General features: G+C 68.2%; 41 protein-coding genes. 15 read left to right on the forward strand and 26 right to left on the reverse strand.

Going from position 1 to position 47,208, the window contains the following annotated elements:
* On the forward strand, nucleotides 1–2,085 hold a 2,085-nt coding region (locus AC3WQR_RS24690), incomplete at its 5' end, for an autotransporter family protein (protein WP_492744292.1).
* Between the two features lie 20 nt (nucleotides 2,086–2,105).
* Here the strand turns inward: AC3WQR_RS24690 and AC3WQR_RS24695 are convergent.
* From AC3WQR_RS24695 to AC3WQR_RS24715, 5 genes are all read right to left on the reverse strand, one after another.
* Nucleotides 2,106–2,528, reverse strand: coding sequence for a ribbon-helix-helix domain-containing protein (locus tag AC3WQR_RS24695; protein ID WP_307696991.1), 423 nt, complete (start codon nucleotides 2,526–2,528; stop codon nucleotides 2,106–2,108).
* Nucleotides 2,529–2,602: 74 nt separating this feature from the next.
* Entirely contained in the window at nucleotides 2,603–3,181 is a 579-nt protein-coding gene (locus tag AC3WQR_RS24700) for a DJ-1/PfpI family protein (protein ID WP_159272943.1), read from the reverse strand.
* A 127-nt stretch (nucleotides 3,182–3,308) separates the two neighbouring features.
* The gene (locus AC3WQR_RS24705; RefSeq protein WP_095948089.1) at nucleotides 3,309–4,163 is read right to left on the reverse strand and encodes a carbohydrate ABC transporter permease; all 855 of its coding nucleotides are present in this window, start codon (nucleotides 4,161–4,163) and stop codon (nucleotides 3,309–3,311) included.
* Complete coding sequence (locus AC3WQR_RS24710; protein ID WP_062481532.1) at nucleotides 4,160–5,050, reverse strand: carbohydrate ABC transporter permease; 891 nt, start codon at nucleotides 5,048–5,050, stop codon at nucleotides 4,160–4,162. The genes AC3WQR_RS24705 and AC3WQR_RS24710 overlap by 4 nt, the downstream gene beginning before the upstream one ends.
* 82 nt (nucleotides 5,051–5,132) lie before the next feature.
* On the reverse strand, nucleotides 5,133–6,356 hold the full coding sequence (locus tag AC3WQR_RS24715; protein ID WP_447747021.1) for an ABC transporter substrate-binding protein: 1,224 nt from the start codon (nucleotides 6,354–6,356) through the stop codon (nucleotides 5,133–5,135).
* A gap of 330 nt (nucleotides 6,357–6,686) precedes the next feature.
* Between AC3WQR_RS24715 and AC3WQR_RS24720 the strand changes: the two genes are divergently transcribed.
* The 3 genes from AC3WQR_RS24720 to AC3WQR_RS24730 are packed head-to-tail and all read left to right on the forward strand — an operon-like array spanning nucleotide 6,687 to nucleotide 10,169.
* Nucleotides 6,687–7,475, forward strand: coding sequence for an SDR family oxidoreductase (locus tag AC3WQR_RS24720; RefSeq protein ID WP_370681988.1), 789 nt, complete (start codon nucleotides 6,687–6,689; stop codon nucleotides 7,473–7,475).
* Nucleotides 7,476–7,511: 36 nt separating this feature from the next.
* Nucleotides 7,512–8,708 (forward strand): ABC transporter ATP-binding protein, encoded by a 1,197-nt coding sequence (locus tag AC3WQR_RS24725; RefSeq protein WP_492730969.1) that lies wholly within the window; start codon nucleotides 7,512–7,514, stop codon nucleotides 8,706–8,708.
* An 18-nt stretch (nucleotides 8,709–8,726) separates the two neighbouring features.
* Complete coding sequence (locus tag AC3WQR_RS24730) at nucleotides 8,727–10,169, forward strand: aldehyde dehydrogenase family protein (RefSeq protein WP_492744297.1); 1,443 nt, start codon at nucleotides 8,727–8,729, stop codon at nucleotides 10,167–10,169.
* 33 nt (nucleotides 10,170–10,202) lie between these two features.
* On the opposite strand, the gene AC3WQR_RS24735 is transcribed toward AC3WQR_RS24730, so the two are convergent.
* The 8 genes from AC3WQR_RS24735 to AC3WQR_RS24770 are packed head-to-tail and all read right to left on the reverse strand — an operon-like array spanning nucleotide 10,203 to nucleotide 19,423.
* Complete coding sequence (locus AC3WQR_RS24735) at nucleotides 10,203–11,162, reverse strand: LysR family transcriptional regulator (protein ID WP_062481526.1); 960 nt, start codon at nucleotides 11,160–11,162, stop codon at nucleotides 10,203–10,205.
* Nucleotides 11,163–11,204: 42 nt separating this feature from the next.
* Nucleotides 11,205–12,689: an N-acyl-D-amino-acid deacylase family protein gene (locus tag AC3WQR_RS24740; protein WP_492744299.1), complete on the reverse strand. Its 1,485-nt coding sequence runs from the start codon at nucleotides 12,687–12,689 to the stop codon at nucleotides 11,205–11,207.
* Between the two features lie 20 nt (nucleotides 12,690–12,709).
* Complete coding sequence (locus AC3WQR_RS24745; RefSeq protein WP_492744302.1) at nucleotides 12,710–14,017, reverse strand: amino acid deaminase; 1,308 nt, start codon at nucleotides 14,015–14,017, stop codon at nucleotides 12,710–12,712.
* Nucleotides 14,014–15,012 carry an ABC transporter ATP-binding protein gene (locus AC3WQR_RS24750; RefSeq protein WP_492744347.1) on the reverse strand — a complete coding sequence of 333 codons (999 nt, stop codon included), beginning with the start codon at nucleotides 15,010–15,012 and terminating at the stop codon, nucleotides 14,014–14,016. The genes AC3WQR_RS24745 and AC3WQR_RS24750 overlap by 4 nt, the downstream gene beginning before the upstream one ends.
* Complete coding sequence (locus AC3WQR_RS24755) at nucleotides 15,012–16,049, reverse strand: ABC transporter ATP-binding protein (protein ID WP_492744304.1); 1,038 nt, start codon at nucleotides 16,047–16,049, stop codon at nucleotides 15,012–15,014. Before AC3WQR_RS24755 ends, AC3WQR_RS24750 begins: the two co-directional genes overlap by 1 nt.
* Nucleotides 16,049–16,888 carry an ABC transporter permease gene (locus tag AC3WQR_RS24760; RefSeq protein WP_492744306.1) on the reverse strand — a complete coding sequence of 280 codons (840 nt, stop codon included), beginning with the start codon at nucleotides 16,886–16,888 and terminating at the stop codon, nucleotides 16,049–16,051. The genes AC3WQR_RS24755 and AC3WQR_RS24760 overlap by 1 nt, the downstream gene beginning before the upstream one ends.
* Nucleotides 16,889–16,891: 3 nt before the next feature.
* Nucleotides 16,892–17,833, reverse strand: coding sequence for an ABC transporter permease (locus AC3WQR_RS24765; protein ID WP_307589323.1), 942 nt, complete (start codon nucleotides 17,831–17,833; stop codon nucleotides 16,892–16,894).
* A gap of 9 nt (nucleotides 17,834–17,842) precedes the next feature.
* Nucleotides 17,843–19,423: an ABC transporter substrate-binding protein gene (locus AC3WQR_RS24770; protein ID WP_492744309.1), complete on the reverse strand. Its 1,581-nt coding sequence runs from the start codon at nucleotides 19,421–19,423 to the stop codon at nucleotides 17,843–17,845.
* A 228-nt stretch (nucleotides 19,424–19,651) separates the two neighbouring features.
* Here AC3WQR_RS24770 and AC3WQR_RS24775 point away from each other — a divergent pair, with 228 nt between their 5' ends.
* Genes AC3WQR_RS24775 through AC3WQR_RS24790 form a run of 4 tightly spaced genes read left to right on the forward strand, consistent with a single transcriptional unit; the run spans nucleotide 19,652 to nucleotide 27,142 of the window.
* Entirely contained in the window at nucleotides 19,652–24,388 is a 4,737-nt protein-coding gene (locus AC3WQR_RS24775; protein ID WP_492744311.1) for an Ig-like domain-containing protein, read from the forward strand.
* A gap of 56 nt (nucleotides 24,389–24,444) precedes the next feature.
* Nucleotides 24,445–25,197, forward strand: coding sequence for a 2-amino-5-chloromuconate deaminase CnbZ (gene cnbZ, locus AC3WQR_RS24780; protein ID WP_062479841.1), 753 nt, complete (start codon nucleotides 24,445–24,447; stop codon nucleotides 25,195–25,197).
* Between the two features lie 38 nt (nucleotides 25,198–25,235).
* On the forward strand, nucleotides 25,236–26,267 hold the full coding sequence (locus AC3WQR_RS24785) for a TRAP transporter substrate-binding protein (protein WP_492744313.1): 1,032 nt from the start codon (nucleotides 25,236–25,238) through the stop codon (nucleotides 26,265–26,267).
* A 29-nt stretch (nucleotides 26,268–26,296) separates the two neighbouring features.
* A complete protein-coding gene (locus tag AC3WQR_RS24790) occupies nucleotides 26,297–27,142 on the forward strand; it encodes a fumarylacetoacetate hydrolase family protein (RefSeq protein WP_492744315.1) in 846 nt (281 codons plus the stop codon).
* A gap of 56 nt (nucleotides 27,143–27,198) precedes the next feature.
* On the opposite strand, the gene AC3WQR_RS24795 is transcribed toward AC3WQR_RS24790, so the two are convergent.
* Nucleotides 27,199–27,669 carry a hypothetical protein gene (locus AC3WQR_RS24795; protein ID WP_062479847.1) on the reverse strand — a complete coding sequence of 157 codons (471 nt, stop codon included), beginning with the start codon at nucleotides 27,667–27,669 and terminating at the stop codon, nucleotides 27,199–27,201.
* A 5-nt stretch (nucleotides 27,670–27,674) separates the two neighbouring features.
* Nucleotides 27,675–27,944: a hypothetical protein gene (locus AC3WQR_RS24800; protein ID WP_070061928.1), complete on the reverse strand. Its 270-nt coding sequence runs from the start codon at nucleotides 27,942–27,944 to the stop codon at nucleotides 27,675–27,677.
* A 304-nt stretch (nucleotides 27,945–28,248) separates the two neighbouring features.
* Here AC3WQR_RS24800 and AC3WQR_RS24805 point away from each other — a divergent pair, with 304 nt between their 5' ends.
* On the forward strand, nucleotides 28,249–30,462 hold the full coding sequence (locus AC3WQR_RS24805; protein WP_492744318.1) for a TonB-dependent receptor domain-containing protein: 2,214 nt from the start codon (nucleotides 28,249–28,251) through the stop codon (nucleotides 30,460–30,462).
* A 33-nt stretch (nucleotides 30,463–30,495) separates the two neighbouring features.
* Here the strand turns inward: AC3WQR_RS24805 and lhpI are convergent, their stop codons facing one another.
* From lhpI to rtcR, 5 genes are read right to left on the reverse strand one after another with little or no spacing between them, the layout of a single operon-like run.
* Complete coding sequence (gene lhpI / locus AC3WQR_RS24810; protein WP_492744320.1) at nucleotides 30,496–31,446, reverse strand: bifunctional Delta(1)-pyrroline-2-carboxylate/Delta(1)-piperideine-2-carboxylate reductase; 951 nt, start codon at nucleotides 31,444–31,446, stop codon at nucleotides 30,496–30,498.
* Nucleotides 31,443–32,312: an alpha/beta hydrolase gene (locus AC3WQR_RS24815; protein WP_492744322.1), complete on the reverse strand. Its 870-nt coding sequence runs from the start codon at nucleotides 32,310–32,312 to the stop codon at nucleotides 31,443–31,445. The genes lhpI and AC3WQR_RS24815 overlap by 4 nt, the downstream gene beginning before the upstream one ends.
* Entirely contained in the window at nucleotides 32,309–32,866 is a 558-nt protein-coding gene (locus AC3WQR_RS24820; RefSeq protein WP_095746720.1) for a 3'-5' exonuclease family protein, read from the reverse strand. The genes AC3WQR_RS24815 and AC3WQR_RS24820 overlap by 4 nt, the downstream gene beginning before the upstream one ends.
* Nucleotides 32,863–33,402 (reverse strand): 2'-5' RNA ligase family protein, encoded by a 540-nt coding sequence (locus AC3WQR_RS24825; protein WP_492744325.1) that lies wholly within the window; start codon nucleotides 33,400–33,402, stop codon nucleotides 32,863–32,865. Before AC3WQR_RS24825 ends, AC3WQR_RS24820 begins: the two co-directional genes overlap by 4 nt.
* A 23-nt stretch (nucleotides 33,403–33,425) precedes the next feature.
* A complete protein-coding gene (gene rtcR, locus AC3WQR_RS24830) occupies nucleotides 33,426–35,045 on the reverse strand; it encodes an RNA repair transcriptional activator RtcR (protein ID WP_492744328.1) in 1,620 nt (539 codons plus the stop codon).
* 692 nt (nucleotides 35,046–35,737) lie between these two features.
* Here rtcR and AC3WQR_RS24835 point away from each other — a divergent pair.
* From AC3WQR_RS24835 to rtcA, 5 genes are all read left to right on the forward strand, one after another.
* Entirely contained in the window at nucleotides 35,738–36,889 is a 1,152-nt protein-coding gene (locus AC3WQR_RS24835; RefSeq protein WP_492744330.1) for a slipin family protein, read from the forward strand.
* A gap of 301 nt (nucleotides 36,890–37,190) precedes the next feature.
* Nucleotides 37,191–38,411 (forward strand): RtcB family protein, encoded by a 1,221-nt coding sequence (locus AC3WQR_RS24840; protein ID WP_307589349.1) that lies wholly within the window; start codon nucleotides 37,191–37,193, stop codon nucleotides 38,409–38,411.
* Between the two features lie 2 nt (nucleotides 38,412–38,413).
* A complete protein-coding gene (locus AC3WQR_RS24845; protein ID WP_492744333.1) occupies nucleotides 38,414–38,701 on the forward strand; it encodes a hypothetical protein in 288 nt (95 codons plus the stop codon).
* A 60-nt stretch (nucleotides 38,702–38,761) separates the two neighbouring features.
* On the forward strand, nucleotides 38,762–39,115 hold the full coding sequence (locus tag AC3WQR_RS24850; RefSeq protein WP_492744335.1) for a zinc-ribbon domain-containing protein: 354 nt from the start codon (nucleotides 38,762–38,764) through the stop codon (nucleotides 39,113–39,115).
* 24 nt (nucleotides 39,116–39,139) lie between these two features.
* Nucleotides 39,140–40,240: an RNA 3'-terminal phosphate cyclase gene (rtcA, locus tag AC3WQR_RS24855; protein ID WP_492744337.1), complete on the forward strand. Its 1,101-nt coding sequence runs from the start codon at nucleotides 39,140–39,142 to the stop codon at nucleotides 40,238–40,240.
* Here the strand turns inward: rtcA and AC3WQR_RS24860 are convergent, their stop codons facing one another.
* A complete protein-coding gene (locus tag AC3WQR_RS24860; RefSeq protein WP_062479876.1) occupies nucleotides 40,241–40,600 on the reverse strand; it encodes a hypothetical protein in 360 nt (119 codons plus the stop codon).
* Between the two features lie 117 nt (nucleotides 40,601–40,717).
* A complete protein-coding gene (locus tag AC3WQR_RS24865) occupies nucleotides 40,718–42,376 on the reverse strand; it encodes an adenylate/guanylate cyclase domain-containing protein (RefSeq protein WP_492744339.1) in 1,659 nt (552 codons plus the stop codon).
* 43 nt (nucleotides 42,377–42,419) lie between these two features.
* Here AC3WQR_RS24865 and AC3WQR_RS24870 point away from each other — a divergent pair, with 43 nt between their 5' ends.
* Entirely contained in the window at nucleotides 42,420–43,145 is a 726-nt protein-coding gene (locus AC3WQR_RS24870) for a Crp/Fnr family transcriptional regulator (protein WP_492744349.1), read from the forward strand.
* 1 nt (nucleotide 43,146) lies between these two features.
* Here the strand turns inward: AC3WQR_RS24870 and AC3WQR_RS24875 are convergent, their stop codons facing one another.
* From AC3WQR_RS24875 to AC3WQR_RS24890, 4 genes are all read right to left on the reverse strand, one after another.
* On the reverse strand, nucleotides 43,147–43,620 hold the full coding sequence (locus AC3WQR_RS24875; protein WP_492744341.1) for a DoxX family protein: 474 nt from the start codon (nucleotides 43,618–43,620) through the stop codon (nucleotides 43,147–43,149).
* 139 nt (nucleotides 43,621–43,759) lie between these two features.
* Entirely contained in the window at nucleotides 43,760–44,764 is a 1,005-nt protein-coding gene (locus tag AC3WQR_RS24880) for a tripartite tricarboxylate transporter substrate-binding protein (protein WP_492744343.1), read from the reverse strand.
* 49 nt (nucleotides 44,765–44,813) lie between these two features.
* On the reverse strand, nucleotides 44,814–46,223 hold the full coding sequence (locus tag AC3WQR_RS24885) for an amidase family protein (protein ID WP_492744345.1): 1,410 nt from the start codon (nucleotides 46,221–46,223) through the stop codon (nucleotides 44,814–44,816).
* A 117-nt stretch (nucleotides 46,224–46,340) separates the two neighbouring features.
* Complete coding sequence (locus AC3WQR_RS24890; RefSeq protein WP_070061946.1) at nucleotides 46,341–47,123, reverse strand: FadR/GntR family transcriptional regulator; 783 nt, start codon at nucleotides 47,121–47,123, stop codon at nucleotides 46,341–46,343.
* Between the last annotated feature and the right edge of the window lie 85 nt (nucleotides 47,124–47,208).

The raw sequence follows: 47,208 nt of genomic DNA on the forward strand, positions 1-47,208 counted from the left end.
GCATCGACCGGCGCGGGCGCAACCGTCACCAACACCGGCACCATCGCCGGTGGGGCGGGCGGCGCTGGCGGGGCCAACAGCAACGGCGGCCCGGGCGGTGCCAACGGCGTGGGCGGCGTCGGGGTGACGGGCGCGAACCTCGCGTTGACCAACGGCGGAACCATCTCGGGCGGCCTGGGCGGCGACGGCGTCACGCGCGCTGCGGCGGTCGCATTCACGGGCGGCACCAACAGCCTCACGCTGAACACCGGCTCGTCGATGACGGGCGCGATTTCCATCGGCGCGGGCGCCACCGCCAGCGTCATCGCGGGCGCCGGCGGCCTCACCGTCAGCAACGCCTTGCTGCTGGGCGGCACGGGCACCATCGACACCAACGGGAACGCCCTGACGTGGACCGGCGCGATCTCCGGCGCCAGCGATCTCGTGAAGATCGGCGCGGGCGTGCTGACGCTGAGCGGTGCCGACACCCACTCGGGCGCCACCAACATCGCGGCGGGCACCCTGCGCGCCGGCGCCGCCAACGTGCTCAGCAGCGCGAGTCCCTTCACGGTGGCCACCGGCGCGACGCTCGACCTGGCCGGCAACAGCCAGACCCTCGCGTCGATGGCCCACAGCGGCACCGTCTCGCTGGTGGGCGCGGTGCCGGGCACCACGCTCACCGTCAACGGCCCGTGGGTGGGCAACGGCGGCACGCTGCGGCTGGGGACCGCGCTGGGCGGCAGCGCGAGCGCGAGCGACCGGCTCGTCCTGAGCGGCGCCACCGCCGTCGCCAGCGGCACGACGAATGTGCAGATCACCAACCTGGGCGGCCTCGGCGCGCTCACCACCGGCAACGGCATCGAGGTGATCAGCGCCCTCAACGGCGCGACCACCACCGCGCAGACGACCAAGAGCGCGTTCGTGCTGGCCGGCACGCACGTCGATGCGGGCGCCTACGAGTACCGGCTGCATGCGGCCGATGCCGCCGGCGCGGGCGAGAACTGGTACCTGCGCTCGACCGCCGCGCCGGTCACGCCCGTGACGCCTGTCCCGCCCGTCACGCCGCCGGCCGGCGGTGGCGGTGGCGGCTCGGGCACTGGCGGCACCGGCGTCGTGCCCGTGCTCGCCGTGCCCACCTACCGCGCCGAAGTGCCGCTGTACGCCGCGCTGCCCGAGCAGCTGCGCCAGTCCAGCTTCGCGATGCTCGGCAACAGGCGCCTGCGCATGGGTGAGGACCTTGTAGCGGGCGCAAACCCGGCCAAGCCCACGCAGGGCTACCGCGAGGCGTGGGGGCGCATCATCAGCACCGAGCGCACCATCGCGCAGGGCGGCACCGTGAGCCCCACGAGCAAGGGGCGCCTCACGGGCTTCCAGGCCGGCACCGACCTGTGGGCCAACCCCGACTGGCACGCGGGCGTGTACGTCGGCCAGCTCGACGGCGACATGCGCGTGAACGGCTTTGCCAGCGGCCTGGCGAACCTCGGCGTGGGCACCAACAACCAGAAGAGCGAGTACCTGGGCGCCTATGCCACCTGGAAGCACGCCAGCGGCGTGTACGTCGACGGCGTGCTGCAGGCCGGGCGCCACCGCTACACCGCCAGGCCCACGCTGGGCTTCTCCCGGGGCGGCAAGGGCAACAGCCTGCTGGCGTCCATCGAGGTGGGGCAGTCGATTCCCATCGCGCAGAACTGGACCCTCGAGCCGCAGGTGCAATTGGTGCACCAGCGGGTGAGCCTGGGCGACACGGGCATCTCCGGCGCGCTCGTGCAGCAGAACAGCCACAACGGCTGGCGGGCACGCGCCGGCCTGCGCGTGAAGGGCGAGTTCGTCACCAGCGCCGGGGTGCTGCAGCCCTATGTGCGGGTCAATTTCCACCGCAGCAGCCGCGGCACCGACGTCACCCGCTTCGTCGGTCCAGCGGGCTTCACCGACATCGCGACGCGCACCGGCGGCAGCAGCACCGAGCTGGCGGCGGGGGCCACGCTGCAGGTGGCCGAGAACACGAGCGTGTATGTGGAGCTGGGCAAGCTGTGGGCGGGCTCCGGCGGCGACTCGCGCATCAAGAGCGGGGTCAACGCGAGCGTCGGCGTGAAGATGCGCTGGTGAGCTCGTGCGTCGGGCGGCGTCTACGCATGCCGCCGCACGCCGGCGTGGAGCGTGTGCACGCGGGCCTCTCCCGGCTGCTGCGCAGGTGATGGCCGCCCCCAACCCTGCGGCAGTTCATGCAGCACGGCGTTCGCGTCGAGCGAGCGGATCGCGACCGAGGTGTCGGCTGGAATCCGCCCCTGCGCCACCATCGCCTCGTAGCGCAGCGCGCACACGCGCAGGAACGACGCGAAGTTGCCGACCTCGCCGCGCGCCGCCACCAGCTCGTCGTACAGCCGCTCGATGAGCTGCACCACGGCCATGCCGTCGCGCTGCGCGATCTCTTCGAGCACCTGCCAGAACAGGTTCTCGAGCCGGATGCTGGTGACCACGCCGTGCAGCCGCACCGAGCGCGTGCGCGCGTCGTAGCTTTGCGGATCGGCGCTGATGAAGACTTCGCACATGGGCCATCTCCTCGAGAGGCGGGTGAATCGGGGCGACGCGGCACTGTAGCGCCGCCCGCGTCCATCCGTTCAGGTCAGTGTTCGATGCGCGTGCCCAGCACCACGAGGAACTGCGACAGCCACGCCGGATGCGCCGGCCAGGCCGGTGCCGTGACGAGGTTGCGGTCGGTCACGGCCTGGTCGACCGGGATGCCCATGTACTCGGCGCCGGCCAGTTCCACCTCGACCTGGCAGGCTGGGTAGGCCGACACCTTGCGGCCCTTGATGAGGCCCGTGGCCGCGAGCAGCTGCGCGCCGTGGCAGACGGCGGCCACCGGCTTGTCGGTCGCCAGGAAGTGGCGCGCGATCTCCACCACGCGGCTGTGCATGCGCAGGTACTCGGGCGCGCGGCCGCCGGGGATCACGAGCGCGTCGTAGGCCTCGGGACGCACCTCGTCGAAGGTTGCGTTCAGCGTGAAGCGGTGGCCCGGCTTCTCGCTGTAGGTCTGCGCGCCCTCGAAGTCGTGGATGGCGGTGTGCACCCAGTCGCCGGCCTTCTTGTCGGGCGCCACCGCATGCACGGTGTGGCCGACGGCCAGCAGGGTCTGGAACGGCACCATGGTTTCGTAGTCTTCGGCGTAGTCGCCGCAGAGCATCAGGATCTTGCGAGCCATCGGGTTTGTCTCCTTCGGATGAGGTGGTGCGAAACCGGCCGGCGCAGGGTGCGCGCCGGCCGTCGCCGCATTATTCGAAGGGGGAGGGCGCAGCGGGTAGCAGCGGGCTGTGATGCCGCTGCGGTCGCTATTTGACCGAGCCCGCGGTCAAGCCCTGCACCATGTAGCGCTGCATCCACGCAAACAAAATGGCGACCGGGACCACGGCGCAGATGGCGGCGGCCATCACCAGCTCCCACTGCACCACGTACTGGCCCGCGACCATGTTGGTGACGAGCACGGTCAGCGTCTGCTTCTCCGTGGAGCGGATCAGCGTGTAGACCACCGCGAACTCGTTCCAGGCATTGACGAAGGTGACCAGTGCCGTGACCGCCATGGCCGGCAGCGCCAGCGGCAGGAACACCTTGCAGACCGTGCGCACCGGGCCCGATCCCTCGAGCCAGGCCGACTCCTCCAGGTCGCGCGGAATGGTCTCGAAGTAGGAGGTCATCATCCAGACGGCAAAGGCAATGCCGAAGGCGCCATAGGCCACCACCACGGACAGGCGCGAGTCGGTCATGTTGCCGCCCTCGAACCAGGGCAGGCTGGCCGCCATCTTGAACAGGCCCACCACCAGCAGCACGGGCGAGATCATCTGGGTGATGAGCAAAAACTGCCGGTAGCCGCCCTGGCCGCGAAATTTCAGGCGCGCCAACGCATAGGCGGAAGGCACGCTCACGGCAATCGTCAGCACCGTCGCAGAGAGCGACACCAGCAGGCTGTTCAGCAGCGCGCGCCCGAACCCGGTCTGGGTCCACATGGCGGAGAAGTTGCTCCACTGCCACTGCTGCGGCAGCCAGCGCGCCGGATAGACGTAGATCTCGGACGCCGGCTTGAGCGCCGTGAAGAACATCACCGCGAGCGGAAAGACGACCACGGCCACCAGCGGCGCGAGCAGCAGCCAGCACCAGAGGCTGCGCACGAGTTTGTCGGGGCGGATCATGCGGCGGCCTTCGCGGACTGGCGCTTTTGCAGGCGCAGGTAGAACACGGTGAAGGCCAGCAGCAAGGCCAGCATCACGAGCGAAATGGCGGCTGCCTCGCCGGGGCGGCCCAAGCGGAAGCCCAGCTGGTACAGCCAGGTGACGAGGATGTGCGTGGCGTTGTCCGGCCCGCCCTGCGTCATGATCCAGATGATGGGGAACGAGTTGAAGACGTAGATCACGTTCAGCACGATCGCCATGTGGATGAAGGGCTTGAGCAGTGGCAGCGTGAGCCGGCGAAACTGCTGCCAGCGCGACGCGCCTTCGATGCCGGCCGCCTCGTAGATGTCCTGCGACACCGACGACAGGCCGCCCAGGAAGATGGTGACGGTGAAGGGAATGGACACCAGGATGCCCACGCCCACTTCGACCCAGAACGCGAGCTGTCCATCGGCCAGCCAGTTGATCGGCTCCCGGATGATCCCGACCATCGCGAGGCTCGCATTGACCATGCCGTACTGGCCGTTGAAGGACCAGGTCCAGACGATGGCCGTCATGGTCAGCGACACCGCCCAGGGCAGCATCACGATCGTGCGCGCCACGCCCCGGCCATAGAAATCCTGCTGCAGGATGAGCGCGATCGGCACAGCGCACAGCACCGCGCCGCCGACCACGCACACCGTCCATTGCACCGTGCGCCACACCACATGGGCGAACACCGGATCGGTGAACACGGTGCGAAAGTTGTCCAGGCCGTTGAAGGCCCGCAGCAGGCCGAAGCGCGAGATGTCGTGCACCGACTGGAACACCAGGGTGGACAGCGGGTAGGCCAGGATGAAGAGGGTGAGCAACAGGCTCGGCGCAATCAGCCCCCAAGCCAGGGCAGGGCCTCGAACGGGATTCTGCATAGGGCAATTCGATCGGAATAGACGTGGTGCGACACGCGAAAAGCTGGCGCAGCCCGGCGGCTGCGCCCCGAGGCTTGCTGGCTTACTTCTTGTTGAGCTTGGTGTTGGCTTCGGCCGCGGCCTTGTCCAGCGCCGCCTTCGGTTCCGCCTTGCCCTGGTAGATGGCCTGCAGCGCGTTGGTGACGGCCTGCGCCGAGTCTTCCCAGCCGGCGACCAGCGGGGCGAAGCGCGCGTTGGGCAGCAGGGTCACGAACTCGGAGAGCACCGGGTCGTCCTTGAACACGGGGTCGTTGGCCACCTCGCGCGTCACCGGCATGAAGCCTTCGCCCTGGTCGAACTTCAGCCGCGCGGTTTTCGAGAACATGAAATTCAGGAATTTCTGGGCGGTTTCCTTGTTCTTCGAGGTCTTGAACATCATGATCGAATCGGTCACGCCGAAGGTGATGTCCTTGCCGCCATTGGGCACGCCGGTGATGCCGTACTTCAGTTGCGGCGCGTCCTTGGCGATTTCCTTGGCCAGCGGCGGCAGCGAAATGACCATGCCCAAACGCCCCTGCTTGAACAGGTTGTGCAGGTCGTAGCGCGTGTTGCCGGCCACGCCGGGCTCGGTCAGGCCCTGGTCGATCATGCTTTTGTAGAGCGTGGCGGCTTTCACGCCGGTCGGCGAATTGAAGGCGGCCTTGTTGCCCGCATCCAGCACGTCGCCGCCCATGCTCCACAGCGCGTAGTAGAAATAAGTGTCGGTATCCAGGTCCTTGCCCTGGATGCCATAGCCGTAGGCCCCCGTGGCCTTGATCTTTTTCGCGGCGGCAATCACGTCGTCCCAGGTCTTGGGGCCATTGGGAAAGCCCGCCTTGCTCAGCATGTCCTTGTTATAGAACATCGCGCGCACGCTGGCCGCAATAGGCAGCGCATAAGGCTTGCCATTGATATTGCCGGCTTTCAGGAATGCCGGAATGAATTGGTCCTTGAACGCCGCATTGGCGTAATTGTCGACCGGCTCCACCAGGCCGTCGTTCACGAAATCGCCCACCCAGCGGGTCGCGACGTGGGCCAGGTCGGGCGGGTTGTTGCTGGCGATTTCCGCCTGCAGTTTCTGCTGCATGTTCTCCCAGCTTCCCACCTCGACCTTGACCTTGTCTCCCGGGTTGGCCTTTTCGTAGTCCCGGGCCAGCGCCTCCAGCCAGGGGCGCGTGTTGTCGCTGTAGCTGGACATGGCGATGCGGATATTTCCCGCCTGGGCCGTGAGGGAGGAAAGACCCAGAAGAATTGCGCTGGCCAATAGAGTTGTATTTCGGTTTTTCATATTTAATTCCTCGTGAAGTGATTGAAAATTAATTGAATACACGTCGGGATCTGCTGCGATCAATGATTGCGCTTTTTTATCTTACGAGCCGGCCGAATGGCGCCATAGATAGAGCTAACCCTCGATTTCTAAAAAACAGAACCCTGCCTGCGAAATATTGAAGGCCAAATTCCCGTTGCCTCCTGTACGCTTCAAAATTCGAGCTCGAATTGCGCGCGGTAATTCATTGCCGCCCGGTCGGGAGAGGTATTGGCAATTCACAGGGCGCATTGCGTGGACACATCAATTTCGACTCCGTCTTCGGTTCATCCCCACGCGCCGTCCCGGCGCGTGACGCTGGTCACGGGCGCCGCGGGCGGCATCGGCCAGGCCCTGTGCCGCCGCGTGCTGCAGGCGGGCGACCGGCTGATCGCGCTGGACCACGACGCGGGTGCACTGGAAGGCCTGGCGGCCGTGTTGGCCGGGCAGGGCGTGAGTGCTGACGATCTGGCGCGGCTGCATCCCTTGGTGGCGGACGTCACCGACTGCGCAGGCCTGTGCGACAAGGTGGCCACGGCCGTTGCGGCTGTCGGCCCGGTGGATGTGCTGGTGTCGAACGTGGGCGCTGCGCGCGGGCCGACGGTGCGCAAGACCACGCCGCAGGACTGGCAGGCCGACATCCAGCTCAACCTGAATGGCGCGTTCCATTGCGTGGAGGCGGTGCGCCACGCCATGGTCGAGCGTCGCAGTGGGCAGCTGGTGCTCATCGGCTCGGTCAACGCGCTGACCACGCTCGGCCACCCGGCCTACAGCGCGGCCAAGGCCGCTTTGGTCAGCTACACCCGCTCGCTTGCCATGGAGCTGGGCGCCTACGGCATCCGCGCCAACATCGTGCTGCCGGGCACCGTCAAGACGCCCGCCTGGCAGGCGCGGGCCGACAAGAACCCGCAGGTGTTCGAGCAACTGAAGAAGTGGTACCCCCTGGGCGACTTCGCGACACCCGACGACGTGGCCGATGCCGTGCTCTTCCTGGCGTCGCCCGCCGCGCGCGTCATCACGGGCGTGGCATTGCCGGTGGACGCGGGCCTCATGGCGGGCATCCTGCCCATGGCCCGCGAGATCACGGTCGAAGACTACTGAGCCAGCGATTCATTTCCATAAAGACAAGGAGACCCCATGGCTCAGGTTCAACTCAAGCAACTGCGCAAGGATTTCGCCGGCGTGCCCGTCGTGCACGGCATCGACCTGGACATTGCCCACGGCGAGTTCGTCGTGCTCGTCGGCCCCTCGGGCTGCGGCAAGTCGACGCTGCTGCGCATGATCGCGGGGCTGGAGCCCATCAGCGGCGGCGAGCTGCGCATCGGCGGCGCACGCGCCAACGACCTGTCGCCGCAAAAGCGCAACATCTCGATGGTGTTCCAGAGCTATGCGCTCTACCCGCACCTGTCGGTCTACGAGAACATCGCCTTCGGCCCGCGCACGCGCGGCGAGGCCGAAAGCGACTTCCGCCCGCGCATCGAAAAGGCCGCCGGCCTGCTCAACCTCACGCCCTACCTGGACCGCCTGCCGCGCGCGCTCTCGGGCGGACAGCGCCAGCGCGTCGCCATGGGCCGCGCCGTGGTGCGCGAGCCCGCGCTGTTCCTCTTCGACGAGCCGCTGTCCAACCTGGATGCGCAGTTGCGCGTGCAGATGCGCGCCGAGATCAAGGCCCTGCACCAGCGCCTGGGCAACACCATGGTCTACGTCACGCACGACCAGGTGGAAGCCATGACCATGGCCGACCGCATCGTCGTGATGCGCGCGGGCCGGGTGGAGCAGGTCGGCGCGCCGCTCGAGCTCTACGACCGCCCGGTCAACCGCTTCGTGGCGGGCTTCATCGGCTCGCCCGCCATGAACTTCACGCAGGGGCAGGTGCATCGCGCACACGGCCGCACCTGGCTCGCGCTGCCTGACGGGCAGGCCTGGGACCTGCCGACTTCCGGGTGCACGCCGCTGCTGGCCGATGGACAGCACGTACTGCTGGGGCTGCGGCCCGAGCACCTGCAGCTGGCCCCGGAAGGCCTGGCGTTGCGCGTGATCCTCACGGAGTCGACGGGCGACAAGACGCAGATCTACGGCACCGTGGCGGGCAGCGAGACGCCCTGGTGCGTCTCCGTGCACGATCGCGTGGCCCTCAAGCCCGGTGACCTCGTGCACCTGCAGGTCCGCGAGGCCGCATCGACCCATTGCTTCGACGCGCAGACCGAGCGCCATGTGGGTGTCGCAGCCCCGGCGCCGGCCGGTTACAGGCCGTCCGCGTCCAGCGTGGATTCGCGTGCCGGCGGCAGCGAAGGCCCGCGCCACGCCGCGTCGATCGCGTATTCGTACGGCTAAGCGATGAGCAGCAACCGTATGCCCAAAGTCGAAACGGGCAATTTCATCGGCGGGCGCTGGTCGACCACCGCCGACACTCTGCCGGTGGTCAACCCGGCCAACGGCGACACCCTCGCCACCGTGCCCCGTTCGGGCCGCGAGACGGCGGACGAGGCGGTGGCCGCCGCCAAGGCCGCGGCCACCGCGTGGGCCGCCACGCCCGTGTTCAAGCGCGCCGCGATGTGCATGGCGATCGCGGCCGGGATCGATGCCGCGCGCGAGGCGCTCGCGCACACGCTGTCGTGCGAGCAGGGCAAGGTCCTGGCCGAGGCGTTGGGCGAGGTCGCCAAGGCCGCCGACGGCTTTCGGCTCGCCGCCGAACTCGTCAAGCAGATGGGCGGCAAGACGCTGCCGGCGGAAGACCCGGGCAAGCTCGTCATGACCCTGCGGCAGCCGCGCGGCGTGTATGGCGTCATCACGCCCTGGAACTTCCCGGTCAACATCCCGGTGGAGTACCTCGCCCCTGGCATCGCCACCGGCAACACCCTCGTCTGGGTGCCCGCGCCGTCCACCGCGCTCGTGGCCTGCGCGCTGATGGCCGTCATCGAAAAGGCCGGCCTGCCCGCCGGCGTTCTCAACCTGGTGATCGGCGAGGGCGCGACCGTGGGCGATGCGGTGGTGGTGCACCCGGACGTGACCGCCATCGCCTTCACCGGCAGCACCGCGACGGGCCAGCGCATCGCCGAGCGAGGCGCCGGAAAGCCCTTGCTGCTCGAGCTCGGAGGCAATGGGCCCCTGATCGTTTTCGAGGACGCCGACCTCGATGCGGCTGCCGCTGCAGCGGCAGGCGGCGCGTTCTTCAATGCCGGGCAGGTGTGCGCGGCGACAGGGTGCGTGCTGGCCCATGCCAGCGTGGTGGACCGCCTCTGCGACAAGCTGGTCGCCAAGGCCGCCGAGCAGGTGCTGGGCGATCCCTTGCGTCCCGCCACGACCATGGGGCCGCTCAACAACGCCCAGGTGGCGGCCAAGGTGCGCGCGCATGTGGACGATGCCGTTGAACAGGGTGCACGCGTGCTGTGCGGCGGCCGGGCGCGGCCGGACCTGGGCAGCGATCTCTTCTTCGAGCCCACCGTGGTGCGCGACGTCACGCCCGACATGCGGCTGTGCCGCGAAGAAACCTTCGGCCCCGTCGTGCCGGTCATCGCCTTCCAGGACGAAGCGCAGGCCTTAGAGATGGCCCTGCAGAACGACTACGGCCTCTCGGTGGGCGTCTTCACCCAAGACATCGGCCGCGGCATCGCCATGGCCAAGGCGATTCCCGCCGGCATCGTCAACATCAACGCGGGCACCACCTGGTGGGAAATCCACCTGCCCTTCGGCGGCGGCTGCGGCAAGAAGAGCGGCATCGGCCGGCTGGGCGGCATGCACACGCTGGAGGCGATGACCGAGATCAAGATGATCACGGTCACGCTGCCGGGTTGAGCCCTTCGATGCCGACGATCCCGCGCGCGGGGACTACTCCGGCTTTCCCCTGGCGGGCGTGCGAGCGGCGGTGGCGCGCCCCGGCTTCACGGGCCGCTGCCACCCCTGCATGTAGGCGATCAGCGACTGCGACAGGTGATTGGCCGCGAGCGACAGCCGCCGGGAATAGCTCGCGACCAGCGTGGCGCGTGCCGAGCGCAGCGACGCATCGGTGAGCGGAATGGCCACCACCTTGCCGGCCTCGATCAGCGGCGCGACCACGTCGCTCGGCTGGAAGGTGATGAGGTCCGACTCCGCGACCAGCCGGCTCGCGAAGGACAGCGAATTCGTCTCGACCGCGATGTTCAGCTTGAACTTGCCCTTGGAGCTGACGCGGTCGACCAGCTGGCGCAGGCCGAAGGAGCGGTCGGGCAACGCCAGCGGCGCGTCGGCGACTTCCGCGAGCGTGCAGCTGCGCTGTTGTGCCAGGGGATGCTGCGTCGAGGCGATCACGCACAGCGGCTGCTCGATCTTCTGCAGCTCGATGAGGTCGGGGCGCGGCGAGGCGCCGAACAAAATGCCCAGGTCGTACTTGTGCTCCGCCACCGACTCGCCCACCGCATGTGAGCCCATGAGATCGAGCGAGAAGGTGATGCCCGGGTGCGTGCGGATGAAGCTCGGCATGAAGCTGGTGAGCAGGCCGTGCAGGATGCCTTCCACGCAGCCCACCCGCACATGGCCCTTGGCCAGCGTCTCGTACTCGTGGATCTGGCCCTTCAGGTCGGCCAGCTGCGTCTTGTTGTCCTGCGCATAGCGAAGCAGCAGTTCGCCGGCCGCGGTCAGCGCCATGCCGCGCGCGTGGCGCTCGAAGACGGGCACGCCCAGTTCGTCTTCCAGCAGCGCGATCTGCCGGCTCACGGCGCTCTGGGCCACGAAGAGCTTTTCCGCCGCCACGCGCACGGAGCCGAAGGCCGCGACCTCGTAGAAGTACCGAAGGGTGGTGGATTCGATCATGCGTGCACTCTACGGGATGGCGGGGAAGGGGCGCGGCGACGCTCAGTTCGCGGCGCGTGGCTGCCGTGTCAGCATGCGCCCTGCGCGCGCGAGCACGCGCGCCTCGTTCGCACCGCGGTACGCGAGCACGCCGTTCACGAACACGCGTTCGATCCCTTCGCTCACGCCCAGCGGCTGGTCGTAGGTCGCGGTGTCGGTGATGGTCTCGGGGTCGAACACCACCACGTCGGCCATGGTGCCGACGCGCAGCAGGCCGCGGTCCGCGATGCGCAAATTGCGCGCCGTCATGCCCGTCATCTTGTGCACCGCCTGCTCCAGCGTGAAGAGCTTGCGCTGGCGCCAGTAGCGCGCAAACACGCGCGGGAACGCACCCCACAGGCGCGGATGCGGATGGCGGTCGTGCGGCAGGCCGTCGCTGCCGATCATGCTGCGCGGATGCGCGATGACGCGCTCCACGTCTTCTTCCTGCATCAGGAAATAGCACGCACCGCCGGGCTTCAGGCGCAGGCTGGCCTCCTTCTCGGTGGTGCCCCACTCGCGCGCGATGTCGGCGATGAGGCGCCCGGTCATCTCCGGGTGGGGCTCGGACCAGGTCAGCAGCACGTCGATGACGCCATCCACCATGTCCTCGCGCAGCACGGTGGAGCCGGCCACGTAGGGATAGACATCCATCGCGATCTCCTGGCGCTGCGACAGGGCGTCGATCAGCGGCAGCGTCTCCTTCGTGCGGCCCCAGTTGGCCGGGCTTGCGCACTTGTGGTGCGAGATGATCAAGGGCACGCCGGCCTCGAACGCCGAGTCGCCAGCCTCGTGCATCGCTTCGATGATCTGCTGCATTTCGCTGCGCAGGTGCGTGGCGTACACGCCGCCGTGGCGCGCCACGACGCGCGCGAGCGCGGTGACTTCCTCGGCCGGCGCGCCAAAGGCTTCTTCGTAGAACAGACCCGACGACAGGCCGTGCGCGCCCGAAGCCATGCAGTCGTCGAGCAGTGCGGCCATGTGTGCCAGTTCATCGCCGTTCGCCGGGCGGTCGAGCGTCTGCATGGCCGCGAAGCGCAGCGTGGTGTGACCGACCAGCGCGGCCACATTGAGCGCAGGCTGCGTCGCATCGACCGCGGCGCGGTATTCGGCCATGGTCGCGTGCTGGAACGAGTCCGCACCCAGCAGCGTGAGTGGTGGTTTCGACTGCGGCGTGCGGTACGGCGCGAGCGAGATGCCGCAGTTGCCCGTGACCACGGTCGTGATGCCCTGCGACACCTTGGGCAGGCACAGCGGATCGCGCAGCACGATGGCGTCGTCGTGCGTGTGCGCGTCGATGAAGCCGGGCGCGATCACCTTGCCGCGGCAGTCGACCACGTCGACGTCGGCGATGTTCAACCCTGCAGGCAGCCGCGTGCGCAGGCCTTCGCCCAGCGCCAGGATGCGATCGCCCTGCAGCAGCACGTCGCCGGGCCACGAGGGGCCGCCCGAGCCGTCGACCACGAGGCCGCCTTCGAGCAGCGTCGCGCTGTTCTTCTGTGTGTTCATGGAGGGATGCGTTGCCTTGCTCAGAAATGGATCACGACCGCATCGCTCACGCGGTAGTCGTTCTCGACCACGGGCATCCAGTGCCACTTGTCGAAGGTGGTGCAGGGGTGCGAGATGCCCAGGCCCACGCGGTCGCCGACGACCGGGGCTTGCGCTTCGTCGTTCGCGTCCCAGCGCAGGTAGGCGTGCTGGTCGTTCAGTGCCGTGACTTTCCAGCTGGTGGGCACAGCGTGCGACTGCAATGCACCGCGTGCTGCGAGCGCAATGGGAATGGGCATCGACATGTCGAAAGAGACGTCGCGCTTGCCGACTGAAAGGATCGCCAGGCCGGGCTCGGGCCTCGACTGCACGTTGGCCCAGACCTCCATCGCCGGCGTCAGCCCTTCGCCGCACTCGCAACCCATGCGCTCATCCGCCACATTCACCATGCGCTTGTAGAAGCCATGGTCGTGCGTCACGTAGCAGCCCGAGCGCAGCAGGCCGCGCACCGGCGCACCCAATGCAGGCTTCAGGCGCCCGGCAACGAGGTCGAAGATGGCCGAGCCGCCGGCCGAGACCAGCACCTCGTCGGTCTCGAACAGCTGCTGCGTGTCGCAATGACGCGCGACGGCTTCGATCCGGTCCATCAGAGCCTTGGCGAAGGCGGCGTCCTGTTCGGTGGACCCGGTGGCATTCAGGCCTTCGTAGCTCTCGATGCCCACCAGCTTCGCGGCGCTGCTGGCACGCACCGCGCTGGCCACGGTAACCGCTTCCTCGTGCGTGCGGCAACCGGTGCGTCCGCCGTCGATGCCGATCTCGAGCATCACCTCGAAGGGCACGCTGGCGGGATGGCGCTTCGACCAGTCTTCGATCAGCGCCAGTTGCGCGATCGAATCGACCAGGAACACCACACGCAGGTCCGCATGGTCGGCCAGCAGCAGCTGGATGCCCGCGAGGTCTTCGTCGCTCACGACCTGGTTGGCGATCAGCGTGCGGCGCGCGCCGGCGGCCACGCCCACGGCCAGCTGCGTGACGGTGGCAAAGGTCAGGCCCCAGGCGCCGGCGTCGAGCTGGCGCTGGAACAGCTGCGGCGACATGGTGGTCTTGCCGTGCGGTGCGAGGTCGATGCCCCATTCGCGCACGCGCGACTGCATCCACGCGAGGTTGTGTTCGAGCGCCTCGCGCTTGAGCACGGCCAGCGGCAGCGGCAGGTCGCCGGCCAGCACGTTCCAGCCGGCGGCGCCGACCTCGCTGCGCAGGCGCGGCGGCTGGGTGCGCGGGTAGCCCTTGAAACGGTCGCTCAGCAGCGGGTCGATGAAATCGTGTGTCGAGGAAGAAATGTCGGTCATGGTCGTGCAACGGCGATGTGGGAGAGCAGTTCTTTGCGGATGCAGGCGCTGTAGTGTGCGGGGGAAATCTCATCCAGGCTGGGTACCGTCTGCGCACAGGCCTCGATGGCATGCGGGCAGCGCGTGCGGAACACGCAGCCCGAGGGCGGCGAGATCGGGCTGGGAATGTCGCCCTTCAGTGCGATGCGCTCGGTCGCCATCTCGGGATCAGGCTTCGGGCTCGCAGCCAGCAGCGCCTGGGTGTAGGGGTGCGAGGGGTTCGCGAACAGCTCCTCGGTGGTGGCCACTTCCATCACTTTGCCCAGGTACAGCACCACCACGCGGTCGCACAGGTACTCGACCACATCAAGGTCGTGCGAGATGAAGAGCATCGTCAGGCCCAGGCGCTCGCGCAGGTCGGCCAGCAGGTTGATGACCTGCGATTGAATCGACACGTCGAGCGCCGACAGCGGCTCGTCGGCCACGATGAACTCGGGCTCCACGGCCAGCGCGCGCGCCACGCCGATGCGCTGTCGCTGGCCGCCCGAGAACTCGTGCGGGAAGCGGCTCGCATGCTCGGGGCGCAGGCCCACGGTCTCCAGCAGCTCGGCGATGCGCTTGTCACGCGCGGCGGCGCCTTTGTGCAGGCCGTGCGTGGACAGCGCCTCGCCCAGGATGGCGCTGATGCGCATCTTCGGGTTCAGGCTGGCGTACGGGTCCTGGAAGATGATCTGCAGCTTGCTGCGCAGCTTGCGCATGCGCTCGCCCGAGAGCTCGCCGATGTCGTCGCCGCGGTACAGCACATGGCCCTCGGTGCGCTCGACCAGGCGCAGCACGGTGCGCCCGATGGTGCTCTTGCCCGAGCCCGATTCGCCGACCAGGCCGAGGGTCTCGCCGGGCTGGATTGCGAAGGACACGTCGTCGACCGCGCGCACGGGGCGCTCGCTGCTGCCGAAGTATTTTTTAAGCCCGCGGACTTCTATGAGGGGAGAGGAAGAAGAAACAGCGGTGGTCATCATGCAGCCCTCGCGAGCGGTTGGTCGGGCTGCACGCGCACACAGCGCGCCTGGCGGTCCTGGCGGATGTCGATCAGCGGCGGCATCGCGTCCTTGCAGCTCGCCAGCGCCTGGTCGCAGCGCGGCTCGAAGGCACAACCCGGCGGCGGCGCCAGCGGGCTCGACACCTGGCCGCGAATGGCGAACAGCCGCTTGGGCTTGGGCTGCCCAGGAACCCGCGCCTTGCCCGGCAGGCAGGCCAACAAGCCCTGCGTGTACGGATGCTCGGGCTGCGCGAAAAGCGGGCGCACCGGTGCACGCTCGACCACGCGGCCCGAGTACATGACCACCACGTCGTCGGCATGGTGCGCCACCACGCCCAGGTTGTGCGTGATGAACAGGATGCTCATGCCCGTCTCGGCCTGCAGCCGGCGCATCAGCTCCAGGATCTGCGCCTGGATGGTCACGTCCAGCGCCGTGGTGGGCTCATCGGCGATCAGCAGCGTCGGGTCGCAGGCCATGGCCAGCGCGATCATCACGCGCTGGCGCATGCCGCCCGAGAGCTGGTGCGGGTACTCGTGGATGCGTTGGGCGGCAGCGGGAATCTCCACCAGCTCCAGCATGCGCAGCGCATGGGCCAAGGCCGCCTTGCGGTCCAGCCCCTTGTGCAGGCGCACGCTCTCGGCGATCTGCTCGCCGATGGTGAACACCGGGTTCAGGCTCGTCATCGGCTCCTGGAAGATCATCGACAGCTGGTTGCCGCGCAGCGAGCGCATCTCACGCTCGCCGATCTGCAGCAGGTCCAGCGTCTTGCCTTCGCGGGTGACGAAGGAAGCCGATCCGCTGACCTGCGCATTGGCGGTCTTGGGCAAGAGGCGCATCAGCGTGAGGCTGGTGACCGACTTGCCCGAGCCCGACTCGCCCACCAGTGCGGTGGTCTTGCCCGGCTGGATGGCAAAGCTCACATCGGCCACCGAACGGATCAATCCGTCTTCAGTGGGGAAGCTGGTGCTCAGGTTGGTGACCGTGAGCCGTGGGGTCTGGTTGACTTTTTGCATCACGAGGTCTTCTTGAGCTTGGGGTCGAGCAGGTCGCGCACACCGTCGCCCAGCAGCTGCAGCGACAGCGCCGTGAAGATGATCGCCAGGCCCGGGAACAGCACGACCCAGAAGGCCTGGTGCGCGTACTGCTGGCTGCCCGCAACCATGGTGCCCCAGGTCGGGATCTCGGGCGGCACGCCCACGCCGAGGAACGACAGGCCGGCTTCGGCCAGGATCGCGTACGCAAAGATGAACGACACCTGCACGAGGATCGGCGACATCAGGTTCGGCAGGATGTGGCGCCACAGGATGCGCGAGGTGCGCACGCCCAGTGCGCGCACGGCCTCCACGAACAGCAGTTCGCGCACGACCAGCGTCGAGGCCCGCACCACCCGTGCGACACGCGGCGTATAGACCAGCACCAGCGCGAGCACGGTGTTCATCAGAGAAGGTCCGAGGATGGCCACCAGCGCGATGGCCAGCAGGATGTCGGGGAAGGACATCATGGCGTCGACCACGCGCATCAAAGGTGCGTCGAGGCGACGGAAGAACCCGGCCATCAAGCCCAGCACGGTGCCGGCGATGACCGCGCCCAAGGCGGTGAGCGCGGCGATGGCCAGCGAGTAACGGGCACCGTGCACGATGCGCGCATACATGTCGCGCCCGAGTTCGTCGGTGCCCAGCAGGTGTTCGGCGCTGGGCGCCTTCAGACGCTGCAGCACGGCCGTGTCGTTGGGGTCGGCCGACGCGAACAGCGGCGCACCAATCGCGAGCACGGCAATCACCAGCAGCACCAGGGCGGACACCATCACGATGCGGCGGTGCATCAGCTGGCGGAGCATTCGAGGCATGCGCATCGTTCAGACCTTCACGCGCGGATCGACGACGGCATACAGCAGGTCGATCGAGAAATTGATGAGCACATAGATCGCGGCAATCACGAGCAGCGCCCCCTGGATGACCGGGTAGTCGCGCCGCAGCACGGCGTTGACCACGAGGTTGCCCACGCCGGGCAGGCCGAACACGGTCTCGGTGATGACGGCGCCGCCGATCATGAGTGCGACCGTCAGCCCGATCACGGTGACGATGGGCACCAGCGCGTTGCGCAGCGCGTGCTTCAAGACGACGACCTTCTCGCTCAGGCCCTTGGAACGCGCGGTGCGCACGTAGTCTTCGCCGAGCACGTCGAGCATCGAGGCGCGCGTGAAGCGGATGATGAGTGCGGAGTTCAGCAGGCCCAGCACGGTGGCGGGCAGAACCAGCGCGTGCAGTCGCTCGGCGAAGGGCGCATCGGGCGCGCCGTAGCCCGACACCGGGAACCACCCGAAGGACACCGCGAAGATCTGGATCAGCACGATGCCCAGCCAGAAGCTGGGGATGCTGGCGCCCAGCATCGCGATGCCGGTGAAGAACTGGTCGACCACACGGCCGCGAAACACCGCCGAGACGATGCCGCAGGGCACGCCGATGAGCGCCGCGATGGCCACGGCCAGCAGCGCGAGCAAGGTGGTGGGCTCGGCGCGCTCCCACAGCGCTTGCGTGACCGGGCGTTGCAGGAAGATCGAGGTGCCCAGGTTGCCCTGCAGCACTTCGCGCAGCCAGTAGCCGAACTGCACGGGCAGCGGTTTATCCAGGCCGTAGTCCTTCTGCACGCGGGCGATGTCGGCGGCGGTGGCCTGGTCGCCCAGCAGCACCGAGATGGGGTCGCCCGAGGCGGCGCGCGTGAGCACGAAGACCAGCACGGCCACCAGGGACAGCACGATGAGCATGCCGGCGAAGCGCGAGGCAATGAAACGGAACAAGCGCGTCTCCTACTTGATCTTCACATTCCAGAAGAAGGGCCAGTTCGTGGGTTGGTAGTTGTCCAGTGCCGGGCTCTTGGCCGAGAGGGCGTTGAACTTGCCGACGCTGATGTAGGGCACCTCGTCGTACACCACCTGCTGCACCTTGCCCCACAGCGCGCCGCGCTTGGCTGGGTCGCTCTCGGTGTTGAACGCACTGAGCGAGGCCTTCTTGGCGGGCGAGTCCCACCAGCCGGGTGCACCGTCGCCCAGTTGAGGTGGCGACAGCATGGGCTCGGGGAACAGCCCCGAATGGGTGATGAAGATTTCCCACAGCCGCGGGTCGTTGCGGCGCTGGGTGAGCGTGGCCCAGTCGACCACGTTGAGGTCGACCTTGAAGCCGGCGCGCTTGAGCTGCTCGGCCATCAAGAGCGACATGTTGTAGTGGAAGTCATACTGGCGACTGGTCAGAACGCGGATGGGCTCGCCCTTGTAGCCGGCCTTGGCGGCGGCGTCCTTGGCCTTGGTGGCGTTGCGCTGGTTGTACTGGTCGGTGCCCGCCGCCGAGTAGAACGGCGAACTCTTGGGGAAGTGGTTCGCTTCCGCGATGAAGAAGCGCGTGTCGCCGAAGCCGGCCGCGAGCATCTCGCCCTGGCCCATCGCCGTCTGCAGGGCCTGGCGCACGGCCTGGCTGGCGAGCGGGCCTTCCTTGGTGTTGAAGACCACCAGCGGAAAGCCGAAAGCGGGCGTGATGATCGGCAGCGTCTTGCCACTGGCCTTCTCCAGGCGCGGCAGCGCTTCTACCGGCAGCAGGTCGGCAAAGTCGTACTGGCCCGCGAGTGCACCTTCGACGCGCGTGCTGGCGTTGGGCACGGGCACGAAACGCAGTTCTTCGATGACCGCTTCGCGCTTGCCGCCATAGCCGCTCGCGGCTTCCTTGCGTGCGCTGTACTTGTCGAAGCGCGTGAGCAGCACGAACTGGTCGGGACGGCGCTCCTTGAACTTGTAGGGGCCGGTGCCGACGAAGTCCTTCAGCGGCGAGGCCATCGATTCCTTGGCCATCATCGCGGCGGTGCCATTGCTGGGCAGCGCCAGCTGCGACAGCAGCGGCGCATACGGCGCCTTCAGCACGATCTCCACGCCCAGCGGACCCTTGGCCTTGAGGCTCTCGATTTCCTTGCCCACGGCCTTGCCGCGCGGCGACTGGTCCATCCAGCGCTGCAGGCTGGCCACCACGTCGTCGGCGGTGAGCTCGCGCCCGTTGTGCAGCATCACGCCCTTGCGCAGCGTGATGGCGTAGGTCTTGCCGTCGGCCGAGATCTTCGGCATGCCCTCGGCCAGCATCGGCACCACGTTCCACTTGGCGTCGAAGGTGTACAGCGTCTCGTACACGTGCTGCATGATGGTTCCGACCAGGTCGGCCGTGGAGGCCATCGGGTCGAGCGTCTGCGGCTCGGCCACCATCGCCAGCGTGGCGAAGTTGCGCTGGCTTTGCGCATGCGCTTCATGGTGGGGCAGCGTGGTGCACAGCATCGCGAGCAGCGAAGCGCCCAGCAGGCTGCGCTTGGACAGACGAGGCAGGCGCTGGACAACAAGACCGGCGTGAGACATGGGGTGTTCCTTCATGGGCGATCGGTGGGCAATGAATTCACTTTTTTCAGGCCCGAACTTTGAAGCACAACCTATGCCAAAACATCACCATTTACCCTGAGCAATGATCTAAATATTCGAACCCTCCCTTCGAAATTCAATGCCGTTCGCGCACGCATCCGCTGCTAGATTCCGGTCGAATCTTTTCCCACCGAAAGATGGCGTCCGATCGAATTTGCGAGGATGAAAATGAGCACCAAGAAAGTTCTTGCGGTAGGTTTTCTGTTCGGCTGTGCGTTGCTGACGCATGCGGCGATCACCGGGGTGAACCCCCTCGACACGATCAGGAAGGCCGCCACCAGCATGGCCTCCGCGGCCGCTGACCTGGTGGCCGATCCCTTGCCGCTGCAAGGACCCGGACTGGGCAACCTGACCTACACGCAGGCCGAGCTGTTCAAGCCCATCTCGATGATCAAGGAGGAGGTCGACACCGGCGTCGGAGCCGGCACCGGCGCCGACGTGCCGAAGATCCCCGGGGGCAGCGTGACGCACCCCACCGCCGGGTACACGAAGTACCACTACGGCCAGAACGTGGGCCTCATGATCAATGGCTACTTCCTGACGACGTTCACGCCCGACGGCGGCCTGGGCCCCGGGGGCTTCCTGCTGTATGACGTCTCCGATCCGCGCAACCTGCGGCTCGTCAAGCGCATCTACGAGCCGGACGGCCGCACCAAGGAACTGAGGGAGCCGCATTCCATCGGCATCGCCAGCATCGGCGGCAAGCAGTACGTCGCCGTGCCCAGCGTCTTCGGCGTGGAGTTCTGGGACTTCACCGACATCAACGACGTCAAGCAAGTGAAGAAGCTGGTGCTGCCCAACGTCAACAAGGGCGACTACAACAACGTGAGCTGGCAGCTGTGGTGGCAGGCGCCCTACCTGTACGTGGCGGCGGCGGAGCAGGGCGTGTTCGTCATCGACGCCGCAGACCCCGCGAACGCAGTGCTCGCGAACCGCGGCGCCGGCAAGCCCAACCCGATACCGACGGGCGAGCTCGGCGGCTTTCGCGTGGGGCCGATCTTCACCATGGGCAACCACATGGTGCTGACGTCCATGACCAACACCAGCGGCTTCGCCAGCCTGGACATCTCGGACCCGCTGAATCCCAAGGTGCTCGACACCGTCTCCGGGTCCACCGCCAGCTACTATTCCACCTGCTTCGACGGCAAGAAGGTCTACGCCTCCGCACAGGAGAGCGGCGGCAAGATGTACGGCTACGACCTGAGCGACCGGTCGCGCTTCGTGGCAGAGGACAACCGGCTGGTGATCAACCAGCAGCTGTACTGCAGCACGCAGGACAACTACGTGTTCCAGGGCGCGCAGAACTACATCCACAAGGTCGATGTGAGCAACCCGCTCAACCACGTCGAAGTCGGGCGCGGCGGACTGTTCGCAACGACGCATCCCGATTTCTCGAGCTCCGACCATGGCCAGGTGTCGCCGTTCGGCAACCTGATCTACGTCGGCAACGACCACGGCTCGGGCAGCGGCTTCATCGTGCATGCGGTGGACCCCGACACCACCAAGCCCGAAGTGAAGCAGGTCTCGCCCGTGAACGGTGCGAAGCAACAGGCGCTCACCTCGCGCATCGGCCTGGGCATGACCGACAGCATCCGCCCGGAGAGCGTGAACGCCAACACCTTCATCGTGCGCCCGGTCGGCGGCAACACGCTCGCGGGCACCTACAGCGTGCAATTGGGCATCGTCAATTTCCACCCCGCGCAGCCGCTGCAGCCGGGCACGAGCTATGAAGTGTTCCTGCCCGCCAACGGCCTGAAGGACTATGCGGGCAATGCCATTGCGGCCGACTACCGCTCCACCTTCAACACCGGCAACGCCAACGATATCAACCTGATGCACCACTGGGCGCTGACGGGCAACCTCGGTGACCAGATCAGCGCCAACAACGGCACCCCCGCCACCGGCGATGCCTTCGAGAGCATCGGCCTGAACTTCGCCAATCGCACCGCGGGCGTGCAGCTGAAGAACGACAGCGTGTCCACCACGCTGGGCGGTACGGCGTCGCTGAGCTTCTACATGAAGACCACGCAGGCCGGCGCTGCGAACTCGTGGACCGCGCCCGGCATCTTCGGGCGCGACCAGTCGCCGGGCGTCGACGACGTGTTCTGGGGCTGGCTCGACAGCACCGGCAACATCAAGCTGTCGGTGGGCGACCACGCAGGCACGCGCTCGCAAAGCGCCGTGAACGACGGCAACTGGCACCACGTCGTGCTCACGCGCGATGCGGCCTCGGGTGCGCAGGCGGTGTACGTCGATGGCGTGAAGACCACCTCGACCGGGCCGACCGGCACCAAGGGCCTGTCGACCAAGTTCCAGCTGCTGGGGCAGATCCAGGGCAATGCGGCGCTCTTCAAGGGCACGCTGGCCGAAGTGCGCGTGTACGGCCGCGTGCTCGGCGACACCGACGTGGCGGCGCTGCGGGCGCAGGCCGTGATCGGCGATCCCGGCATCGTGGGCGCACCGAAGATCGTCAACGGCCAGCTGAACTTCAACCCGGCCACGCTCGGTGCCACCGGCGCGCAGTTCCGCTGGAACTTCGGCGACGGCACGCAGAGCGCGTACGCCTCGCAGCCCGGCGTCACGCACACCTACAGCAGCCCCGGCCACTACACCGTGACGCTGACGGTGAAGGCCGCGAACGGCCAGGAGACCTTCTACACCTACAACCTCACGGTGATCGCACCCGTCACGGCGGCGGCGCCGACGCACACGACCAACATCGCGGGCGATGCGAACGCGGTGTATTCGGTGAACCCCGACAGCGGCACGGTGGCCGCCATCGACGCGCAGACCTTCGCCAAGCGCTGGGAAGTGCGCGTGGGCGATGAGCCGAAGACGCTGGCCGTGGGCCCCGACGGCCGCATCTGGGTCACGGTGCAGGGCGAGGACAAGCTGGTGGCGCTCAACGCCGCCGACGGCACGCTGTCGACCACCGTGCCACTGGCCTACGGCAGCGGCCCGTACGGCGTCGTCTTCACGCCCAACGGCACCAAGGGCCTGCTGACGCTGGAAAGCAAGTCGGCCCTGGTCAGCTTCGACCCGACCACCGGCGCCGCCACCGGCACGCTCGCCCTGGAAGGCGCGGTGCGCGGCATCGCGGTCGATGCGAACTCGCAATCGGCCTACGTGACGCGCTTCAAGTCGAAGATGACGGGCGGCCAGCTGCACAAGGTGAACCTGCAGAGCTTCAGCGCCGCCACGCCGATCGCGCTGGCGGTCGACACGACCACGGTCGACACCGAGGCCGCCTCGCGCGGCGTGCCCAACTACCTGAGCCAGGTGGTGATCTCGCCCGATGGTGCGCGTGCGCTGCTGCCTTCGAAGAAGGACAACATCGTGCGCGGCACCTTCCGCGACGGCCTGCCGCTGGAGCATGACAAGACCGTGCGCTCCATCCTGTCGCAGGTGAACCTGCAGACGGCCGCGGAAGTGTTCAGCGAACAGCTCGACTTCAACGACCGCGCCCCCGCGCGCGCCGCGCTGTACTCGCCGGCCGGCGACTACATCTTCGTGGCGCAGATGGAAGGCAACCGCATCGCCATCGTCGATGCCTACAACCGCTCGGTGCGCGGCGAGATCAACGCCAGCAGCGCGCCGCACGGCCTGTACCTCGATGCGGCGCGCAAGCGGCTGTACGTGAACAACTTCCTGGCGCGCTCGGTGTCGGTGCACGACGTGGCGCAGGTGCTGTCCTCGGAGTCGGCCGCCCCGGCCTTCCTGCAGAACATCACCACGGTCGCGCAGGAGCCGATGGCCGCCGCGGCACTGCGCGGCAAGCAGGTGTTCTACAACGCGTCCGACCGGCGCATGAGCATGAACAACTACATGTCCTGCGCGAGCTGCCATGCCGATGGCAGCGACGACGGCATGGTGTGGGACTTCACGCAGCGCGGCGAGGGCCTGCGCCGCACCATCAGCCTGCAGGGCCGTCGCGGCACGGGCCACGGCAAACTGCACTGGACCGCCAACTTCGACGAGGTGCAGGACTTCGAGCACGACATCCGCAACGAGTTCGGCGGCACGGGCTTCCTGACCAACGCCGACTTCTCGGCCACGGGCGACCCGCTCGGCGTGCCCAAGGCCGGCCGCAACGCGCAACTCGACGATCTCGCGGCCTACCTGAACTCGCTGAACAAGTACATGCGCAGCCCGGCCCGCGCGGCGGACGGCAACCTCAGCGTGGACGCGGTGCGCGGCCAGACCGTGTTCAACACGGCCCAGTGCGCGACCTGCCACACGGCCGGCAGCCTGCGCGACGGTCTGCGGCACGACGTGGGCACGATCCAGCTCTCGTCGGGCAAGGGCAGCAACCAGCCGCTGGCCGGCGTGGGCTTCGACACCCCGACGCTCTACGGCACCTGGAGCAACCCGAGCTTCTTCCACAACGGCCAGAAGGCCACGCTGCAGGACGTGCTCGCGGGCGGCCACGGCAATGCCTCGGGCCTGCCGGCGGCCGACCTGCTGGCACTCGGCGAGTACGTGAAGTCGTTCGACACCGCACCGGCGATCGACACGCGCATCCGCTCGGAGAGCAACAACCTGTGCGTCAACGTGTCGGGCGGCTCGACGGCCAGCGGCGCCACGGTGGTGCAGTGGGCCTGCGGCAACGGCGCCAACGAGACCTTCACCGTCAACAGCAGCGGCGGCTACAGCCAGTTCGTCGCGAAGCACAGCGGCCTGTGCCTGGCGCAGGGCAACACCAACGCCGGTGGCGGCCCGGTGGTGCAGCTGGCGTGCACGGCGGGCGCGGCCACGCAGTGGAGCGTGGTCGGGGCGACGCTGCGCAACCGGGTGTCTTCCGGCGCGTGCCTCGATGTGCCCGGCTCGACCACCACGCAGGGCACGGCGCTGTCCACCTACGCCTGCCATGGCGGGGCCAACCAGCGCTGGAGCCAGATTCCCTGAGCTCCTCTGCCCGTTCTCTCTCTTTTTTCTCTCGCTCTCTCCACAAAGGAAATCACGTGTCGGCACTCCAACTCTCCCTCCCAGGCGGCTATCGGTTCATTCCGGGCGTCCAGCAGTACTCGGCTGGCGTGGCCGCCGAACCTGGGTTTCGCATCGAGCGCGTGCGCTTCCTGGAGCCCCTGCCCCTGAAGCAGGGTTTTCGTCGCATCAAGGAAATCCTGGAGGAGGCCTCGCGTCCGCTGGCCGCCTTCTGCGCGTGCGAACTGCGGTCCCCGGCACCGTTCACCGAACAGGGCTTCGTCGAGTTCAACAACCTCTACGTGGGCACGTTGAAGGAGTGGGGGATCTTCATCGGCGACCTGAATCCGGTGGCGCGAAGCAACGTGTGCCCCGCGCTGTCGCCGCCGTCGGAGCCCTCGTTCCATGCGTTCAGCTACACCGTGCCCGACGCCGAGGCGGCGGCGTCGTTCGTGGTGGCGGGCAGTGCCGAAGCGCCGGAAGGCAAGGGGCACTACCGCGACCATGCCGTGCGCCTGGGCGACACCTCTCCGCCCGCCATCCTGAAGAAGGCGCAGTGGGTGCTCGATGAAATGGAGCGCCGCCTGGCATCGCTGGGCTTCACCTGGGCCAGCACCACGGGCTCGCAGCTGTACACGGTGCACGACATCCATCCCTTCATCGCCGACGAGATCGTCAAGCGCGGTGCCGCGCGGCACGGACTGACCTGGCACTACAACCGCCCGCCCGTGGTCGATCTCGAGTACGAGATGGACTGCCGCAGCGTCCAGTTCGAACGCGTCGCGGTCTGATCGCGCGCGGGTCGCCACACCTTCTCACCGAGATGCCCATGCCCAAGAAATTGCCGCATCGCCTGGCCGCCACCTGCCTCGTCCTGAGCGCGTTCCTGGCGGCCGGCCTCGCCGCTGCGCAGAACATCCAGGAGCGCACCTTCAAGTTCGCCTTCGTGAACCAGAAGGAGCATCCGCAGGGCATGGGGGCGCAGCGCTTCTCGGAGATCGTCGAGAAAAAGAGCGGCGGCAAGATGAAGGTGAAGCTCTTTCCTTCGGGCGTGCTCGGCGGCGATGCCTCGGTCATCGCCTCGCTGCAGGGCGGCACGGTGGAAATGACGATGGCGATCCCGGGCCTGCTCTCGGGCATGGCCCGGGAGTTCTCGCTGTTCGACCTGCCGTTCCTGTTCAACAACGAGAAGGAAGCCGACTTCGTGCTCGATGGCCCGGTCGGCCGCAAGCTGCTGGACAAGCTGCCCGAGAAGGGGCTGATCGGCCTCACCTACTTCGAGCACGGCTTTCGCAACGTCACCAACAGCCGGCGGCCGGTGGCGAAGATGGAAGACCTGCAGGGCCTGAAGCTGCGCGTGATGCAGATCCCCGTGATGATCGATGCCTTCCGCGCGCTGGGCGCCAACCCGTCGCCGCTGCCGCTGCCAGAGGTCTACACCGCGCTGGAGCAGAAGGCCGTCGACGGCCAGGAAAATCCGTACTCGCTGGTGGAAGCCTCGAAGTACTACGAGATCCAGAAGTACGGCTCCAACACGCGGCACGTGTTCAACCCCGTGGTGCTGCTGTTCAGCAAGAAGCGCTGGGAGCAGCTGTCGGACGACGAACGCAAGATCCTTCTCGATGCGGCTCGGGAGACGCAGCCCTTCCAGCGCGCCGCCAACCGCGACGTCAACGCCAGGGCCGCCGAGTTCCTGAAGGGCCAGGGCATGGTGTTGACCGAGTTCCCCGCCGCCGAGCGCGAACGCCTGCGCGAGAAGCTCGCGCCGGTCACGGACAAGCATGTCAAACAGATCGATCCGGCACTGACCCAGGAACTGTTCTCCGAGCTCGGCAAGGCACGCAGCAGCGCCGCCAGATAGCCAGCCAACCAACCACCAAGGAATGACGAATGAAGCTGTTGCGTTACGGGGCCGTCGGCCAGGAAAAGCCGGCGATGCTCGACGCAGAAGGCCGCTTGCGCGACCTCTCCATGCACGTGAACGACATCGCACACGAGGTGCTGTTGCCTTCCGGCCTGGCGCGCCTCGCCGCGCTGGACCCGCAGAGCCTTCCGCTGGTGGAGGGCGCCCCGCGGATCGGTGCCTGCGTGGCCGGCTCGGGCAAGTTCATCTGCATCGGGCTCAACTACTCGGACCACGCGGCCGAGACGGGGGCCACGGTGCCGCCCGAGCCCATCGTTTTCCTGAAGGCCACCTCGGCGATCGGCGGACCGAACGACGTGCTCGAGATTCCGCGCGGCTCCACCAAGACCGATTGGGAGGTGGAGCTGGGCGTGGTGATCGGCAAGACCGCGAAGTACGTCAGCGAAGCGGATGCGATGGACCACGTCGCGGGCTACTGCCTGATCAACGACGTGTCGGAGCGCGCCTTTCAAACCGAGCGCCAGGGCCAGTGGACCAAGGGCAAGTCGGCCGACACCTTCGGACCGATCGGGCCCTGGCTCGTGACGCCCGATGAAGTGCCCGACCCGCAGCAGCTGGACATGTGGCTGGACGTCAACGGCGTGCGGCGCCAGAGCGGCTCCACGGCCACCATGGTCTACGGCGTGCGCTACCTGATCGCGTACCTCTCGCAGTTCATGAGCCTGCGCCCGGGGGACATCATTTCCACCGGAACCCCGCCCGGCGTGGGCATGGGGTTCAAGCCGCCGGTCTACCTGAAGGGCGGCGATGTCGTCACGTTGGGCATCGAAGGGTTGGGCACGCAGCGGCAGGTTGCCACGCAGTTCGATTGAAGGGGAGGTGGCAGGGGGCGGCAGCGGGCCGTGAGGCGCCCGCTGCTGCCGCTGTGTCAGACCAGCGTGGCGCTCACGCCGCGTTGCACCACGGGCGCGATGCCGGCGTAGAAGAACGCGAGGCTGTCTTCCGGCCCGTTGACGGCGCGCCCGCGCACCTTGGCCATGGCGCAGACGCCGACCTGTGCGCTGTCGGGGCCGATCACGAGGACGAAGGGGTTGTCGTCGTCGCCGCGCAGGTAGCGTCCGCCGAACTCGCGGCGTGCGGTTTCGAACACGTAGGCCGACGCCAGGAAGTGCAGGTCGTCGGGCAAGGGAGCCTGCTGCTGGAAGAAGTCTTCGAGCACCTGGTCGACCAGGACCAGCGAGGCTTCGGAGTAGTCGAGCGCCGCGCTGTCGATGGGCGCGCCGGGTTGCGAGAAGGCGCCGATGAAGTCTTCCGCCTGCGAGGCCATGCCGGCCTCGAGCGTCGACGGCATGTCCACTTCCGGCTGCTTTTTCTTCTTCAGGAAATCGAACAGTCCCATGGTGCTCAGGCCTGCACCGCGGCCGACAGTTGCCGCAGCATGGCCGACTGCCGCGCCTCTTCGGCGTCGCGCAGGCTCTTCGCGGCGCGCGCCGCGACGTAGCTGACGTACAAGGTCTCGACGGCCCGCGCCCATTCGTGCGCCTTCTGCGACACGCCTTCCGCCTTCACCGGCGAGCCGGTGGCCATCGGCGTCGACAGGTCGTCCAGCGGACGGGCTGGCACATCGACGCCGGCCTTCCCGAGGATCACGGCTTTCTGAAGGATGGTGAGCATGGCGGACCTCTCTTTTTTCTTGTTCCAGAGTAACAGCGCCCTTCGCGGGCTGCCATTCGCCAGATGACGTATCCGCCCCCGAATTCAAGATGAACTTTCGGCTGACATGGGGTTTGTCTGGGTGGCCGGAAGCAGGGCCTACACGAAGCGCCATCGGCCTCTCGCAATGTCCCTTCGATGGTTCTGGATGCAAATAATATTTGTTTTCATTCTCAATAGAATTGATGCTGATCAGTTGGTACGCAACAACAACGCATCCCGAGAGCGGCCCTGTTTTTCCTGCCGTTTCCCGTGGAGTTTTTGCATGTTGTTTTCGCGTTGCGGCCGTCGGCCGCGTCCGTCGGTGCTGGCGCTGGCCGCCGCATCTCTTTTTTCTCCCGCCCTGTTCGCCCAGACGCCCGCTGAACAACAACTGCGCGAGGTCGTCGTCAGCGCGACCGGCTTCGAGCAGGAACTCAAGGACGCGCCCGCTTCCATTTCGGTGATCACGCGCCAGGAGCTGGAAACGCGCCAGTTCCGCGACCTGGCCGAGGCGCTGCAGAACGTCGAAGGCATAGACGTGGGCGGCTCGACCGGCAAGACCGGGGGCCTGGACATCTCGATCCGCGGCATGCCCAGCGACTACACGCTGATCCTCATCGACGGCCGCCGCCAGAACGTGGCCGGCGACGTGACGCCCAACGGCTTCGGCGCCGCGCACACCAGCTTCATGCCGCCGCTGGCGGCCATCGAGCGCATCGAGGTCATCCGCGGCCCGATGTCCACGCTGTACGGCTCCGACGCCATGGGCGGCGTGGTCAACATCATCACGCGCAAGGTGGCGCGCGAATGGGGCGGCCAGGTCACGATGGAAACCGGCATTCCGCAGGACAGCGAGTGGGGTTCGCAGACGCGCTCCAGCGTGTACCTGAGCGGCCCCGTCGCCACCGACCTGCTGGGCCTGACCCTGCGCGGCAACATCTACCGCCGCGAAGCCGCCGACTGGGTGCTGGCCCCCGGCCAGGCGCAGCCCGCGACGGCGCGCAACCCGGCGCCCGCCGAGAGCCGCCAGCACAGCGTGGGCGGGCGTTTGATGCTCACGCCCAACCGCCAGCACGACATCTGGCTCGACGTCGAATCGGGCCGCAGCTGGTACGACAACGAAGACGGCCGGCTGGGCACGCGCGATGCCGCCGCGCCCACCCGCACCGGCAACAACCCGCCGGGCTACCTGGACGCGCTGCGCTTCAACCGCGACCAGGTCGCCATCGGCCACACCGGGCGCCTGGGCTTCGGCACGGTGGAAAGCAGCCTGATGCACACCACGACCGAGACCGTCGGCCGCACGATTCCCGGCGGCGCCATTCCGCGCAATGCCGCGGCCCGACGCACCGTGTACTGGCTGAACGAAGCCGACCGCGGCCGCGAACGCGAACTCAAGACCACCAACCTCGTGCTCGACAGCAAGCTCGTCGCGCCGGTGGGCGACGCCCACGTGCTCACCGTCGGTGGCCAGTGGTGGGACGCCAAGCTGGTCGACGGCCTGCTGCCCCGCTCGCAGAGCCAGACCATGTGGGCGCTGTTCGCCGAAGACGAATGGCGCCTCGCGCCCGGCCTCACCGCCACGCTGGGCGGGCGCTACGACCACCACAGCGCCTTCGGCGGCCACGTGAGCCCGCGCGGCTACCTGGTCTGGGACGCCACGCCGCAGTGGACCTTCAAGGGCGGCGTCAGCAAGGGCTTTCGCGCGCCGCGCCTGAACCAGCTGATCGACGGCATCAGCGGCGTGAGCGGCCAGGGCGCCACGCTCAACATCGGCAACCCGAACCTCAAGCCCGAGACCAGCACCAGCACCGAGCTGTCGGCGCTGTTCAACAACCAGAAGGGCCTGACCGCCTCGGCGACCCTGTTCCACAACAAGGTGAAGGACAAGATCGCCAGCGGCGGCGACTGCAGCGTGGCGCGCATCTCCAGCTGCGTGGTCGACCCCACCGCCAACTACTCGGTCAACGTCGACCAGGCCAAGACCTGGGGCATGGAGCTGAGCAGCCGCGTGCAGCTCACCAAGGCCTGGGGCCTGAAGGCGGGCTACACCTGGACCGACAGCGAAGTGATCGAAGGCGGCGTGAAGAACGGCAAGCTGGCCGACACCGCGCGCCACCTGCTGCACGCGCAGGTCGACTGGAACCCCGACGCCAAGTGGCGCTTCTGGCTGCGCGGCGAATACCGCGGCAAGAGCCCGCGCTTCACCGGCGACCCGGCCCGCCTCACGGGCAACAACCTGGCGATCTACCGCGCGGTGGGCGACATCAAGGCGTACCACCTGTTCCACCTGGGCGGCTCCTACCAGGTGTCGAAGAACGTGCGCCTGAACGCCAACATCAACAACCTGTTCAACAAGGACTTCCGCAAGTTCCAGCAGGTGAACCTGGCGGGCACCTCGGCCTGGGTCAACGAGTACTTCCAGGGCGGCGCGTCGGTGGCGGGCACCACGCCGGCGGGACGCACGATCTGGCTGTCGGCGAACGTGACGTTCTGACGCTGGCGGCGACCGTGGCGGGCCGCGCGGACCTCAGGGGTTTGCGCGCGCCTGCCACACCAGCGTGGCCGCGCTCAGGTCTTCGAGCGCGCTGCCCACGGCCTTGAACACCGTGCGCTCGGCATCGCCCGTGCGCCCGGGCCGCGTGCCGCGGCACAGCTCGGCGAGCGTGCCCTGCACCGCGTCGGCACGCAAGGTGCCGGCCGCGATCGCATCGAGCAGATCGCCGGCCTTCTGCAAGGCCTCGGGCGTGTCGATGAAGGTGCGCGTGCCGTCGAAACAGTGCACATCGGCTTCGCGCATCGCCGGCGTGAAGCTGCCGATCAGGTCGAGGTGCACGCCCGGCGCGAGCCACTCGCCGCGCACCAGCGGCGTGGTCGCCAGCGTGGCGCAACTCACGATGTCGGCACTGCGCACGGCCGCTTCGAGGTCGGTGCCGGCCGCCTGCGCGTTCCATCCTTCACTGCGCCATTGCTCGGCCAGCGCTTCGGCGCCATCGGGCCGGTGGTTCCACACCCACACCTCGTCGATGGGGCGCACGCTCGCATGCGCGGCGGGCAGCATGCGCGCGATGCGGCCGGTGCCCAGCACCAGCAGCTTGCGCGCGTCGGCGCGGGCCAGGAACGAGGCGCCCAGCGCCGAGGCGGCCGCCGTGCGCCGCGCCGTGATCTCGTTGCCGTCCATCATCGCCAGCGGCACGCCGGTGCGTGCGTCGTACAGCACGTAGGTCGCGTGCAGCCCCGGCAGGCCGCGCGCGCCGTTGCCCGGAAAGATGTTGATCGTCTTGATGCCCAGGAAGCCCGTGTCGCTCCACGCCGGCATGATCAACACCGTGCCGCGCGTGGCCGCGTCGCCGCCGGTCTCGATGCTGTGCACGTGGCGCGGCGGCACCTGCGCCTCGGCCGCGAAGGCGGCGCGCAGCGCGGGCACCAGCTGCTCGAAACCCAGGGGTGCGGCGGTGGCGGCTTCGTCGAAGTGTTTCATGGGCGGGAAGGCAGCGCCGGGGCGCTGTCGAAGAAGGTGGTGAGGGCTTGCTGGTACGTGGCGCCAAAGCGCGGCGCCGCCATCGGTTCGAGGTGGCCGGCGCCCGGCACCTCGATCAGCTGCTTGGGTTCTTTCGCGTCGGCCAGCAGGCGCTGCGAGTGGCCGTGCGGAATCACCGCATCGGCCGTGCCGTGGATCAGCAGCAGCGGAATCGGCGCAAGGGCCGCGACGAACTTCGAGGCCGCGTAGTCGTCGCGCACCAGCAGGCCGGCGCCCGGCAGCTTGTCGTTGGCGATGGAGCGGTACGAATAGAAGGTCGACTCGATCGCCACCGCCTTCACGCCGGCCCGGTTGCCCGAGCCCACGGCCGCGATCGCGTTCGTGCCGCCCAGGCTCTGCCCGAAGACGAACAGCCGCGACGCATCGACGTCCGCGCGAGCGCGCACATGGTCGAGCGCGGCATTCGAATCCTCGAACACGCCGCGGGGCTCGGGCTCGCCGTCCGATTCGCCATAGCCGCGGTAGTCGAACACGAAGACGTTGTAGTCCTGCGCGGGCAGCCACGCGACGAAACGCCAGTGGCTGCTCATGTTCTGCGCGTTGCCGTGGAAGTGCACCACCGTGCCTTTCGCCGTCTTCGGGTCAGTCCGGCCCGCAGCGGGAATGAACCAGCCACTCAGGCGCGTGCCGTCGGCGCTGGTGAAGCGCACGTTCTCGTAGCGCAGGCCCAGCGCGTCGGGCGTTTCGTAGCGCACGCGGTCGGGGTAATAGAACATCGACTGCACGCAGCCGCCGAGCAGGAAGAGGGGCAGGGCGGCGAGCGGCAGCTGCCACCAGCGGCGCGTCGATGTTGTTGTCGTGGTCATGCCTGCCGGCTTTCGGCGAGCATGTTGCAGAAGAGCGCGCCTTGCTCGATGGCGTCGTCCAGTGCCACGTGCGTGTGCGGCAGCCCGGCGTCGAACCAGCGGCGCGGCATCGCGCGCTTGGTGCTGTCGCGGTAGCCGATCTTCAGCAGGGCCATCGCGAAGCTCTTCATGTCGAGCGCCGAATGGCTGAACGGGCTCTCGCCCGCGAAGCGCATCAGGTACCAGTAGACGAACAGGAAGTCGAAGCCCGCCGGGTACGCCACGAACACCGGCCGCGCCTTCAGCCCCTTGAGCCACGCGACGTAGTTCTTCATGGCATGCGTCGGGTCCTGCAGGTCGGTGCGGCACGCGGCCCAGGCCTCGGGCTGGGTTTGCCACCAGGCGGCGGTTTTTGGATCGGCCTCGGCGCCGGGCAGCGTGTGCAGGTTGGCGCTGAACGTAGAAACGAGTTGTTTGTCGGCCGTGTAGGCGGCCGAGCCGAAGCTGAGCATCGAGTGCGGGCCGGGGATCGGGCCGTCGGTTTCGACGTCGGTGCTGATGTAGATCTCGGTCATGGGCGAAGGATCGTCGCGGGGTCCGCGAGCGGGAAGACATGCATGTCCAACCACTGCCCCGACGCGTTCTCGATAAGCACAACCTCCGTGCAGCGCGCCTGCACCGGCCCCGATGCAAGCAGCCGCGCCTGCAATTCGATGGCCGCTTCTTCCGCATGCAGCGCGTTGCCATGCGCCACCGACAGATGCGCAACGATGTCGTCATGCAAGCCGTCGTACGGCGGGAAGTCGGGAAACTCTTTCATCAGCGCACGCGTCATCTCGATGAACGGCGCGGCGGGCTCCGGTGCGAGGTAGGCGGTCTCGGGAAAGCGCCCGACCTTGCCGAGAGCAAAGGAGAACGACGCCGTGCGCTGCAGAACCCGCCGCGCGCGGGCGAGCACCTCGTCGGTGATCAACGCCGGGTCCATGAAGGGCACGAGCAGCGTGATGTGGGCGGGCACGCCGAGCGCCACGGTGGGGTCGAAGCGGCGGCGAAGGTCTGCGGCGATGGGTTCAGCCGCGGGAACCTTCACGGCGAATGCGGAGATGGGCATCGGGCGGAGGATAGCCCACGCCCTCAGGGGCGCGCATCGGCTGAAACGCGCGCCCAGTCCAGCCCCATCTTGGCCAAGTACTTGCGCAGCCGGTCCGCATCGTTGACCACGCTGCGCTGCGTCCGCGAGGCCTGGAACAGCTGGCGCCCCGCCTCCGACAGGCTGCGTGCCGGCCGGCACACACGCACCACCGCTTCGAGCTGCAGGCGATCGAACAGGTCGAGCGCGGCGAACTTCTCTTCGCCGAGCAAGGCTTCCAGGTCAACCTCATCGTCCGCCGCCACTGAAGCGCCCGTGCCCTCGTGCTTCCACAGCCAGCGCAGCCGCGCGATCTCCGCCTCGACCAGCGCGACCGCGATACGACCGCCGTCAGCCAGCGTGGCAAGCCGCGTCACGCTGGCCGACAGGTCGCGGAAGTTGCCGCGCCAGATCGCCTCGCTGCTTTGCGCAAAGCGCAGGTAGGCCGTGCGCGCCTCGGCGTTGAAGCGCACCACGCGGTGGTTCTCGGCCGCGTGCAGGGCCAGCAGGTGGTCGAGGTTGGGCTCGATGTCCTCGGGCCGCTGTGCGAGGCCGGGCAGGTCGTAGGTCCAGAGGTTGATGCGCGCGAACAGGTCTTCGCGAAAGCGCCCCTGCGCCACGTCGCGGCGCAGGTCGCGGTGGGTGCCGGCGATGAGCTGGAAGTCGCTCTCCACTTCCTTGTCGGCGCCCACGGGGAAGAAGCGTTTTTCCTCGATGGCCTTGAGCAGCATCGCCTGTTCGTCCAGGCCGAGCTCGCCGATCTCGTCGAGAAACAGCGCGCCCTGGTGCGCGGTGCGCAGCAGCCCCGCGCGGTCGCTCGCGGCGCCGGTGAACGAACCCTTCTTGTGCCCGAACAGCGTGGAGGCTGCACCGTCGCCGCGCAGCGTGGCGCAGTTCACCTCGACGAACGGCCCCGTCACCTGGTGGCGCGCCTGCTTCAGCTCGAACATGCGGCGCGCCAGGAACGACTTGCCCGCGCCCGTCGGCCCCACCAGCAGGATCGGCGCGCGCGAGCGCACGGCCACGCGCTCGATCTCGTCGATGAGCGCGTTGAAGCGCGCATTGCGCGTGGCGATGCCGCTCTTCAGGAAGGCGACCGCGTCGCGCTGGTCGGCGTCGAAGCGGCGCGCGATCGGGTCGTAGCGCGACAGGTCGAGGTCGATGAGCGCGACCTTGCCGGCGTCGCCCTGGCGCTGCTTGCGCGGCGGCGAGGTCTGGGCCAGCACGCCCGGCACCACGCGCGATTCCGACAGCAGGAACATGCAGATCTGCGCCACGTGCGTGCCCGTGGTGATGTGCGTCCAGTACTGCTCGCGCTCGGGCTGGAAGGGGTAGGCGCGCGCCCAGTCGTACAGGCGCGTGTAGACCTCGCCGAAGTCCCACGGGTCTTCGAGGTCGAAGGGCACGAGGTTGACGGTGGTCTCGGGCGACACGGCGGCGATGTCGGCCTTCACCAGCTCGGCCAGCGCCGTGTGCTTGCGCGTGTGCAGCAGCTCGATGCGCGCCACCATCATGTCGTCGTGCTGCGCGAGCGAGACCGTGGGGCGCCACTTGTTCCAGCGCCCCGCGCCCTGGCCGGCATCGAGCTGGGTGCCGAGGAAACCGATGACGACGATGGGCTTCATGGATAAAAGACTAGCTGAAATTCTAGAAATTATCCGAATGCTAGCAAGGGATGGGCGCCGTGTCACACCGGATGAAGAAGAAATTTCCCTTTCCGGTCAATGACTTGCATCGCCGTCACCGTGTTCCGGGGCGCCGGGCGCGCAAGTTGGCACGCTCGCTGCAATAGAGAGTCTGTCCGGATGCAGTTCATCCGCTCCCAGGTGCCGCATGAAAGCGGCCCGGTGCCGCAGGCCAGACCTGTTCTTGGGTCCGCGGTATGCCGCTGTTGAACTGCTTTGGTCACTGGACTTGTTCCAGTCTGCTCATGGTGGAGCACCGTGCTAACCACGCGGCGTGGCGGGTTCGATTCCCGCAAACAACCTTCGGCGGTGTTCGCACCGCCGCTTTGATGGGGGCGAAAGCCCCACCGCCCCGGCACACCGGAGCGAGGCGCAGGGCAGGGCCCGGCCGAGCGACACCGTGCCAGTGCAGGCGGCTTGCGCATCGCGCGTTCTGCCAGGAACCGCATGCAGCCATCGACGCAGAAGGAGGCGATGGCGCAGCCACCGCACCGACCCGTCGACCGCTGCGTTGCTGACCTCGCAAGCCACGGTGCCCGCCGCCTGCCCTTCGTGGGCCCCGATACCTGATCTGCAAGGCAGACGAACAACGAACGACAACCGCAACGAAGAAGAAGAGAGAGGAAGAAAAAATGCTGGGATTCACCCAATTCACCGTGAAGAAGAACGAACGCGTGCTGCTGCTGCGCAACGGCGATTTCGCGGGCCTGTACGCCGCGGGCAAGTACCGTGTGTTCACGGGCTTCGACACCGTGCAGCTCGAACGCTTCTCGCTGGCCGAGCCGGCCTTCGACCACGAGCTGGCCGACTACTTCCTGGCGCGCGAGCCGCAGCTGGTGCAGCGCGAGTTCGTGCAGGTGTCGCTGGGCGAGACCGAGGTCGGCCTGCGCCATGAAGACGGCGTGCTGGTGCAGGTGCTGCCGCCCGCCACCCGCAAGCTCTACTGGCGCGGCCTGCGCGAGCAGCGCGTCGACGTGATCGACGTGGCCGCCGATGCACGCCTGCCGGCCGAGCTGCTGGCCAAGCTGCAGAGCGTGGCGCTGCGTCCGCGTGCGGTGCAGGGGCTCGAAGGCGTGCTGCTGGTGCAGGTGCCCGAGTTCCACGCCGGCGTGCTGACCCTCGAAGGCCAGATGCAGGCGCTGCTGCCGCCGGGCAACCACGGCTTCTGGCGCTTCAACCGGCAGGTGGCCGTGACCAGCGTGGACCTGCGTTCGCAGATCGCCGAAGTGAGCGGCCAGGAAATCCTGACCCGCGACAAGGTGGGGCTGCGGCTGAACCTGTCGGCGGTGTGGCGTTTCACCGATGTGCGCCAGGCCCTGGCGCAGATGCCCAAGCCGGCCGAGCATGTGTACCGCGAGCTGCAGTTCGGCCTGCGCGCGGCGGTGGGCGAGCAGACGCTCGACGCCCTGCTGGAGAACAAGTCGGCCATCGACCAGACGGTGCTGGCGCAGGTGCGTGAGCGGTTGGAAGGTTCGGGCCTGGTGCTGGAGAGCGTGGGCGTGAAGGACATCATCCTGCCGGGCGAGATGAAGACCATCCTCGCGCAGGTGGTGGAGGCCGAGAAGTCGGCCCAGGCCAACGTGATCCGTCGCCGCGAGGAAACCGCGGCCACGCGCTCGCTGCTGAACACCGCGAAGGTGATGGAGGGCAACCCCGTCGCCTTGCGCATGAAGGAACTCGAGACGCTGGAACGCGTGGCCGAGCGCATCGACAAGATCTCGGTGGTCGGCGGCCTGGACCAGGTGCTCAACGGACTCGTGACGCTGCGGCCGAACGGGTCCTGAGCGGTAGAGAAATAAGAGAGACACGGGCACGCAGGCACAGAAGGGAGCGCCACTGCCAAAAATGTTTGAAATTGCCGGCAGCCTGGGTAAGACCAGGTACGGCGGGCAAGTCGGTTGACGAGCAAGGTTGAGGATGCAGGTGCTGGCTCCGATGACGGGTCTGTCACTGGCGCGCGTTTCCAATCGTCGACTGGGCCATCGGACTCAAACACCATGGTCGCCGTATTGATGCGGGTTCGAATCCCGCCGTGTCCACCAACGAGTGTGAAGAATAGATAGATAGAGAGAAGAGGAAAGAAAAATGACGAACTACAAACTGCATGAAGTCGCCAACGGCGTCCCCGTGAAGATGTGGACCAATGGCGTGCCCGTGGAAGACGAGGCGCAGAAGCAGCTCGAGAACGCCGCGCGCCTGCCCATCGTGTTCAAGCACATCGCGGCCATGCCTGACGTGCACTACGGCATCGGTGCGACCGTGGGGTCGGTGATCCCGACCTTCAAGGCCATCATCCCCGCCGCGGTCGGCGTGGACATCGGCTGCGGAATGATGGCCTGCAAGACCACGCTCAACGCACGCGACCTGCCCGACAACCTGGGCCCGCTGCGTTCGGCGATCGAGAAGGCCGTGCCGCACGGAAGCAACCCCAAGCGCATGGGCCGCGACAAGGGTTCGTGGGAAACCCCGCCCGACGAAACCGATGCCGCCTGGGCCAAGCTGGTGGACGAGTTCGAACTGATCTGCGAGGACCATCCACGCATCAAGAACACGAACAACCACAAGCACCTGGGAACGCTGGGTACCGGCAACCACTTCATCGAGGTGTGCCTCGACGAAGCGGGCGCCGTGTGGTTCATGCTGCACTCGGGTTCGCGCGGCGTGGGCAATGCCATCGGCACGCACTTCATCGAACTCGCGAAGAAGGACGCGCAGCTGCACCAGCGCAACCTGCCCGACCAGGACCTGGCGTACTTCGAAGAAGGCGCCCAGTACTTCGGCGACTACGTGCGTGCGGTGGGCTGGGCCCAGAAGTTCGCACGGGCGAACCGCGAAGTGATGATGCAGCGCGTGGTCGCGGCCGCGCGCAAGGTCATCACGAAGCCGTTCGAAGCGCACGTGGAAGCGGTGAACTGCCACCACAACTACGTGAGCCGCGAGACGCACTTCGGGCAGGACGTGCTCGTGACCCGCAAGGGCGCGGTGAGCGCGAAGCTCGGCGAACTGGGGATCATCCCCGGCAGCATGGGCGCCAAGAGCTACATCGTGCGCGGCAAGGGCAACCCCGAGAGCTTCATGAGCTGCAGCCACGGCGCGGGCCGGAAGATGAGCCGGACGAAGGCCAAGAAGCTCTTCACCGTCGCCGACCAGATCGCTGCGACCGAAGGCGTGGAATGCCGCAAGGACGCCGACGTGATCGACGAGATCCCGATGGCCTACAAGGACATCGACGCGGTGATGGAGGCGCAGAAGGACCTGGTGGAGGTGGTTTACACGCTCAAGCAGGTGGTGTGTGTGAAGGGCTGACCGTGGGCATCGAGTACCGCATCAAGTTCGCATTGCCGTCGCGCGAAGTCGCGCAAGGCATCTGCAGGAAGGCAGGCATCGGCGGCCATCTGAACGTCGAGGGCGAGCGCGCGGATTTCTATCCGGCGCCGCCTTCGACGCCTTCGGAATGGGCACAGGCCATGGTCAGCATCGAGGCGGATGGCTTTGTGGTCTGCCTGCTTGCGAACACCGACTTTGCGCGACAGGTGTTGGGCAGCATCGTTCAACTCGCTGCGGGCGAAGGTATCGTGACAGTGGAGGAGCTATAGGAGGGGGGTCGGAAGACCGACCTGCCTTCGTAGCGACGTACTGCGGAGGTTCAAAGAAAAATGAAAAGCAACAAGCAGCGGCGTGCCGAAATCAAGGCGCACCGCCTCGACCGCGCCGCGCGCGCCGTGGCATTGCAGCAGCGCCAGGCCGATGCACGGCTGCTGCGCGCCGAAGGCATGGTCGCGGCCGACACGGCCTTGCTGGCCGCGCACAACAACACCTACGGACCGTTGCCCACCTTCTACGTCGACAAGGCGTTCACCTGCCGCGATTGCGGGGCACAAGAAGTGTGGACGGCCAAGCAGCAGAAGTGGTGGTACGAGGTGGCGCTCGGCAGCATCCACAGCACGGCGGTGCGCTGTCGCGCATGCCGGCTCGGGACCGCGCAAACAAGAACAACGACAAACGACTGAACAAAAAAAGAAAGAAGTGTCCCGATGACGGAAGCACAAGAAGAACAACGAGCGCTCGATGCCGTCGAACTCGACGGCTCCCAAGGCGAAGGCGGTGGCCAGATCCTGCGCACCGGCCTCGCGCTGTCGATGGTCACGGGCCGGCCGCTGGCCATCGCGAAGATCCGCGCGGGCCGGGCCAAGCCGGGCCTGATGCGCCAGCACCTGGCGTGCGTGCACGCGGCCGCTGAGATCAGCGGCGCGCAGGTCGAGGGCGCCGAACTGGGCTCGCAGTCGCTGCGCTTCGTACCGGGGCCGGTGCGCGCGGGCGACTACCGTTTTGCGATCGCCGGCGCGGGCAGCTGCATGCTGGTGCTGCAGACGGTGCTGCCGCCGCTGCTGCTGCAACCCGCGGGGCAGGTGAGCCGTCTGCGGCTGAGCGGTGGCACGCACAACCCGATGGCGCCGCCGTTCCACTTCCTGGAGCGCGCGTTCGCGCCGCTGGTACGTCGCCTCGGCGGCGACCTGCAGCTGGTGCTGCGCCGCTGCGGCTTCTATCCGGCCGGTGGTGGCGAGGTGGACGCGACGATCGTGCCGGCGGCGGACGGCGCGCGGCTGCAGGCCTTCGACCTGCTGTCGCGCGGCCATCTGCTGGCGGGCCATGCGGAGTGCCTGGCGCCCGGCCTGCCGCGCCATGTGGCGGCGCGCGAACTCGAGACGGTGGGGGCGGCGATGGGCTGGTCGGCGCAGGCCGAGCAGCTGCGCACGGTGCCGACGCGCCAGAACGAAGGACCGGGCAATGCGCTGCTGGTGACGCTGGCCTACGCGCACCTCACCGAGGTGTTCACGGCCTTCGGCGAGAAGACGCTGAGCGCGGAGCAGGTGGCGCACGGCCTCGTGAAGGAGGTGCGCGCCTTCCAGAAGCACGAGGACGCGGCCGTGGGGCCGCACCTGGCCGATCAGCTCGCGCTGCTGCTGGCGCTGGCGGTGTTCCGGCAACCGGGGCAGTCGGGCGCGTTCACCTGCAGCGAAGTGACGCCGCACACGCGCACGAACTGCGCGGTGATCGAGCGCTTCCTGCCGGTGCGCTTCACGATCACCGAGGCCGCAGGCCCGCGCGCGGCGCGGGTGCAGGTGGCGTCGTGATTACAGGCCGGCCTGGCGCGTGAAGCTCACGGCCGGCTTCTTGTAGGCGGCGGGCACTTCGTCGCGGTAGAAGGCGCGGCGGTCCAGGCTTTGCAGCGGGTTGTGGGCAGCGGCCACGGCCTGGTCGCGCACGGCCTGGCGGTCGAGCGTGGAGGTCACGGCCACGGTGCCTTCGGCGGCGGCGTCGGAGTACTCGTTGCCATTGCGCGCGGCGGCGACGGCCTGGGTGCGCACGTCGGCGCGGCTGGCGGCCGAGGTGATGGCGTGCACGCCTTCATACGTTTCGGCGTGGGCCGCGCCCACGGTGCCCAGCAGGGCGAAGGCGGCGGCGGAAATGGCGAGGAGTTGCTTGCTGTTCATGATGAGATTTCCCTTGAGTCTGTGGGCGGCGGACAGTCGTCGTTGCCACAAGCTGCAGTGTGAAACCGCATCACGGAAGGCGCTGTGCGTTTGCGCACCGAATCCGGCAGGTGGTGCTCAGGCCGCTTTTGCTGCGCGTGAATACATCACGGCCAGCGGCTCGGAGCGCCCGCGCACGTTCAGCGTGTCGACCGGCCCCAGCGTTGCTTCGGCGCCGGCCTGTTGCGCCGCGAACTGCGAGACCACGAGCCGCGCCGAGGCGGTCTTGGAATGGTCCTGCAGGCGGCTCGCGGTGTTGACCACTTCGCCGATGGCTGTGAAGGTGGTGGTCTCGAGGTAGCCGACCTCGCCGACGGCCGCGCGCCCGGCGTGCAGGCCCATGCCGAAGTCCAGGTGTTGGCCGAACTGGGCCTGGAAGTCGACGTTCCATGCGTCCATGCGCTCGCCGATGAGTTGGGTGGCGTGCAGGGCCTGCCGGCAGGCGGTGGGCAGGTCGCTCTCGAGGCCGAAGATGGCCATCACGCTGTCGCCGATGAACTGGTTGGGCACGCCGCCGCTCTCGCGCACGGCGGCGCCCACGATGGCGAAGTAGCGGTCGAGCACGTAGGCCAGGTCGAAGGGCCATTGCCGTTCCGACAGGCCCGACCAGCGCCGCAGGTCGACGAACAAAATCGCCACGTCGCGCTCGTGCCCGAAGCGGCCGACCGGTGCGGGCCGGCCTTCGCGCGGCAGCGGCGCGAACAGCGGCGTCACCTCGATGCTGCCGCGCGGGCGCAGCTGGCAGGCCAGCCGCACGTCGTGCGGGGCGCGCACGCGTTCGAGCGTGCGCTGCTCGTCGCGGCCCGGCATGCCGATGTGTTCGGGCGCACCGCCCACGCGCACGCGGCAGGTGGAGCAGCGCGCGCGCCCGCCGCAGATCGACACGTGCGCGATGCCGTGCGAGCGGCTGGCTTCGAGCACGCTCCAGCCGGGCGGCACGTGCACGGTGCGGTCGGGGTAGCGCAGCGCGACGGTGGCACCGCTTGCGCGTCGCGCGAGTCTGCTGCGCGCCGCGTAGGCCGCGAGCAGGGCCAGCAAGGCCAGCGCGTAGTAGAGCTTGAGGTTGGTCTCGGCGGCGTTGAGCGCGCGGCCCTGTTCGGGTGTCGGCAGCACGACGGGCGGCACGCCGGTCCACTGGAACTCGCGCCCCATCGAGACGAAGCCCATCGCGGCGGTCACCGGCAGCAGCACGGCCACCGCGAGCAGCGGCGCGAACAGGCGCCGGTAGAGCGGGCGCACGCGCAGCGCGAAGTGCAGGCCGAGGCAGCCGTGGGCCCAGGCGGCGAGCATCATGCCCAGCTGCGCGCCCGCGCCGGCCAGGTCCCACAGGCCCCAGACCACGCGCACGTACGAACCCTCGATGCCGTAGGCCAGCCAGGCGCCGCGCATGGCGGTGAGGTGGGTGGCCAGCAACAGCGGCAGCGCAAAGCCCAGCAGCACGCGCAGGGCTTCGAGCGGCGGCATGCGCAGGGTGCGGCGTTCCCACAGCGCGGCCACGGCGAGCACGAGGTGGGTGAGGGCGGCGCCGTACAGCAGCAGCGTGCCGGGCAGGCTGTGCCAGAACTTCTGCACGCCGCGCAGCACGGTTTCGGCCGCGGCGAAGGAGACGATGCCCAGCGAATGGTTCAGCAGGTGCGCCGTGATGTAGGCCATCAGCACCAGCCCGCTCGCCCAGCGGAGGTTGCGCCGTGTCGGCGTTCTCAGCAAAAAAGGGGAAGGAGGGGAACGTCTGTCCATGAACGGGTTCGAAGCGGCACCCGAGCATAATGCGCGCGCCTCGATGACCACCGGCATGGCCCTACCCGAACCCACCCCCCGCTCCAGCCTCGCGCTGCGCCGCATCGCGCTGCTCGAAGGCCTGTCCGACGACCGCTTCGACCATCTGGCGCGCCAGTGCCTGTGGCACAGCGTGGCGGCCGGCAAGCCGCTGATGCTGCGTGCCGACCTGCAGGGCGAGGTGTTCCTGCTGGTGTCGGGCCGCGTGCGGGTGACGACCTACGCGGCCAACGGCCGGCAGGTGACGTTCCGCGATTCGGAGGCCGGCGCGCATTTCGGCGACATCGCCGCTTTGGACGGCGGGCCGCGTTCGGCCGACGTGGTCACGCTCGAACCCTGCGTGGTCGCCAGCCTGGACCGCACGGCCTTCCTGGCGCTGCTGCGCGAGGAGCCGCTGGTGGCCGAGCGCGTGATGCAGCGGCTGGCCGCGCTGGTGCGGCAGCTGTCGGAGCGGGTGATCGACCTGAGCACGCTGGGCGTGCAGAACCGCCTGCATGCCGAACTGCTGCGCCTGGCGCGCGAGGCCGGCATCGACGGTAACGAGGCCCGGCTGGAGCCCGCGCCCAAGCACGCGGCACTGGCCAGCCAGATCAGCACCAACCGCGAGCAGGTGACCCGCGAACTCAACACGCTGGTGCGCGGCGGCGTGCTGCGCAAGGACGGCAAGGCGCTGGTGGTGGCCGATGCCGAGCGCCTGGCGCTGATGGTGTCGCAGGTGCGCGGCGACTAGATCAGTTCCAGCGGCCGTTGGAGCCCGCCACGCTGTAGCGGCCGGCGCCCATCAGCGCCACGCTCAGTGCGCCGAACAGGTACAGGCCCTGCAGCTCCAGCGCCCAGCCGCCTTGCTTGGTCAGCGCAAACAGGTCGGCCATGTGCACGAGGCCGAAGGCGAAGAGCATGTTGATCACCACCACGGCGGCGGCGGCGCGCGTCCACAGGCCCGCGATCATCAGGAGCGGCGCGACGATCTCGCCCACGAACACGAGGTAGGCCAGCCCGCCGGGCAGGCCGGCCTTGGCCAGCATGCCGCCGATGAAGCCGACGCCGGCCGAGAGCTTGAAGATGCCGTGCAGCAGCATCAGCACGCCGACCGACACGCGCAGCACCAGCTTGCCGGCGTCGTCGCGGGCCGCGGGCGTGGCAAGGAACGACGAAGAGGAAGACGCCGAAGCGGCGGAGGCGATCGGGGCAGCCTGGGTGTTCATGGCGAATCCTTGAGTGGAAGAAAAAAGGAAGAAGGCCGCCGCGGACTGCGGCGGTTGCCATGCCAGTGTGAGAGCCCCGTCGCCGCCGGTCGGTGCGTTTACGCACACTTTTCGGCGGTTGGGTCGCTGCCGCCGGGCCTCAGTCGCCCTTGTAGCCCGAGGCCTTGATCACCGGCAGCCAGCGCGCGGCCAGCGCGTCGGTGTAGCGCACCACCTCTTCGCTCGACGCGCCGGGCAGCAGGTCGTAGCCCACGCGGCCGAGCTTTTCGCGCACGTCGGGCAGGGCCAGCACCTTGCGCACGGCCCGGTTCCACTGGGCCAGCGTGGCGGGCGCGGTGTTGGCGTGGGCGTACAGCACATAGCGCGACGAGGCCACGAGCGTCGGGTAGCCCGACTCGGCAAAGGTCGGCACGTCGGGCAGGCCGTCGGCGCGCTTGTCGCCGGCCACGGCCAGCACGCGCAGCTTGCCCGCGCGGTGGTACTCGGTGAGGGTGGTTGTGGCGTCCATGCCCGAGGCCACCTGGCCGCCGATCAGCTCGGTGACCATGGCCGCGCCGCCGCGGTAGGGCACCAGGGTGGCGCCGCTGCGCGACAGGGCCACGAAGTCCATCGCCAGGAAGTGCAGCAGCGAGCCCACGGTGGTGATGCCGATCGAGCCCTGGTCGGGGTGGGCCTTGGCGGCCTGGACGAACTGGGCCAGCGTCTTCACCGGCGAGGCGGCGCTCACGGCCAGGCCGAACTGGATGCCGCTCACGTCGGTCACGGGCTTGAAGTCGGTGGCCGGGTTGAAGCGCATGTTGGCGTAGATGGCGGGGCCGATGAACATCGGGTCGACCGGCGCCAGCAGCATGGTGGTGCCGTCGGCGGGGCTGTTCTTCAGCACCTCGGCCGCCAGCCGCGTGCCGGCGCCGGGACGGTTGCCGACCATGACCGGGCGGCCGAGCTCGTCCTTGAGTTTTTCGGACAGCAGCCGGCCCATGAAGTCGGCCGGGCCGCCGGCCGGGAAGGGCACGATCAGGCGGTTGACCGCCGGCTGCGCGTTCGCGCCGTACGGCAGCAGGCCGCCCAGGCCCGTGGCCGCTGCCGCGCGGATGAGGCCGCGCCGCGAGAGTGCCGGGCCGGTGGGGAAAGTGAAGGGGGTCATCGAAAGTCTCCGGGTAGTTGGAATCGTTGGAAGAGCGGGAAAAGAAAGGTCACTGCGCGACCAGCGGCGTGAAGCGCGCCGCGTCTTCGAGCACCTGGCCGGCCTCCAGCAGCAGGTCTTCACGAAAGCGCCAGGCCAGCAGCTGCACGCCCATGGGCGCGCCGCCGGCCATGCCGGTGGGCACCGCGAGGCCGGGCATGCCCAGCGCGGCGGTGGCGAGCAGCGGGCTCTGGGCGTCGATGAGGGCGCGGGCGCGCTCCAGGCTGGCGACGTCTTCGTCCTGCGGACAGGGGCGCTGCCACGACACGGGCATCAGCACCAGCGGATGGGTCTGCATGAACATCGACCAGCTGCGCAGCAGCGCCTGGCGCCGCGCGAGCGCATCCAGAAAACCGTCGCGGTCGGTCTCGGCCATGCCTTCGAGCAGGTAGCGCTGGCTGCGCCGCATGAGGTCGTCGCCGTGCTGCTCGACGCCCGCGATGATGTTGCGGCGGGTGTCGTCCACGATCAGCGTGCGCCACAGGGCGGCGGCTTCGCCGAAGCAGGGCAGCTCGGCTTCGTCGACCGCGTAGCCCGCCTGCTGCAGCCAGCGCGCGGCATCGTCCAGCGCCTGCGTGACGGCCGGGTCGACCGGGATGCCCGGCGCGCGCTTGAACAGCGCCACGCGGATCGGGCCGGCGGGGCGCGGCAGCTCGTGCGGCATGGGCACCCAGTTCGGGTCGCGCGCGTCGGGGCGCGCCATGGCCTCGTAGCCCAGTCGCAGGTCGGCGATGCTGCGCGCCAGCGGCCCCTGCACCGACATGAGCTGCGGCGTGATGCCGCGCTCGCTCGTCGCGCTCGGGTTGAAGGCCGGCACGCGGCCGGCCGTGGGGCGCAGGCCGGCCACGCCGCAGGCATACGCGGGGTAGCGGATCGAGCCGCCGATGTCGTTGCCGTGCGCCAGCGCGCCCATGCCGGCGGCCACCGCCGAGGCCGCGCCGCCGCTGGAGCCGCCGGGGGTGATGGCCGCGTCCCACGGGTTCAGCGTGCGGCCGTGCACGCCGTTGTCGGTGAACCAGCGCGACGAGTAGGTCGCGGTGTTGCTGCGCCCCACGATGACGGCGCCCGCGCTGCGCCAGTGCGCCACCACCGGCGCGTCTTCGCGGGCGATGTGGTCCTTCAGCGGGATCACGCCGTTGGTGGTGGCGTGGCCGGCCTGGTCGACGTTGACCTTGATGCTGACCGGCACGCCGTGCAGCGGGCCCAGCGGCTCGCCGCGCGGGGTGCGTGCGTCGGCGGCGTCGGCGCTGGCCAGGGCTTCGTCGGCCAGCACTTCGGCCAGGGCATTGAGGCGCGGGTTGAGTTCGGCGATGCGCGCGAGCACGCTGGTCGTCACTTCGCGGCAGGACACCTCGCGGCGGCGCACGGCGTCGGCGAGGTCGATGGCGCTGCGCTGCCAGAGGGCGGGGAATGCAGTCATGGGAGGTCTCAAGGAAAGTTCAGGCAAAGGAAACCCCGCACCCCGGCGCGACCGGGGTGAAGGCAAGAGAGAGCAGGAGAAGAGGGCGGCGGCGGGTCAGCCCACGCCGCGCGGGCGTCAGCCGGTCGGTTTCTTCATGAGCAGGCTGCCGCGGTCGACGCGGGATTCGGCCTCCAGGGCCAGGGCTTCGGCGTGTTCCATGTGCACGCGCATGACCTCGCGCGCGCGCGCGGGGTCGCGGGCGCGCAGTGCGTCGAGCAGTTCGGTGTGGCTGTCGACGATCTCCTCGTCGAACTGGTCGAACTCCGTGAGTGCGTTGCGCACGATGATCACGCGGCGGATCACGTCGTTGAGCAGGCGGCACACCAGCGCCAGGAAGGGGCTGCTGCAGGCCTCGGCCAGGCGGTCATGGAACAGCAGGTCGGCCTCGCGGCGCTCGTTCCAGTCGGCGCTGCCGCCGTGCGCCGGGTGGCTGTGGCCGATCAGCGCCTCCAGCGCGGCCAGGTCGGCCTCGGTGAGGCGCGTGGCCACGTTGGCGGCCAGCTCGGGCTCGACCACGCGCCGCAGCGCGTACAGCATCGTGATGTCGACCGGCTGGAAGTACAGGAAGTTCGACACCGCCTGCAGGCACTGCTCGTACGAGGCCTGCGTGAGCGTGGCGCCGCCGTTGGGGCCGGTGCTGATCGCGACCAGCCCCTGCACCTGCAGCGCGGCCAGCGCCTCGCGCACCGTGCCGCGCGACACGCCGAGCTGCTCGATCAGCTCTTTCTCCTGCGGCAGCTTGTTGCCGACCTGCTGCTGGGTCTGCACGACCCAGCGCTTGATGTTGTCGACCACCTGGTCGGAACGCTTCACGCGCTTGTCGCGGGTGAGCGAGGGCTTGGGTTGGGAAGGGGGCATCTGCGTTTCGGGTATTTATGATCATAAATGTCATAAATCTCGAAAACGCTGTCAAGCGGGTTGTCCCGTGAGGGGGGAGCGGGGC

Source organism: Variovorax sp. FW305-3-2-15-B-LB1 (genome assembly GCF_058787635.1).

Coding starts and splice junctions, on each gene's coding strand:
- AC3WQR_RS24695 (WP_307696991.1), bottom strand. CDS start 2,528: ATGTGCGAAGTCTTCATCAGCGCCGATCCGCAAAGCTACGACGCGCGC.
- AC3WQR_RS24700 (WP_159272943.1), bottom strand. CDS start 3,181: ATGGCTCGCAAGATCCTGATGCTCTGCGGCGACTACGCCGAAGACTAC.
- AC3WQR_RS24705 (WP_095948089.1), bottom strand. CDS start 4,163: ATGATCCGCCCCGACAAACTCGTGCGCAGCCTCTGGTGCTGGCTGCTG.
- AC3WQR_RS24710 (WP_062481532.1), bottom strand. CDS start 5,050: ATGCAGAATCCCGTTCGAGGCCCTGCCCTGGCTTGGGGGCTGATTGCG.
- AC3WQR_RS24715 (WP_447747021.1), bottom strand. CDS start 6,356: ATGAAAAACCGAAATACAACTCTATTGGCCAGCGCAATTCTTCTGGGT.
- AC3WQR_RS24725 (WP_492730969.1), top strand. CDS start 7,512: ATGGCTCAGGTTCAACTCAAGCAACTGCGCAAGGATTTCGCCGGCGTG.
- AC3WQR_RS24730 (WP_492744297.1), top strand. CDS start 8,727: ATGCCCAAAGTCGAAACGGGCAATTTCATCGGCGGGCGCTGGTCGACC.
- AC3WQR_RS24735 (WP_062481526.1), bottom strand. CDS start 11,162: ATGATCGAATCCACCACCCTTCGGTACTTCTACGAGGTCGCGGCCTTC.
- AC3WQR_RS24740 (WP_492744299.1), bottom strand. CDS start 12,689: ATGAACACACAGAAGAACAGCGCGACGCTGCTCGAAGGCGGCCTCGTG.
- AC3WQR_RS24745 (WP_492744302.1), bottom strand. CDS start 14,017: ATGACCGACATTTCTTCCTCGACACACGATTTCATCGACCCGCTGCTG.
- AC3WQR_RS24750 (WP_492744347.1), bottom strand. CDS start 15,012: ATGACCACCGCTGTTTCTTCTTCCTCTCCCCTCATAGAAGTCCGCGGG.
- AC3WQR_RS24755 (WP_492744304.1), bottom strand. CDS start 16,049: ATGCAAAAAGTCAACCAGACCCCACGGCTCACGGTCACCAACCTGAGC.
- AC3WQR_RS24760 (WP_492744306.1), bottom strand. CDS start 16,888: ATGCGCATGCCTCGAATGCTCCGCCAGCTGATGCACCGCCGCATCGTG.
- AC3WQR_RS24770 (WP_492744309.1), bottom strand. CDS start 19,423: ATGTCTCACGCCGGTCTTGTTGTCCAGCGCCTGCCTCGTCTGTCCAAG.
- AC3WQR_RS24775 (WP_492744311.1), top strand. CDS start 19,652: ATGAGCACCAAGAAAGTTCTTGCGGTAGGTTTTCTGTTCGGCTGTGCG.
- AC3WQR_RS24785 (WP_492744313.1), top strand. CDS start 25,236: ATGCCCAAGAAATTGCCGCATCGCCTGGCCGCCACCTGCCTCGTCCTG.
- AC3WQR_RS24790 (WP_492744315.1), top strand. CDS start 26,297: ATGAAGCTGTTGCGTTACGGGGCCGTCGGCCAGGAAAAGCCGGCGATG.
- AC3WQR_RS24795 (WP_062479847.1), bottom strand. CDS start 27,669: ATGGGACTGTTCGATTTCCTGAAGAAGAAAAAGCAGCCGGAAGTGGAC.
- AC3WQR_RS24800 (WP_070061928.1), bottom strand. CDS start 27,944: ATGCTCACCATCCTTCAGAAAGCCGTGATCCTCGGGAAGGCCGGCGTC.
- AC3WQR_RS24805 (WP_492744318.1), top strand. CDS start 28,249: ATGTTGTTTTCGCGTTGCGGCCGTCGGCCGCGTCCGTCGGTGCTGGCG.
- lhpI (WP_492744320.1), bottom strand. CDS start 31,446: ATGAAACACTTCGACGAAGCCGCCACCGCCGCACCCCTGGGTTTCGAG.
- AC3WQR_RS24815 (WP_492744322.1), bottom strand. CDS start 32,312: ATGACCACGACAACAACATCGACGCGCCGCTGGTGGCAGCTGCCGCTC.
- AC3WQR_RS24820 (WP_095746720.1), bottom strand. CDS start 32,866: ATGACCGAGATCTACATCAGCACCGACGTCGAAACCGACGGCCCGATC.
- AC3WQR_RS24825 (WP_492744325.1), bottom strand. CDS start 33,402: ATGCCCATCTCCGCATTCGCCGTGAAGGTTCCCGCGGCTGAACCCATC.
- rtcR (WP_492744328.1), bottom strand. CDS start 35,045: ATGAAGCCCATCGTCGTCATCGGTTTCCTCGGCACCCAGCTCGATGCC.
- AC3WQR_RS24835 (WP_492744330.1), top strand. CDS start 35,738: ATGCTGGGATTCACCCAATTCACCGTGAAGAAGAACGAACGCGTGCTG.
- AC3WQR_RS24840 (WP_307589349.1), top strand. CDS start 37,191: ATGACGAACTACAAACTGCATGAAGTCGCCAACGGCGTCCCCGTGAAG.
- AC3WQR_RS24850 (WP_492744335.1), top strand. CDS start 38,762: ATGAAAAGCAACAAGCAGCGGCGTGCCGAAATCAAGGCGCACCGCCTC.
- rtcA (WP_492744337.1), top strand. CDS start 39,140: ATGACGGAAGCACAAGAAGAACAACGAGCGCTCGATGCCGTCGAACTC.
- AC3WQR_RS24860 (WP_062479876.1), bottom strand. CDS start 40,600: ATGAACAGCAAGCAACTCCTCGCCATTTCCGCCGCCGCCTTCGCCCTG.
- AC3WQR_RS24865 (WP_492744339.1), bottom strand. CDS start 42,376: ATGGACAGACGTTCCCCTCCTTCCCCTTTTTTGCTGAGAACGCCGACA.
- AC3WQR_RS24870 (WP_492744349.1), top strand. CDS start 42,420: ATGACCACCGGCATGGCCCTACCCGAACCCACCCCCCGCTCCAGCCTC.
- AC3WQR_RS24875 (WP_492744341.1), bottom strand. CDS start 43,620: ATGAACACCCAGGCTGCCCCGATCGCCTCCGCCGCTTCGGCGTCTTCC.
- AC3WQR_RS24880 (WP_492744343.1), bottom strand. CDS start 44,764: ATGACCCCCTTCACTTTCCCCACCGGCCCGGCACTCTCGCGGCGCGGC.
- AC3WQR_RS24885 (WP_492744345.1), bottom strand. CDS start 46,223: ATGACTGCATTCCCCGCCCTCTGGCAGCGCAGCGCCATCGACCTCGCC.
- AC3WQR_RS24890 (WP_070061946.1), bottom strand. CDS start 47,123: ATGCCCCCTTCCCAACCCAAGCCCTCGCTCACCCGCGACAAGCGCGTG.